Consider the following 57,671-nt stretch of genomic DNA (forward strand, 5'->3'; position numbering starts at 1 on the left):
AGACCAGGCCCGCGCAGCCGCCGCCGCCGGCAGCACACGCTAACCCCGGGCCCCGGCAGCGGTCTGCATCTGTGCAGTAACCATTTCAATGACCATTGATGACCTTGGATATCTGTTGCGTGCCTCACAATCACTTGCCTCGGCAGGTTCCGTACGGACAGCCTTGTTCATCACCAAATTTATCCGCAGCGCTTTCTGCGCGTGCCCCAAAAGGAGCACCACATTATGACCGACGTTCTTTGGTTTTCCGCACTTGGCCTGGCCGATCTTGACCGGGTCGGAGGCAAGAACGCCTCGCTCGGGGAAATGATCGGGAATCTGGCCGCGGCCGGGGTCAAGGTCCCGGACGGCTTCGCCACCACCGCCGATGCGTACCGGCGCTTCCTGCGTGAATCCGGCCTCGAATCCGGCATCGAAGCCGTCCTCGAAGGCCTGGACAGTAACGACGTGGCCGCCCTGGCCGGGGCCGGGACGCAGATCAGGGAGATGATCCGCCAGGCCCCGTTCCCCACCGATTTCGAGGCGGAGGTCCGCGCCGCGTATGCGCAGCTGGCCGGCAGCCACGGCGAGGATGTGTCCTGGGCGGTGCGTTCCAGCGCCACGGCCGAGGATCTGCCGGACGCCTCCTTCGCCGGCCAGCAGGAAACCTTCCTGAACGTCCGGGGCATCGAGAACGTGCTGCTGGCCATCAAGGAAGTGTTTGCCTCGCTCTACAACGACCGGGCCATCGCCTACCGGGTCCACCACGGGTTCACGCATTCGGAAGTTGCCCTCTCGGCCGGCATCCAGCGCATGGTCCGCTCCGACCTCGGTGCATCCGGAGTGATGTTCACGATGGACACCGAATCGGGCTTCTCCGATGCCGTGTTCATCACCTCGTCTTACGGCCTGGGTGAGGCAGTGGTCCAGGGCGCGGTGAATCCGGACGAGTTCTACGTGCACAAGCCCGCCCTGACCGCCGGCCGGCCGGCCATCCTCAAGCGCGGCCTGGGCGAAAAGGCCGTGCAGATGACCTACACCGGCTCCCGCGAGCTGGGCAAGACCGTTGAGTTCATGCCCGTGTCGGCGGAACTGCGCCGCCAGTTCAGCCTCTCCGACGCCGAGGTCGAGCAGTTGGCCCGGCACGCGCTGGCAATCGAGGCGCACTACGGCCGCCCGATGGACATCGAGTGGGGCAAGGATGGCGTGGACGGGGAGCTGTACATCCTGCAGGCCCGGCCCGAAACCGTCGAGTCCCGCAAGGCCAGCGGCACCATCTCCCGCTACACGCTGAACGAGCGCTCCGCCGTCCTGACCGAGGGCCGGGCCATCGGCCAGCGCATCGGTGCCGGCCAGGTGCGAGTGCTGTCCTCCATCGACCAGATGGCCTCGTTCCAGGCCGGCGACGTCCTGGTGGCGAACATGACCGACCCGGACTGGGAGCCGATCATGAAGAAGGCGGCCGCGATCGTAACCGACCGCGGCGGACGCACCTGCCACGCGGCCATCATTGCCCGCGAACTGGGCATCCCCGCGGTGGTCGGGACCGGCAACGCCTCGCGCGTACTCGCCGAGGGCACTCCGGTGACAGTCTCCTGCGCCGAGGGCGAGGCCGGACTGGTCTACGACGGGCTGCTGGACTACACACTGCAGGAAACCACGCTGGAGAGCATGCCCGAGGCGCCGGTGAAGGTGATGATGAACGTCGGCACTCCGGAGCAGGCCTTCAGCTTCTCCCGGCTGCCGCACCACGGCGTCGGCCTGGCCCGGCTGGAATTCATCATCAACCGGCAGATCGGCATCCACCCCAACGCCCTGCTGGCCCTGGCCGGCGAGATCGAACGCCCGGCCGCGCTCTCCGACTACTCGATGCAGCAGATCCGGGAGAAGATCGCCGCCTACGACGGGCCCCGGGACTACTACGTGAAGCGGCTGGCCGAGGGCATCGCCACCATTGCCGCGGCCTTCGCCCCGGAACCGGTGATCATCCGGCTCTCGGACTTCAAGTCCAACGAGTACGCCAACCTGCTCGGCGGCCCTGCCTTCGAACCGACCGAAGAGAATCCGATGATCGGCTACCGCGGTGCCTCGCGGTACCTTTCGCCCGCCTTCCGCCAGGCGTTCGAGCTGGAGTGCGAGGCGCTGAAGTTCGCCCGGAACGGGATGGGGCTGGCCAACATCAAGATCATGGTGCCCTTCGTGCGCACCCTCGAGGAGGCACAAGGGGTCACCGAGCTGCTGGCGGCCAACGGCCTGCGCCGCGGCGAGGACGGCCTGGAGATCGTCATGATGTGCGAGCTGCCGGCCAACGCCCTGCTGGCGGATGAGTTCCTGGATTACTTCGACGGCTTCTCGATCGGTTCCAACGACTTGACCCAGCTCACCCTGGGCCTGGACCGGGATTCGGCCCTGGTCGCCGGGGCGTTCGACGAGCGCAACCCGGCGGTCACCAAGCTCCTGGAACTGGCTATCACTGCCTGCCGCGCCCGCGGCAAGTACGTCGGCATCTGCGGCCAGGGTCCCAGCGACCACCCGGACTTCGCCGAATGGCTGCTGGAGAAGGGCATCAGCTCGATCTCGCTCAACCCCGACGCCGTGACGGACACCTGGCTGCGCTTGGCCCGGACTGTCGACCCCTCGAAGGTCTGAGTGGCAGGCACAGTGAATGAGGAAACCACGGGGGCCGGGCGCGGCCTGGCCCCCGTGGTCTTCTTCCTCTCGGACAGTACCGGCATCACCGCCGAGACTCTGGGCAACACCCTGCTGACCCAGTTCCCCGGGCCGCGGCTGGAGCGCCGCAGCTTCCCCTTCATCACCACGGAGGAGCAGGCACGCGACGTCGTCGCCGTCATCGACAGCCTCGCCGCGGCCGGTCCGCGGCCGATCGTCTTTTCGACCGCGGTCAACCGGGAGATCCGCGAAATCCTCTCGCAGAGCAGCGGGCACTTCGTGGATCTGTTCGGCTCCCATATCGGCCAACTGGAGGACGTGCTGCAAATCCCTGCCAGCGGGGAGCCGGGCAAGGCCCACGGCGTCGGCGACGCCATCCGGTACCAGTCCCGGATGACTGCCGTCGAATACGCCATCGAGCACGACGACGGTCAGTCCATCCGCGCCCTTGAACGGGCGGAACTGATCCTCATTGCGCCCTCACGCTGCGGCAAGACCCCGACGACGATGTATCTGGCCCTGCAGCACGGCATCCTGGCCGCCAACTTCCCCCTGATCGAGGAGGATTTCGCCGGCCGGGCGCTGCCGAAGCCGCTGCAGCCCTTCGTGCGCAAGTGCTTCGGCCTGACCTCGCTGCCGATCCGGCTCAGCCAGATCCGCCAGGAGCGGCGGCCAGACAGCCAGTATGCCTCGCTGGCCCAGTGCACCTACGAACTGCGCAGCGCCGAGGACATGTACCGGATCAACCAGGTACCGTACGTGAATTCCGCGTCCATGTCGGTGGAGGAAATCTCTGCCACCATCCTCCAGCGCATGCGGCTGCACCACTGACCGGCCGGGCACGGGCCTATGTCAGGGGCGGGTGGAGACCGTGACGGTGAACTTCGGGTTCCGGGCCACCTGCCTGGTGGGCCCGACGAGACGTTCCAGCTGCGGCCGGTAGCGCAGATGCGAGTTCCAGACGCACCACAGTTCCCCGCCGGGAGCCAGTACGCGGCCGGCGTCGGCGAACAGCTTCAGCGCGATGCCGGCGTGGACCGTGGCCCCGACGTGGAAGGGCGGGTTCAGCACAATCAGCTGCGCAGCAGCGTCCGGTTGGGCGGAAAGGGCATCGTCCCGGAGCACGTCGACACGGCCGGCGACACCGTTGGCAGCGGCGGTGGCGGCCGTGGACGCGACGGCGGAGGCGGACTGGTCGCAGGCCAGGATCTTCAGCTGCGGCCGGGACAGGGCCAGGTACGCGGCGATCGATCCATTGCCGCAGCCCAAGTCGACCGCCGCGTCCGCGGCACGGGCGTGCGCCAGCTGCGGCAGCAGGAACCGCGTGCCGGGGTCCAGCTTCGCGCCGCCGAATGTTGCGCCGTAGGCCCGAAGCCGAAGCGGCTGGGGGAGTCCGACGTCGTAGCTTGCCTCGACCGGGAACGCCGGGTCGGCGCCGGGCAGCGGCCCGGCCACCGTCAGCACGCGGGCTTTCTGCCGTGCCAGCCCGGCGGCCACCGAGGCGAAATGGCGGCCCAGGACCTCGTTCATGGCCAGCGTCATGTGCTTGACCATGCCCGCGGCAAACACCTGCACGGCAGGGTCCGCATGGGCGGCGATCAGCCAGGCGATCTCCTCGAGCGCCTCCAGCGAGCGGGGCAGCCGCAGCAGCACCACTGACGCGCCGGCCAGCAATTCCGCGTCCAGCGGCAGGCTGGCGTAGGCGTGTTCCAGTCCCGCAGCCCGGGCATTCCCGGCCAGCGCCAGCTCGCCGGAGAGCGGATCCTGGTGCACCCGGATGCCGGCCATACCGTGCCGTGCCGCGGCGCCCAGGACCAGCGCCCCGTAGTGGTCCCCGATGACCGCCAACTGCCCCGGTGCAGCCTCGGCGAGCGCCTCGGCCGCCGAGTCCAGCAGCAGACGGTCGGCGGCGTCGTGCGCGAAGAGGTTCTCCGCCTCGATGTCCGGATGCCGGCGCAGCAGCGCGAAGTCCAAGTCAGGCAAGGTCCACCCACTCCGTGCCCCGCGGCTCGGGCTCCGCGCCGCCTGAGGTCAGTGCGGCCAGCTGGGCACGGAAGGCCTCCAACACTTCGGACTGGTCCGCCAAAGCCACCTTGATCAGGACACGGTGTGGCTCATAATCGGCGCCTAGTACGGTGATGCCGGCGGTGCGCAGCTCGTTTTCCAGCCGGCCGGCCTCGGCGTGTCCAGCGGGCACCGCGAACAGCCGCATCCGCCGCCGCGGGACCAGCCGGGCGGTGGCCACCGCCTGCGAAACCGAATCGGAATAGGCCCGGACCAGGCCCCCGGCGCCGAGCAGGATGCCGCCGAAGTAGCGCACGACGACGGCGGCGATGTCGCTGAGGTCGGTGACCCCGGGCGCCGTCTCACGTTTGATCAGCGCTTCGAGCATCGGGATACCGGCGGTGCCCGAGGGCTCGCCGTCGTCGCTGGAGCGCTGAACCCCGCGCTCCGGGCCCAGCACGAAGGCGCTGCAGTGGTGCCGGGCGTCATGGAACTCCCGGCGCAGTTCCGCTACCAGGGCCCGGGCCTCGTCCTCGGTTTCCACCCGCCGCAGGACGGTGATGAACCGCGAACGCTTGATTTCGAGCTCATGCCGGTGCTCGCCGCCGATGGTGGTGTAGCTGGCGGGGGAGGCGGCAATCACGCCCTCCAGTCTACGGGAGGTGCGCCCTCGCGACACGCCGCTGCCCGTTGCCGAAGCGGCCGGGGCGGCGGGACAATGAGCAGACCGAGACAGACCAATTGCTGCGCTGCGCCACGCCGGTAAGGCCCTGTGGTGGGCCATGCGGGCTGTCTTCGTGGGGGGCGGAACAGCCCGGACTGTGCAAGGCGAAGCCGGCACAGGAGGGAACCATTATGTCCACGATCCCCGCCGAGGGAACCCCGGCTGAAGGTGCACCGGTCGTCGAAACCCCCATCGCCAATCCCTACGAAGACCTCGAAGCCCAACTGCGTGGCAGGGTCATCAAACCCGCCGACCCCGACTTTGACGAGGCCCGGGCCGTCTACAACGGCATGATCGACCGGCGCCCGGCGGTGATCGTGCGCTGTGCCGATTCGGCCGACGTCGTCGCCTGCGTCAAGTTCGCGCGGTTGCACGCGCTGGAAATCGCCATTCGCGGTGGCGGCCACAACGCTGGTGGCCTCGCTGTCTGGGACGGCGCCTTGGTGATCGATCTGTCCGAGATGCGCAGCACCACCGTGGACCCGGCCAGCCACACCGTCCGGGTGGACGGTGGCTGTCTGTGGCGGGACGTGGACCACGCCACGGTTCCGTTCGGCATGTCGGTACCCACCGGATTCGTCTCCTCAACCGGCGTCGCCGGGCTGACACTTGGCGGCGGTGTCAGCGGCTACCTGAGCCGGCGCTACGGCCTGACCGTGGACAGCCTGCTCAGCGCGGACGTCGTGCTGGCCGACGGCTCGCTGGTCACCGCGGACGCGGAGCACCATCCGGACCTGTACTGGGCGCTGCGCGGCGGCGGGGGCAACTTCGGCGTCGTCACCTCGTTTGTCTTCCGCTGCCACTACGTCGGCGAGGCCGGGAACGTGATTGCCGGGCCGATCTTCTACGACCTGGCAGACATCGGCGAGGTGATGCGCTGGTACCGTGACTTTATGCCGGACGCGCCGGAGGAGCTCAATGGCTGGATCGGCGTCCTCAGCATTCCGCCGGTGCCGGTCTTCCCGGAGGAACTGCACCTGCGCAAGGCCTGCGTCATTCTCTGGTGCTACAGCGGGCCGCAGGCAGAGGCGGAGCAGGCGCTGGCACCGGTGCGCGAATTCGGCTCGCCGCTGCTGGTGGGCCTGCAGGAGATGCCCTTCACCGCCCTGCAGTCCATGTTCGACCCGCTGCTCCCTGCGGGTATGCAATGGTACTGGAAGGCTGATTTCACTCCTCGGATCCCGGATGAGGCCATCGAAGTCCACCGCAAGTACGGGGAGCTGATGCCGACGCCGATGTGCACCATGCATATGTACCCGATCGGCGGCGCCGCGCAGCGTGTTGCCCCCGACGCGACGGCCTTCGCCTACCGGGACGGCGGCTGGGCCGCAGTAATCGTGGGCGTCGACCCGGATCCGGCCAACGCGCAGGCCATTTCGGACTGGGCCAAGGACTACTGGGAGGAGCTGCATCCGACCACCGCCGGCAGCGCCTACCTGAACTTCATCATGGACGAAGGCCAGGACCGGATCAGGGCGGCGTACCGGGACAACTATGACCGGCTCGCCCAGGTGAAGGCGCAGTACGATCCGGACAACGTGTTCCACATCAACCAGAACATCCCGCCGGCCGGAACCTGACAAGGTCCATCCCTCCCGTAAGCGCTTAGCCGCCTCCTACCGCTCGCACGCTCGCGGCAGGGGACCCGTCCGAGCTTGCGAGGTCGGGGAGCCGCTGAACGCTAAGCTGGCGGGATGCTGAAGGTTGGTCTCACGGGCGGCATCGCCGCCGGAAAATCGCTGGTCGCCGCCCGCCTGGCCGGACTCGGTGCGGTGCTTATCGACGCTGACGCCATCGCCCGCGAAGTGGTGGAGCCGGGCACGCCGGGGCTGCGCGCTGTTGCCGAGGCCTTCGGCCCCGACGTGCTCGACGACGCCGGTGCCCTGGACCGGGCGGCGCTCGCCGCCGTCGTCTTCGGCGACGAGGACCGGCGGCGGGCGCTCAACGCCATCGTGCACCCGCTGGTGCGGGCCCGCGCCGCACAGTTGGCGGCCGACGCCGGGGCCGGCAGCATCATCGTCCAGGACATTCCGCTGCTGGTGGAGACCGGCCAGGGCGCGAACTTCCACCTGGTGCTGGTGGTGGACGCGCCCGAGGACGAGCGGGTGCGCCGGATGGTCGCGGACCGCGGGATGGACGAGGCGGCGGCCCGGGCCCGGATCGCCGCGCAGGCATCCTCGGAGCAGCGCCGGGCGGCCGCCGACGTGCTGCTGGAGAATACCGGTTCACCGGAGCAGCTCACCGCGGCCGTAGATGAGATCTGGCATACCCGGCTGGTGCCGTTCAACCGGAACCTGGTGGACCGGCGGGTGGCTGCGCATCCGGGGCCGCCGGTGCTGGCCGGCTACCGGCCGGACTGGGCGGACCATGCCCGCCGACTCGCCGCCCGGCTGCAGCAGGCCGACGGGCGCATCCTCGCGGTGGACCATATCGGCTCCACCGCGGTTCCCGGCATGCCGGCCAAGGACGTGATCGACCTGCAGGTTACCGTCACTTCGCTGGCGGAAGCAGACGGACTGGAGTCCGCGCTCGCCGCCGCCGGCTTCCCCCGCCGGCCCGGGGCCTGGCAGGACGCACCGAAGTCGTCGGAGCCGGATCCTGCGCGGTGGGAGAAACGGCTGCACGGCAATGCGGACCCGGGCCGGCCTGCCAACATCCATGTGCGGGCTGCCGGTTCGCCCGGCTGGCGCCAGGCATTGGCCTTTCGGGACTGGCTGCGGGCCGACCCGGACACCGCTGCTGCCTACTTGGCCGAGAAGCGGCGGGTGGCGGCCTTGCATGCCGGTGACAACGCCTGCGGCAGCTATGCCCGGGACAAGGCAGGCTGGTTCAACGGTTTTGCCGATCCGCGGCTGGAGGAGTGGATCGGCGCCTCGGGGTGGATGCCGCCGCAGTACTGAGGTACTACCGTTAACGGCATGAGTCTTGCCCAGGAGATCAACCGAGTCGTCGCGCCGTTCCAGGTGGTCAGCGAGTTCAAACCTTCGGGGGACCAGCCCACCGCCATCAAGGAGCTGACCGAGCGGATCCAGGCCGGAGAGAAGGACGTGGTCCTGCTCGGTGCCACCGGCACCGGCAAGAGCGCGACGACGGCGTGGCTGGTCGAGCAGGTGCAGCGGCCCACGCTGGTGCTGGTGCAGAACAAGACGCTGGCGGCCCAGCTGGCCAACGAGTTCCGCGAACTGCTGCCGAACAACGCGGTGGAGTACTTCGTCTCCTACTACGACTACTACCAGCCCGAGGCCTACGTGCCGCAGACGGACACCTTCATCGAGAAGGACTCCTCGATCAATGAGGAGGTCGAGCGGCTGCGGCATTCGGCCACCAACGCGCTGCTGACCCGGCGCGACGTCGTGGTGGTCGCCACCGTCTCCTGCATCTACGGCCTCGGCACGCCGGAGGAATATATCGCCGGCATGGTGACGCTGCGCCGCGGCGAGGAAATGAACCGGGACGAGCTGCTGCGCCGGTTCGTGGCCATGCAGTACGCCCGCAACGACGTGGACTTCCACCGCGGTACCTTCCGGGTGCGCGGGGACACGGTGGAAATCATCCCGATGTACGAGGAGCTGGCGCTGCGGATCGAGTTTTTCGGGGACGAGGTGGAGTCCATCCACACGCTGCACCCGGTCACCGGCGAGATCATCCGGGAAGAGACCGAGATGTACGTCTTCCCGGCCTCGCACTACGTGGCCGGTCCGGAGCGGATGAGCCGGGCCATCACGGGCATCGAGGACGAGTTGCGCCAGCGGCTGGAGACGCTGGAATCCCAGAACAAGCTGGTGGAGGCCCAGCGGCTGCGGATGCGCACCACCTACGACCTGGAAATGATGCAGCAGATGGGCTTCTGCAACGGTATCGAGAACTACTCCCGGCACATCGACGGCCGCGGCCCGGGCACCGCCCCGCACTGCCTGCTGGACTACTTCCCGGACGACTTCCTGCTGGTGATCGACGAGTCCCACGTGACCGTGCCGCAGATCGGCGCCATGTACGAAGGCGACATGTCGCGCAAGCGCACGCTGGTGGACTTCGGCTTCCGGCTGCCCTCGGCGATGGACAACCGGCCGCTGAAGTGGGACGAGTTCCTGGAGCGGATCGGGCAGACCGTCTACCTGTCCGCCACCCCGGGCAAGTACGAGCTGGGCAAGGCCGACGGCGTGGTGCAGCAGATCATCCGGCCCACCGGCCTGATCGACCCGGAGATCGTGGTCAAGCCCACCAGGGGACAGATCGACGACCTGCTGGACGAAATCAACGCCCGGGTGGCCAGGGACGAGCGGGTCCTGGTCACCACGCTGACCAAGCGGATGGCCGAGGACCTGACCAACTACTTCCTCGAGCGCGGGGTCAAGGTCGAGTACCTGCACTCGGACGTGGACACCCTGCGCCGGGTGGAACTGCTGCGTGAACTGCGGCTGGGCACCTTCGACGTGCTGGTGGGCATCAACCTGCTGCGCGAGGGCCTGGACCTGCCGGAAGTCTCGCTGGTGGCGATCCTCGATGCCGACAAGCAGGGGTTCCTGCGCTCGGCGACATCGCTGATCCAGACCATCGGCCGTGCCGCCCGAAACGTCTCCGGCCAGGTGCACATGTACGCGGACAAGGTCACCGATGCGATGGCCCAGGCCATCGAGGAAACCAACCGCCGGCGCGAGATCCAGCAGGCTTACAACAAGGAGCACGGGATCGACCCGCAGCCGCTGCGCAAGCGCATCGCGGACATCACGGACCAGCTGGCCCGGGAGGATGCGGACACCAACGCCCTGCTGGGCAGCTTCGACTACGGCAAGGGCAAGCGCGGGATCACAGGGGCAGTGGCAAGTGCCAAGGCCGGCAAGGGGGCCGAGAAGGTCGGAGAGAAGATCCGCAAGGACGGGCTGGCCGCCGCGCCGGCGGAGGACCTGGCCGGACTGATCGAGCAGATGACCGCACAGATGCACGGCGCGGCCGCCGAGCTGCAGTTCGAGCTGGCGGCCCGGCTGCGCGACGAGGTGGCGGAGCTGAAGAAGGAACTGCGGCAGATGCGCTCGGCCGGGCACGCCTGAGATTGGGACGCTTCCCGGCGTGTCGGCTTCGCCGCCACGCAGGGGCCCGCGCGCCCCACTCTACGGCCGGACCGGCCCATCGCCCCGCGTTCCGGGAAATCCCTGTACCGGCGGGACCGAGGCGTGTGCCCGGAACGAGGGTGAGAGGAACTCGGGAAGACGGGCCGACCTACGCGTCCCGGCACATGCCGAGCAGGCGGCGGAAGATGGCCTCGCCGTCGTCGGAAATCCCGTCATGGTGGAACTCGGAGGTCTCCCACACACGCAGCCGGCGCACCCGCGCGGCCGTCTCGAGCGACAGCCCGCGGTCCACGTAGATGTCGTCCCGGTAGACGGCGGCCGCGGCAGGGACCGTGTTGGCGGCCAGCTGCTCGGGGTGGTAGAGCGCAGGCCAGTCGGACTTGGCGGCCAGCAGGTGCGCGGTCTCGCGCAGCGGGGCGAGCGCCGGATCCTCCTCGAAGTACCAGGGGTAGACCATCTCGCCGGTGAGCAGCGGCTGCTCCGCCTCCGGCTTGAACTGCGGATACTCCTCCAACACCCGCCAGGCCGACCAGCCGGTGGGTGCGGCCTGGCCGTAGATGGACTCGTGGACCAGTGCATACAGCGGGTTGGACGCCCGGCCGACCAACGCGCCCACCTGGCCCAGGAACGCGTCCGAGAGGCATCGGCCCTCCGGTCCCCGGGTGAACGCGTCTTCGAGCAGGAAATGCAGGGCATCGAAGCGGGTGTTGCCACCCAGGAAGGAACCGACCATCTGGAAGCGGCGGACGCTCAGCCGCTCGCCGCTGGGCAGGTGTTCGGGCACGGTCTCCAGATGCCGGGCAATCTCGGTTACCCGGGCCCGGTCCTCCGGGTAGGCGGCGAAGTACTCGCGGTTCCGCTCCTCGACACGCTGGAAGGTGGCACGGTAGACCCGGTCCGGGTGCCCGTCCAGTGGCGCGAGCCCGCCGGTGATGAGCACCTCACGCAGGCCTTCGGGAGCGAAGGAGAGGTAGGTGAGCGCACAGAAGCCGCCGTAGCTTTGGCCAAAGACACTCCACGGACCGCCGGCCAGCTCCCCGCGGATCAGTTCGGCGTCGGCCACGATGGAGTCCGCGCGGAAGTGCGCAAGGTACTCGGCCTGCGCTGCCGGGCCGCCGCGCAGCGGCAGGGTCTGGCGCGTGACGGGGGAGGAGAGTCCGGTGCCGCGCTGGTCCAGCATCAGGATGCGGAAGTGGCGCGCCGCTTCCTTCATCCACCCGCCCAGCGACGCCACGCGGTTGCCGCGGCCGCCCGGGCCGCCCTGCAGGAAGAGCAGCCAGGGCAGCGTGGCGGCTGCATCCCCGTGGTCCGTGGAGACGTACTCGCGGGCGAAGACCTCCAGGGTTTCGCCCTCCGGCCAGCTGTGGTCCAGGGGCACGGTGAAATAGTGCTCGGTGGTGTGCACGCCGCGCATTTCGTGGCTGCCGGCCACCCGGTGCCCGGTTGCTGCGGTCACTGGGCCGCTCCCGCGGGATCCGCCGCCGCGGCCGCGCCGAACGCGGCCAAGGCATCCCCGGCCAGCCGGTAGGTGGTCCACTCCTCCTGTGGCCCGGCGCCCAGGCTGCGGTAGAAGCCGATGGCCGGTTCGTTCCAGTTCAGCACCGCCCACTCGACCCGGGCGTAGCCGCGCTCAAGGGCATGGTGGGCCAGCGTGCGCAGCAGGGCCGTGCCCAGTCCCCGGCCGCGGTTGCCGGGCCGCACGTACAGGTCCTCCAGGTAGATGCCGTGGGTGCCTTCCCAGGTGGAGAAGCTCCGGAACCACAGGGCCATGCCCTCGACCTCGCCCGCCACCTCGGCGACATGGGCGAACACCGCCGGCTCTGGTCCGAACAGTGCTTCGCGCAGCTGCGGTGCGGTGGCTTTGACCGCGTCCGGTTCCTTTTCGTAGATCGCCAGTTCGTGGATCAGTTCCAGGATCGCGGGGATATCGGTATCGCGGGCACGGCGGATTTCAGGCATACCAAGAGCCTAGCGCCAGTCATCCCGCAACAACCGGCAGTTCCGGTAGGGTCGGGGCATGGAGGGGAAACTGTCGGCTTTCATCGAGGATTTTGCCGCGCTGGTCAGGCTGGCCGAAAGGGCGCAGCCGCGGGTGGCCGGCGGGAGGCAGTTGGCCGACGCGCTGGGTGCGCATCTGGGTCTGCCGCCGGACGAGCTGCCGGTCGTGGTCGAGGAAGTCCCGGGACACCGTTTCGCGGATGCCGACATCCTGCTGGCCGAGGCCGCGGAGGCGGATCCCGGCCACCGGCTGGTGGGAATCGGCGGGGGAGACCAGCGCCACCACCTGTCCCTGAGCGACATGCTCCAGCAGTCCCGCCACTTCCCGCAGTTCCCGCTCGCCCAGCCCGACTATGCCAATGTGGCGGTGGGGCCGGCACAGCAGCGCCAGGCGATATCGCTGGGGCTGCGGCTGTTCAGCCACCGCGGGCAGCCGCTGGCAGTGCTGATCCGGGCCGCCAACCCGCGCTACGGGCAGAATACGGCCGCGCTGGAGGTGCTGGGCCGGGACGCGCAGCAGGTGGCAGCGTTCCTGGCGGAGTTCCGCACCGGCATGCAAACGCGCAGCGTGCTCAAGGGGCAGGTGGTCTCGCTGACCATGGACCCGTTCGGGGATTCAGGTTCCGGAGTCACTTTCCACGAACGTCCGCGGCTGGCCGCCACGGAGGTGATCCTGCCGGAGGGGCTGCTGGAACGGATCAGCCGGCACGCGGTGGACCTGGGCGGGCACCGCGAGCAGCTGCGGGCCCTGAGCCAGCACCTCAAGCGCGGCATCCTGCTGTATGGACCCCCGGGCACCGGCAAGACCCACACGGTCCGGTACCTGCTCGGCCGCAGCGACGGGACGACAGCGATTATTCTGTCCGGCGGTTCGCTGGCGTTCATTGCCGAGGCGGCCCGGATGGCCCGGGCCCTGCAGCCGTCCATGGTCATCCTCGAAGACTGCGACCTGATTGCCGAAGACCGCAGCTTCGGCCACGGGCCGCAGCCGCTGCTGTTCGAGGTGCTGGATGCAATGGACGGGCTCGACGACGATGCCGATGTCGCCTTTGTGCTGACCACCAACCGGGTGGACATGCTCGAACGCGCTCTGGCCCAGCGCCCCGGCAGGGTGGACCTCGCCGTCGAGGTTCCGCTGCCGGAGGCAGCCGAGCGGGCCGCGCTGCTGCGACTCTATGCCCGGAAGCTTGCCTTTAGCGAGGACGCTGTTGCCCAGGCGGCGGAACGGACCCGGGGCACCACCGCCTCGTTTGCCCGGGAGCTGGTCCGCCGCGCTGTCGTCGCCTCGGCGCTCGCCGGCGTGCAGCCGGCGGACGCACATCTGCTGGCCGCTGCCGAGGAACTGATGGGCGACGGCGAGGCGCTGACCCGCAGCCTGCTCGGCGGCGCCTCCGGCATATCCGACGACGACGGCGGCGAACCGGGTCCGGCGGCGTCAGCCGGGGGATACTTCGCCTACGCCCCGCTGTCCGGCGGGACCTTCAGGGGACGCGGCAGCACGGCCAGCTACGCCAGCGGACTGCAGTTGGACTTCGACCCTACGGACACCGCTCCGGATCCGGACGAGTAGCCAGGCCGGCTGCCCGCAAAGGACGGCGGCGGGGACGGTCAGCGGGGCGGCCCAACGGAGACGACCTTGACGGCGGCGGTCCCGGTCTCGTTGCTTTCCGCCAGGTCCACCTCGGCGTTGATGCCCCAGTCATGGTTGCCGTCCGGGTCGTCGAAGATCTGCCGGACTTTCCAGACGGCAGGGCCCTCCTCGATGATCAGCAGGGCCGGCCCGCGGGCGTTGCCGCCGGTGCCGATGTCCTCGTACTCCTCGAAGTACCCGTCCATCGCGTCCGCCCAGCGGTCCGCGTCCCAGCCGGCGTCGGCGTCCAGGGCGCCCAGGGCCTCTTCGTCCTCGTCGGCGAACAGTTCCACCCGCCGGAAGAGCTCGTTGCGGACCATGACCCGGAAGGCCCGGATGTTGTCGGTGAGCTTCGGCGGTTCCTTGGTCAGCACGTTCTCCGCCGCGTGTTCGGCAGCCAGGTCCGCGGCTCCGGCGCCGGCGGCGAGCTCCTCCCACTCGTCCAGCAGGCTGGAGTCCACCTGGCGGACCAGTTCACCCAGCCAGGCGACGATGTCTTCGAGGTCCTCCCGCAGGGCTTCCGGCGGCACCGTCTGCCGCAGCGCCTTGTAGCCGTCCGTCAGGTAGCGCAGCACGATGCCTTCGCTGCGGGCCAGGCCGTAGAACTGCACGAATTCGCCGAAGTTCATCGCCCGCTCGTACATGTCCCTAATCACGGACTTGGGCGCCAGCTCGAAGTCGCCGACCCACGGCGCGGCCCGGCGGTAGGTCTCGAAGGCCTGGAACAGCAGTTCGCCCAGTGGCTGCGGGTACGTGACCTCCTCGAGCAGGGCCATCCGCTGGTCATACTCCAGCCCGTCCGCCTTCATGGCCGCCACGGCTTCCCCCCGGGCCTTCTTTTCCTGGGCGGAGAGGATCTGCCGCGGCTTTTCGAGGATCGCCTCGATCACCGAGAGCACGTCCAGTGCGTAGCTGCCACCTTCGGGGTCCAGCAGTTCCAGGGAAGCGACGGCGAACGGCGACAGCGGCTGGTTCAGCGCGAAGTTCTCCTGCAAATGCACCTGCAGCCGCACGGTCCGCCCGTCCTCGTCCGGCTCGTCCAGGCGCTCGATGATGCCCGAGGCGAGCAATTCCCGGTAGATGCCCAGGGCGCGTTTGATCAGGCGCAGCTGGGCGGCCCGGGTCTCGTGGTTGTGCGTGAGCAGCCGGTGGGCCGCGGCAAAGGGATCCCCGGGCCGCTCCAGCAGGTTCAGCAGCATGGCGTGGGTGATGGTGAAGCTTGAGGTCAGCGGCTCCGGTTCGCTCTCCACCAGCCGGTTGAACGTCGGTTCGCCCCAGCTGACGAAGCCGGCCGGCGGCTTCTTCTTCACTACCTGGCGCAGTTTCTTCTGGTCGTCGCCGAACTTGGCCACGGCCTTGGCCATCGCCTTGGTGTTCTCGACGACGTGCTCCGGTGCCTGCACGACGACGGTCCCTGCCGTGTCGTAGCCGGCGCGCCCGGCGCGCCCGGCGATCTGGTGGAACTCCCGGGCGCCCAGCAGCCGGGTACGCACGCCGTCGTACTTGCTCAGCGCGGTCAGCAGCACGGTGCGGATCGGCACGTTGATCCCCACGCCCAGGGTGTCGGTTCCGCAGATGACCTTCAGCAGCCCGGCCTGGGCCAGCTGTTCGACCAGCCGGCGGTACTTGGGCAGCATGCCGGCATGGTGCACGCCGATGCCGTGGCGGACCAGCCGGTTCAGGGTCTTGCCGAAGCCGGCCGCGAACCGGAAACCGCCGATCAGCTCGGCGATCCGATCCTTCTCCTCGCGGGTGCAGACGTTGATGCTCATCAGGTTCTGGGCGCGTTCGATCGCCTCGACCTGGCTGAAGTGCACCACGTACACCGGGACCTGCCGGGTGGACAGCAGTTCCTCGAGGGATTCCTGCACCGGGGTGGTGGCGTAGTAGTAGTGCAGCGGAATGGGCCGCTCGGCCGAACTGACGGTGTTGGTGGTCCGGCCGGTCAGCTCGGTGAGCTCCTTCTCGAAGCGGCTGACATCGCCCAGCGTGGCGGACATGAGCAGGAACTGGGCCTGCGGCAGCTCCAGCAGCGGCACCTGCCAGGCCCAGCCCCGCTGCGGGTCCGAGTAGTAGTGGAACTCGTCCATCACCACCGGGCCCAGGTCCGCGTCCTTGCCCTCGCGCAGCGCGATGTTGGCCAGGATCTCCGCGGTGCAGCAGATGATCGGCGCATCCTGGTTCACCGCCGAGTCGCCGGTGACCATACCCACGTTGTCCGGGCCGAAGATGTCGCACAGTGCGAAGAACTTCTCCGAGACCAGTGCCTTGATCGGGGCCGTGTAGTAGCTGCGCTGCCCGGTGGCCAGGGCGTGGAAGTGGGCGGCGATGGCCACCATGGACTTACCAGACCCGGTGGGGGTCGCCAGGATGACGTTGTTGCCGGTGACCAGCTCCATGGCGGCTTCGTCCTGGGCCGGGTAGAGCGACATGCCCCGGCTTTCCACCCACTCGACGAAAGAGGTATAGGTTTGGTCCGGGTCCGCCGCGGCGACAGTGCGGGAGGACGCGGCCGGGAGCTGTTCAAGAAGATTCATGTTCCTTCAAGCTTATGTGGTCCGCCACGGCCTAGACGTCCAGCTTGCCTCGGACAATGCTGACACCGGAATGGGCTGGCTTTCCATCGAGGGGTTCGTCCGATACGTCCACGATCGGGTAGTCGGCCAGGTTCAGTCCGGGCGGAATGGCGAACGTGCCGGTGGTCGATTCCAGCACACCGAGGCTGACCAGACCGGACAGATCAGGCTTGATCAGCCAGACCTCCTGGTAGCCGTGCGCTTCATCCGCGCTGAGACGGACCACGAGTTCGCGTTGATTGCCGCCGGTCGGCAGGACCTCGGCCGATCCGGTGGTGGTGAACTGCTTCAATGGCTCCAGTGTGGCGACCGCCAGCGGAGCCGGTGGAGCCGCCGCCTGGCGGGACACGATCCAGCCGATGCCCAGGACCAGCACCAGGGCGGCGGCCGCGGCCAGCAGCCACAGCGGGCGTGCCCTGCGGGGCCGCCTGCCGCCGGCCGTGCCGGGGCGCGGCGGAGGGGCGGACCGGATGTCCCGGACGTTGCCGCCCAGTGGATCCTCGGCCAAGGTTTCGGCCAACCCGAGTTCGCGGTGGATGGCGGCCCAGACCTGCGGGCCCGGTGCCTGCAGGGTTTGCGGCGGCTGGGTCCTGGCTACGCTGACGGTACGGCGCAGCTCTTCGTATTCGGTGCGGCAGGCCGTGCAGCGGCGCAGGTGCTCCCGTTCGGAGTCTGTGCCGACGCCGTCATCCAGCGCCAGCAGGCTGAGCAACTCGGGATCAAGGTGCTGCATGGTCTACCTCCAATCGGTCGCGCAGTCGGGACAGGCTTCTGCGGATGTGGCTCTTCACTGTACCCAGCGGCAGGTCCAGGCGCCGTGCAATCTGCTCATGGGTCAGGTCCTCGTAGAAGGCCAGCCGCATGATCGAGCCCTGCGGTTCGCCCAGCCGGCCGAGTTCCCCTTCCAGCAGCAGCCGGTCCGCCATCACCTCGGCGGCTTCAGGGCCGTGGCCGGGGTCCGGCAGGACGTCCGCAGCTGCGCGCACCTTCCGCTGCTCCCTGGCTGCCGCCGCCAACGCGTCGGCGATGACATTCCGGGTGATGCCGACCAACCACGCCGGAACCGGTGCCGCGGCCGGATTGTAGGTTGCCCGCGAGCGCCAGGCCCGGATGAACACCTCCTGCGTGGCGTCGTCGGCCGAAGCCTGGCTGCCCAGCGAGCGCGCGGCCAGCGTATGTACCAGCGGGGCAAACTGCCGGTAGGCCTCGGCGAGGACCTGCTCCTGGCCGGCAGCAAAGGCGGCGTCGAGTTCCGCGGACCAGGACTGGGAAGGGGCAGGCAATGGGCGCTCCCTCCATGGTGTGGAGCGGCGGTCTCCGGTACCGCGCGCTGGTTCCAGCTCCGGCACCGGCCCCCGGCTCATTCCGGGAGCGCAGTGACTACCACATTGTCGCTGTAGTCCTGCCGGTCGTCCAGCCACTTGCCGCCACACGTGATGAGCCTGAGCTGGTGCGGGCCGTCACGGCGGAAGAGTTTCCTGCCATCGAAGCGGTCCTTCGGCTGCAACGCCACGTCCGCCACGCGGTACACCACCGGCGGTGCGCCCCGGCGCTGGACCTTGATGGCTGCACCGTGGCGGAGATGCCGCAGCTGCGAAAAGGGGGCGAGGTCCGTCAGGGTGTCCACGTGCGCGGCGATGACCGCGGTGCCGTGCGCGGCCCCGGGGGCTGCGCCGAAGCGGTACCAGCCGGCCTGGCCGAAGGAGTCGGGGATCTGCATCGCGTGGTCCGCACGAACCCCCACCGAGACCACGTCGACGGCGATGGTGGTGCCTTCCACGGTCAGGAACCGGGGCGGGGCCGGAGGTTTTGGCGCCTTTGGCAGCATGGCCGCGTCATGGACCGGCACGGACGGGACTGGTGCCGCGGCTGCCGGCGGGGAGGACACGGATGTGTCAGCTGGTGCGGCACTACCCGTTGCTACTGGTGAGGCGCCGGCGGCGCAGCCGGACAGGCCGGGTAGTGCGAGCACGGTAACCAGGGTGCCGAGCAAAGCCCGACGCCGGATTCCTGCAGATCTGGTGGACTGGTCGTGTTCCATGCCTTTTCCTTCAGCGGTCCCTGAAAAGGTGGGCCCGTCCGGCCCTCGGGGGCAGGCCGGACGGGCTGGGACGGCGGTACCGCGACGGGGGGAAAACGGTACCGCCGGGTCTGTCTAGCGGTTGCGGGCGGCCACCGTCCGCCGGCGCAGGACCCAGCCTCCGGCTGCTGCCAGCAGCAGTGCGGCACCGGCCCCGCCGGCAATCGCAGCGGTGCTGTCATCGTCCGCGGCTGCGCCGGAGCGGCCGCCGGGTACTGCGTTCGGATCGGACTGCAATCCCTTGATCGTCTGTACGGCTACGGCGAGGTTGTTATCGTCCAGGCTGCCCCAGGCGTACACGATGGTGTTGCTTCCCTCGGCCACCGGCACGTCGGCAGGCCCCAGTACCGCCTTGGTGGTTCCGGCTGCCGCCACGGACGCAGGTACGGTACCCGGGTCCAAGGTCAGCGTCTTCCCGTCTGGGTTGGTGAGGTTCTGGATTACGGGGGTACCGCCCGCCAGGATGTCGACCGCCGGCGCCGCTGCGGTATGGCGCACGGTCAACTTGCCCTTACCCGCGGGGATGGCGGACATGTCGTTGGTGTACAGGGTGGCCGTGGGCTTGCCGCCGGCGTCCAAATGCGCGACCGCGGTGTAGTTCCCGTTGGCTGCCAGTTTCAAGTCAACCGGCCCGATCACGGCATCGTCCGCGCTCGCCGCGTCCGAGGCGGTGACCGCCACCGAATAGCTGCCGGCCGGCAGCTCCAGCGGTCCGGCCAGGCTGCCCGGAGTGAAGTCATCCAGCGTCCGCTGGCCATTGACCCAGACATCCACGGTCAGGTCAGGAACACCGTGCAGTACCGAAAGCTGGGCGTCGTCCTGGGCGGCCTGGGCTGGTAAAGCCAGCCCGAAAGAAGCTGCAAATGCTGCCGCCGAAATGGCGATGATGCGGTTGCGCATGTCGATCTCCTTCAAAGGCCCGTCGCCGGGCTGTTTACGCTTACACCCCCTGTTACCGGTCCAGGGCCCGTCCCGGATGCAGCCGAGGCAAAGTTTTTCCGGGCATCGGCCGTGGGGTGCATGGAACTCCGTCCTCCGGTGGCGGGCGCTAAGCTGGGGCGCATGGACTGGGACCCGCAGAAGTATGTGGAATTCTCCGACTACCGCAGTGTGCCGTTCTTCGACCTGACCAACCGGATCACCGGCCCGGAACCGCGCCTGGTGGTGGACCTCGGCTGCGGCCCGGGCAACCTCACGGCGTCGCTGGCCCGCCGCTGGCCCGGCGCCCGCGTCATCGGGGTGGATTCCAATCCGGCGATGGTCGAGCGCGCACGCGAGGTCCAGGATGAGCCGAACCTGGAGTTCGCCGAGGGGGACATGGCTGGCTGGTCCCCGCCGGGGGAGCTGGGCGTACTGGTCTCCAACGCCGCTCTGCAGTGGGTACCGGGCCACTTGGATCTGATGCGCGGCTGGCTGAAGCAGCTTCAGCCCGGAGCATGGCTCGCCGTCCAGGTGCCGGACAACTTCGAGGCGCCGTCGCATGCGCTGATGCGCGCGCTCGCAGACTCCCCGCGCTGGTCCGGCCGGCTGGCCGGCGTGCTCCGTCACGATAACGCGGTCGGCTCCGTGCGGGACTACCTGCGGCTGCTGCTCGAAGGCGGCTGCGCGGCGGAAGCCTGGACCACCATTTACGAGCATGTGCTCGCCGGCCCGGACCCGGTGCTGGAATGGGTCCGCGGTGCCGGGCTCCGGCCGGTGCTGGCGGTACTGACGGATGAGGAGGCCCGGGAGTTCGAGGCGGACTACGCCCGAAGCCTGCGCGAGGCCTACCCGGCCACCTCCTACGGCACGGTGTACTCCTTCCGGCGCATTTTCGCCGTCGGCCACAAACTGGGACCCGGATGACCGGATTGGAACCAATGCCCGAAGACTGGGACCGGGCACTGGTACTGATGGCGCACCCGGACGACCCCGAGTACGGGGCAGCCGCGGCGGTGGCCGAATGGACCTCCCGCGGCAAGCAGGTTAGCTATTTGCTGGCCACCCGGGGCGAGGCGGGCATTGCCGGACTGCCTCCGGCCGCAGCCGGGCCTGTACGGGAGGCCGAGCAGCGGGCAGCGTGTGCCGCCGTGGGCGTGGACACGCTGTCCTTCCTCGGTTACCCGGACGGCAGGCTGGAGGAAAGCCTGGCCTTGCGCCGCGATCTGGCCCGGGGAATCCGGCAGTACCGCCCGGATGGGATCATCACGCTCAACCACCGGGAGTCCTGGGGACCCGGCCGGTGGAATTCGCAGGACCATCAGGTGCTCGGCCGGGCGGTGCTGAACGCCGTCGCGGATGCTGCCAGCGAATGGATTTTTCCCGAGCTGGCCGATGACGGCTTGGCGCCGCACGCAGGAGTCCGCTGGGTAGCGGTGGTCTCCCCGCAACCCACGCACAGCGTCCAGGTCGGCGCGGACAGTTGGCAGCGGGCCCTGGCTTCGCTGATGGCGCACGAACGCTACCTGCAGTCCCTCAGTGCGCGGCCGGTGCGGGACCAGGCGCTGGAGCAGCTGCGCCTGGTCACCGGCGGGGACGACGGCGGACGGGTCGCCTTCGAGCTGTTTCGGACGTGAGCCGGCTACCGGACTGCTTCCGCTACCAGCCGCGTTCCTGCCACTCCTGCAGGTGCGGCCGTTCGGCGCCCAGCGTGGTGGCTTTGCCATGCCCCGGGTGGACCACGGTGTCATCCGGCAGGTAGTCGAAGACCCGCTCCACCACGTCCCGGTACAGCGAGGCGAACCGGACCGGGTCCTTCTGCGTGTTGCCCACGCCGCCGGGGAAGAGCGAGTCCCCGGAGAACAGATGTGCCGGACCGTGCGGGTTCCGGTACAGCAGCGCCACACTGCCGGCGGTGTGGCCACGCAGCTTGATGGCCTCCAACTCGAAGCCGTCGAACCAGCGGATATCGCCGTGCTCCAAGGCGATCTCGGTCGGTACCTCGATCGCGTCCACATCCTCGATCCCGGCAGCGGTCGGTGCCCCGGTGGCTTCGACCGCCGCGGCGAGGGCGCGGACATGGTCCCAGTGGCTGTGCGTGGTCACGATGAGCTTTAGCTGGGCGTCTCCGCCCGGTGCGTCCGCCGCACCATCGGCCAACAGTTTTTGGATTGCCGGAAAGTCGTCCGCCGCGTCGATCAGCACCTGCTCCCCGGACGACTTCGAGGTCAGCAGGTAGACGTTGTTGTCCATCTCGCTGACGGACGCACTGCGGATGGTGATATCGGTGAGGTCGATCATGCCGCCAGTGTAACGGCCGCCGCCGGACCGCGATTCCGGTTTTCCCTTGCCTGTGCCTCTCCACAGGCGTAAGTTCGCTATGCCCGCGGCTTTGCCGGGGCAGAGTTGGGGAGGGACGTTGCTTGTCCGGCTGGTACTTCACGGCCTGGCGCCCTACCGGGCGCAGGTGGCCGCCGTCATCGTGCTGCAGTTCCTGCAGACTGCCGGCACCTTGTTCCTGCCCACGCTCAACGCCGCCATCATCGACCGCGGCGTGGTCCAAGGCGACACGGCCGTCATCGTCCAGCTGGGCGGCTGGATGCTCGCGGTCACGGCCGCCCAGGCGCTGTGCGCCCTCACCGCCGCCTACCTCAGCGCCCGCGTCGCCATGGGCGCCGGGCGCGACCTCCGGGACCGCCTGTTCGTGAAAATCCAGCAGCTCTCGGCCCTGGAAGCAGGCGGCTTCGGCATCCCCTCGCTGATCACCCGCACCACCAATGATGTGCAGCAGGTCCAGATGGTAGTGCTGATGGCCTTCACCATGATGGTCTCCGCCCCGATCATGGGCTTCGGCGCGGTCCTGCTGGCCCTGCGCCAGGACGTCCCGCTGTCCGGCCTGCTGCTGCTGGTGCTGCCGGTGCTGTTCGCCGTGATCGGCCTGCTCGTGCGCCGGCTGGTGCCGCTGTTCCGTATGGCCCAGGCCCAGCTGGACCGGGTCAACGGCGTGCTGCGCGAACAGATCATGGGCATCAGTGTGGTGCGGGCCTTCGCCCGCGAGGAGCACGAGGCCGGCCGCTTCCGGGTGGCCAATGCCGACCTGACCGCAACCCAGCTGCGCGTGGGCCAACTGGTTGCGCTCATGTTCCCCGCCGTGATGCTGGTGGTCAACCTTGCTTCGGCCGGCGTGATCTGGTTCGGCGGCCTGCGCATCGACGCCGGGCAGATGCAGATCGGCGGCCTGACCGCTTTCATCGCGTACATCATGCAGATCCTGATGGCCGTGATGATCTCGATGTTCATGGTCATGATGGTGCCCCGCGCAGCCGTCTGCGCCGAGCGCATCGGACAAGTGCTCCAGTCCCGGACCAGCGTGGCGCAGCGGCCCGGCGCGCCGGCGCTGGCGTACGACGGCGGGCGGCTGGCGTTCGAGGACGTCGCTTTCTGCTACCCCGGCGCCGAGACGCCGGTGCTCTCCGGCATCAGCTTCACGGCCGAACCGGGACAGACGACGGCGGTCATCGGGCCCACCGGCAGCGGCAAGACAACCCTGCTCTCCATGGTGCCCCGGCTGCTGGACCCTTCCGCCGGCCGGATCACGGTGGACGGGCAGGCCACGGTGGAGGTGGACCTGGATTCGCTGCGCGCAGGGATCGGGCTGGTGCCCCAGCGGGCCACGCTCTTCGCGGGGACCATCGCCTCCAACCTGCGCTTCGGCAAATCCGGTGCCAGCGATGCCGAGCTCTGGTCGGCCCTGGAGACGGCGCAGGCGGCGGACTTCGTCCGCGCCCGGGACGGGGGACTGGACCACCCGGTGGAACAGGGCGGCGGAAACTTCTCCGGCGGCCAGCGGCAGCGCCTGGCCATCGCCCGCGCACTGGTGGCCAGACCGGCCATCTATCTCTTCGACGACAGCTTCTCCGCCTTGGATTTTGCCACCGACGCCCGGCTGCGGGCCGCCCTGAAGGCCCCAGGCTCACCCACCGGCGGTGCCACAGTGCTCATCGTCGCCCAGCGGGTGGGCACCATCCTGGACGCGGACCGGATCGTGGTCCTGGACCAGGGCAGGATCGCCGGACAGGGAAACCACGGGCAACTGCTGGCCGATTGCCCCACCTACTGCGAAATCGTCGACTCCCAGCTGCCCGCGGACGAACGGGAGGTCCGGACATGAGCATGATGCGCGGCGGCTTCCGCGGGATGCAGGCCGGACAACAGACCGCCCGGCCGCTGAACTTCCTGCCCAGCCTGCGCCGCATCCTGGCCCTGATGCGCCCGGACCTGCCGGCCGCCGCCGCCATGGCCGGCGCGGCCGCGCTCGCCGTCGCCCTGTCGGTGGCAGCCCCGCGCATCCTCGGGGCCGCCACCGACATCATCTTTGCCGGCCTCGCCGGCCGCGCCATCCCCGCCGGAGTCAGCCAGGCCGAGTATGTGCAGCGGCTGCGCAGCGAAGGCAAGGAGCAGCTGGCGGACATGCTCCAGGGCATGCATCTGGTTCCCGGCCAAGGCATCGACTTCGACCAGCTGCGGATGGTGCTGCTGACCGTGATCTGCCTGTACCTCGCGGCCTTCGTCTTCGGCTGGCTGCAGGGCAGGCTCAGCGCCGTCGTCGTCCAGCACGCCATGTTCCGGCTCCGGGCGGCCATCGAGGACAAGCTCGCCCGCCTGCCCATGGCCCACTTCCAGCGCGAATCCCGCGGCGACGTGCTCAGCCGTGCCACCAACGACATCGACAACCTCGCCCAGACTTTGAACCAGACGCTGACCCAGATCATGGTGTCGGTGCTGACCATCCTTGGCGTGCTGGCCATGATGGTCTCCATCTCGCCGCTGCTGGCCCTCATCGCCGTCGCCACGGTGCCGGTCTCCGCCATCGTCACGGTGCTGATCGCGCGGCGCTCGCAGGCTTTGTTCGCCACCCAGTGGCGCACTACCGGCCGGCTGAACGGGCACGTGGAGGAGATGATCACCGGACACGACGTGGTCAAGGCCTTCGGACAGCAGCCGCAGGCCATTGCCGAGTTCCGCAGCGCCAACGAGCAGCTGTACGCGGCGGCCTACCGGGCACAGTTCGTCTCCGGGATGGTCATGCCCGCGATGATGCTGGTCTCGAACCTCAACTATGTGGCCGTCGCCGTCACCGGCGGGCTGCAGGTAGCCTTCGGATTGTTGTCCATCGGCAGTGTGCAGGCCTTCATCCAGTACAGCCGGCAATTCAGCCAGCCGCTGGGGCAGCTGGGCGGGCTGGTCGGCATGCTCCAATCCGGCGTCGCTTCGGCGGAACGGGTCTTCGCCCTGCTTGACAGCGCCGAGGAGGCTCCGGACGCGGCACCGGCAGCCACAGGCCCGGCCACGGCGCCGGCCGCGGACGGGACCGGGACACACACCCGGGGCCAGGGCCGGGTGGCCTTCGAAGACGTCAGCTTCGGCTACGGCCCGGATGCCGAGGTGATCCACCGCTTGTCCTTCACCGCCGAATCCGGCCAGACCGTGGCGATCGTCGGTCCGACGGGGGCGGGCAAGACCACGCTGGTGAACCTGCTGCTGCGCTTCTACGACGTCGACGCCGGCCGGATCACGCTGGACGGCGCGGACATCACCACGCTGCCGCGGCGGCAGCTGCGGCGCAACTTCGGCATGGTCCTGCAGGACGCGTGGCTCTTCGGCGGCACCATCCGGGAGAATCTCGCCTACGGTGCGCCGGAAGCCACGGACGAGCAGATCATGGCGGCAGCCCGGGCGACCCAGGTGGACCACTTCGTCCGGGCCCTGCCCGAGGGCTACGACACCGTCCTGGAGGACGGCGGCAGCCGGCTGAGCCAGGGCCAGCGGCAGCTCATGACGATCGCACGAGCCTGGCTGGCGGACCCGGCGGTCCTGGTCCTGGACGAGGCCACCAGTTCGGTCGACACGCGCACCGAGGCACAGATCCGGCAGGCCCTGGCCAGCCTGCGCCGCGACCGGACCAGTTTCGTCATTGCGCACCGGTTATCGACGATCCGCGATGCGGATGTCATCCTAGTGATGCGGGACGGACGGATCGTCGAGCAGGGCCGGCACCAAGGGCTGCTGGCCGCGGGCGGTTTCTATGCCGACCTGTACCGGTCGCAGTTCGCCGGTCCGCTTTCGGTTCAGGCAACGGCGGAAAGGGAACAGGCGGCAGGGCATGGAAGCTGATCAATTCGACTGGCGGCTGAACCGGGACAGCGCCGTACCGCTGTTCGAGCAACTGCGGCTGCGGATTATCGAGGCCGCGGACAGCGGGGAACTGCCGGTGGGCACCAAGCTGCCGCCGGTGCGCAAGCTGGCCGAACACCTCGGGGTGGTGCCCAATACCGTGGCCCGCGCCTACCGCGAGCTGGAAACCGCCGGACGGGTGGATACCCAGGGCCGCGCAGGAACCGTCATCAGCGCGGGAGCGGCTCGTTCCGAGCAGGTGCTGGCCGCGGCCGCTGACGACTTCGCCCGCATCGTACATGCCCAAGGCATCGGTACCACTTCCGCGCTCGCAGCCGTCAAGGCGGCGGTGGAGCGGCTGGCGGCGCAATAGCCGGTGGCTGCAGCCACGGAGGCCGGACACCGCCGTCGTCCGCTGCGCCTGCCACCACCTGAGACTAAATTCGAAGGAACCTTCGATTAGACTGGATAGCGTGCTTAAAGCGAGTGAATCATCCAGTTCCGTACTAAGCCAGGCCGCCAAGCCCGATCTTTCGCGCCTCGTCGTCAAGGGCGCCCGCGAACATAACCTGCGCAATGTTGACGTCGACCTGCCCCGCGATTCCATGATTGTCTTCACCGGCCTGTCCGGTTCGGGCAAGTCCTCCCTGGCCTTTGACACCATCTTCGCCGAGGGACAGCGCCGGTACGTCGAATCGCTCTCCTCCTATGCCCGCATGTTCCTGGGCCAGGTGGACAAGCCGGACGTGGACTTCATCGAAGGGCTCTCGCCCGCCGTGTCCATCGACCAGAAGTCCACCAGCAAGAATCCGCGCTCGACGGTGGGCACCATCACCGAGATCTATGACTACATGCGCCTGCTCTGGGCCCGTGTCGGCCGCCCGCACTGCCCGGTCTGCGGCGAGCCGGTGGCCAGGCAGACTCCGCAGCAGATTGTGGACCAGCTGCTTGAGCTCGAGCCGGGGACCCGGTTCCAGATCCTCGCGCCGGTGGTACGCGGACGCAAGGGCGAATTCGTGGACTTGTTCCGCGAGCTCTCCTCGAAGGGCTACTCCCGCGCCAAGGTGGACGGCAAGCTGGTCCAGCTCTCGGACCCGCCCAAGCTCGGCAAGCAGTACAAGCACACCATCGAGGTGGTGGTGGACCGGCTGGTGGCCAAGGACGGCATCCGGCAGCGCCTGACGGACTCGGTGGAGACCGCGCTGGGGCTGGCCGACGGCCGCGTGCTGGCGGATTTCGTGGACCTGGACGAGGCAGAGCCGGGCCGTACCAAGGCCTTCTCCGAGAACCTCGCCTGCCCCAATGAGCACCCGCTGGCCATCGATGAGATCGAGCCGCGGTCCTTCTCCTTCAACAATCCCTTCGGCGCGTGCCCGGCCTGTACCGGCATCGGTTCCAAGCTTGAGGTGGACGAGGAACTGGTCATCCCCGACCCGTCGCTCAGCCTGGCCGAAGGGGCTATCGCGCCGTGGGCCCTGGGCAAGGCCACGCTCGAGTACTGGACCCGGTTGCTCGAAGGACTCGCCCACGAACTGGGCTTCGCCATGGACACCCCGTTCGCCGAGCTGCCGGCCGCGGTCCGCAAGGCTGTGCTCTACGGCAAGGACCACAAGGTCGTCGTGCAGTACCGCAACCGCTTCGGACGCGAGCGCAAGTACAGCACCGGCTTCGAGGGTGCCGTGCAGTACATCCACCGGAAGCATTTGGAAACCGAGTCGGACAACGCCCGGGACCGCTACGAAGAGTACATGCGCGAGGTTCCTTGCCCGGAGTGCCAGGGCGCACGCCTGAATCCGGCGTCGTTGTCCGTCCTGATCAACGGCAAGTCGATCGCGGAAGTCTCTGCCCTGCCGCTGCGCGAGTGCACCGCTTTCCTCGGGGGGCTGACCCTGACCGGGCGCGAAGCGCAGATTGCCCAGCAGGTGCTGATTGAGATCCAGGCCCGGCTGAAGTTCCTGCTCGACGTCGGCCTCGAGTACCTGAACCTCGAGCGCGCCGCCGCCACACTGTCCGGCGGCGAGGCCCAGCGCATCCGCCTGGCCACGCAGATCGGCTCCGGCCTGGTAGGCGTGCTGTACGTGCTGGATGAGCCGTCCATCGGCCTGCACCAGCGGGACAACCGCCGGCTGATCGAGACGCTGACCCGCCTGCGGGACCTGGGCAATACCCTGATCGTGGTCGAGCACGATGAGGACACCATCCATGAGGCGGACTGGATCGTGGATATCGGTCCGGGGGCCGGGGAGCACGGCGGCCAGGTGGTGCATTCCGGCTCGCTCAAGGAGCTGCTGGACAACGAGGATTCGCTGACCGGTGACTATCTGGCCGGGCGGCGGAAGATCGAGGTGCCGGCGCAACGCCGCAAGGTGGACAAGAAGCGCCAGCTCAAGGTGGTCGGGGCGCGGGAGAACAACCTGCGCGGTATCGACGCGAGCTTCCCGCTGGGCGTGTTCACCGCCGTCACGGGCGTGAGCGGTTCGGGCAAATCCACGCTGGTCAACGACATCCTCTACAAGGTGCTGGCGAACAAGCTCAACGGCGCCAAGCACGTGGCCGGCCGGCACACCCGGGTGGAGGGCCTGGAGCAGCTGGACAAGGTCATCCACGTGGACCAGAGTCCGATCGGCCGGACGCCCCGGTCCAATCCGGCCACCTACACCGGGGTCTTCGACAACATCCGCAAGCTCTTCGCCGAAACCAATGAGGCCAAGGTCCGCGGCTACCTGCCGGGGCGCTTTTCCTTCAACGTCAAGGGCGGACGCTGCGAGGCCTGCTCCGGCGACGGCACGTTGAAGATCGAAATGAACTTCCTGCCGGACGTCTACGTTCCCTGCGAGGTGTGCCACGGGGCGCGCTACAACCGGGAGACCCTCGAGGTCCACTACAAGGGCAAGACGATTGCCGACGTCCTGGACATGCCGATCGAGGAGGCGGCGGAATTCTTCGCTGCGTTTACTCCCATTGCCCGGCATCTGAACACCCTGGTCGACGTCGGCCTGGGCTACGTGCGCCTGGGCCAGCCCGCCACCACCCTCTCGGGTGGCGAAGCGCAGCGGGTGAAGCTTGCCAGCGAATTGCAGAAGCGCTCCAACGGACGCAGCATCTACGTACTGGACGAGCCCACCACGGGCCTGCACTTCGAGGACATCCGCAAGCTGCTGCTGGTACTGCAGTCCCTGGTGGACAAGGGAAACACGGTCATCACCATCGAGCACAACCTCGACGTGATCAAGAGTGTTGACTGGGTTGTCGACCTGGGGCCCGACGGCGGTTCCGGGGGCGGCGAGATCATCGCGACGGGCACGCCGGAGCAGGTGGCCAAGGCGGAGGTCAGCCACACCGGACGTTTCCTGGCGGAGATCTTCGGCTAGTCCTCGGCCAAAACTTCCGAGGCCAGACTCTGGCATTCGAACATATATTCGAATATGATCGGTGTATGGCAGCGCGGCCGCAGGAACCCGAGTTCCCTGAACCGGCATCCGATACGGGTGCTGCCGAGGCCATGTCCCAGCCTCCGGCGGCACCGGACCGGGTGCCGGTGGAACCCGACTGGGCCGCGCTGCTGCCGCCCGACCCGGACCCGGACTGGGCAAAGGACAGGGCCTGGGTCGAGTTCATTCCCGTCCTGATTGATCCCGAGGACCGGATGGCGGATCCTTACGGGGACCTGTTGGCCGCAGGCGCTGCTGCGGGCAGTTGGGATGACCTGCCCGAGGACGACGAAGATGAGTGGGAGCCGGAACCTGAGCCGGAGCCGGGAGCGCCACCGGACCCCCGTGGGCTGCTTCCGGTGGATGCTGCGGGTCCGGTGCCTCCCTTCGAGATGGCGTACGACGAAGCCGTTGACGGGCTGGCCGCAGTACGGCGGGCCCAGGCTTGGCTGGAGGCCCGGCAGGCACGGCTGCTGGTGCGGCTGCACACCCTGGCGCTGGAGGACTGTCCGGCCGCTGCGGCGCCTGAGGGCAGCGACGGGATGGCCGGGCCGACCGATGCGCTGGCCGTGGCAGCGGTGGCGGAGGAAGCCGCGGCTGTGCTGCGCATCCCGCGCCGGGCGGCAGCCGAGGCTGTGGAGGCGGCCCGCCGCCTGACCGGGGAGTTCAAGGCCACCTTTGCCGCATTGGAGGCCGGAGACATCACGGATGCCCAGGCGTCCGTCATCATCGACCAGGCGCGTTCGCTGCCCGCAGCCGCCCGTCCCGGATTCGAGGCCGAACTGCTGTGCATCGGCTCCTTGCTGCACAGGCAGGCCCTGTCCGACAAAGCGCGCAGGCTGCGCGAGATGAGCCATCCTGAATCCATCGCAGCACGCCGTGCGGCTTCCGAGGCCAGCCGCTGTGTGGAACTTCGTCCGATGGAGGACGGCATGGCCTGGTTCGGGTGCTATTTGCCCGCTGAGCAGGCCGTCGCGGCGTTCAACCGCATCCAGGATATCGCCCTGAGTCTGAAGTCGAAGACGGAATCGCGCACGTTGACGCAACTGCGGGCCGACGCCGCGGTCGGCCTCCTGCTCACCGGGGTTGCCCCGGCCGGGGATTCCCCGCAGGATGCCGGCCGCGCGCTGCCTGGGTTGGGCCACGGCATTGCCGCCCAGGTGGTCATTACAGTGCCGATGCTCAGCCTGCTCGGCGTGGACGCAGCGCCGGCGGACCTGCAGGGTTATGGCCCGGTCCCGGCCGTCGTCGCAGCACGCCTCGCCGCCGGGGCACCGTCCTTGGCCAGGCTCCTGACGGACCCCGTGGACGGTGCCCCGCTGGCGCTGGACCGCACCGTTTACCGTCCGACGGCGGCCCAGCGCCGCTGGCTGGCCGCAGTCCACCCGCACTGCACCTTCTTCGGCTGCCGGCGCAGCACACGGGACTGCGATTTCGACCACGTCGTCCCTTGGAGCGCCGGCCGGGGAAGCACCAACACCGGCAACCTGGGGCCTGTCTGCCGCGGACATCACCGGCTCAAGACCGCCGGGCTGTGGGCCGCAGCGAGGCCGCCCGGCGAAGGCGCCGCCACGGTGTGGACCTCGCCGGCCGGGCGGACCTACACCAGCGAACCGGAACCGTTGGCCGCAACGCCGCCCGAGGGACTTTCGACCCTGCTGGAACGCCTCGAGGTCCGGGATCTGAACGAGAAGCTCCGTGCTGCGTATCAGCGGCGCCGAAGCAATGGCCGCATGGCCGGCGGCAGGCCCGCCGGGGGAGCGGCAGCCGGCGGGCCGGCTGGACTCCATGGCGGAGCACGTCCCGCTGCCGGGACGGCGCCGGGGTACGGCCCGAATCCTTCCGTGGAGCGGACAGCCGACCCGCCGCCGGATCTCTCGACGGAACCGCCGCCGTTCTGAACCGGCAGCCGTTCTGATCCGGCAGCCGATCAGCGGCCCGGTCCTTCCAGTGCATGTCCAGTTCGGCATGTATGTCCGGGAATGCCTGCGTGATGTGGAAAAATGCCTTGGTGACTTCATTTCCGGCCTTGGTACTCTTCGATCTCGACGGCACGCTCGTAGACCCGGCCGGATCGATCACCGGAGGCATCAGCCGGGCGCTGTCCGCGGCCGGACTGCCGGTCCCGCCGCCGCCGGTCCTCGGCTCGATGGTCGGCCCACCGCTCGGACACTCGCTGCGCGCGCTGGCCGGCGTGCCGGATGAACGGGTAGCCGAAGTTATCGGCCTCTACCGTGCGGAATACCGGGAACGCGGGATGGCAGAGAGCAGGATCTATCCCGGGATCGAGGAACTCCTGCAGCGTTTGCGCGGCCGCGGCTTCCGGCTGTCGGTGGCAACCCAGAAGCCGGAGCCGATCGCCGCAGAGCTGCTCCGTGTCCAGGGCCTGGCGGGATACTTCGACGATCTGCACGGCGCCGGATTCGATGATCCGCAGGACCCGGCGGCCGCCGGCCTGGGCAAGGTCCCGATTGTCGGTGCGGCGCTGGCCGCCGGTGCTGCCGCTGCCGGCACAGCCGCCCTGCAGGTTCCGGCCGTTATGGTCGGGGACCGGCACTTCGATGTTGCGGCCGCTGTCCAGCACGGCATTCCGGCGCTGGGCGCGGCGTGGGGTTTTGCCGCTGCCGGCGAGCTGGAAGCGGCCGGCGCCGCCGCCGTCGTACATTCAGCAGAAGACTTGGAGGAACATTTGATGCAGCTGGTGGCAGGTATCCCGGCGGGCGCGGGCCGCTAGACGATGGAGTTTTTTGAATTCACCCGCGCCGCGTTCCGCACCACGATCAAAGGCCTGTGCCGTCCCACCGTCGAGGGCCTGGAGAATTTCCCCAAGCACGGGCCGGTTATCGTTGCCCCGAATCACCAGTCGTTCCTGGACAGCATCATCGTCCAAGCGCTGATGCCGCGGAAGGTCGCCTTCTTCGCCAAGGCCGAGTACTTCACGGCCAAGGGCCCCAAGGGCATGTTCTCGCGCTGGTTCTTCAGCAGCGTGGGCTCGATCCCGGTGGAACGCGGCGAACAGGCGGCCAGCGTGGCGGCGCTGCAGACGGCGCTGGAGGTGCTCGAGCGCAACGAGGCGTTCGGCATCTACCCGGAGGGAACGCGGTCGCGGGACGGGCTGCTCTACCGGGGCCGTACCGGCGTCGGCTGGCTGGCGCTGACTACCGGCGCCCCGGTGCTGCCCGTGGGACTGATCGGCACCGACAAGCTGCAGCCGGCGGACAGCATGGCCATCAAGCCGCAGCACTTCACCATGAAGGTCGGCGCGCCGCTGTACTTCGATAAAGTGGGAGCAGACCACTCCCTGCCGGCCCGCCGAGCGGCCACGGACAAGATCATGGATGCGATCGCCGAACTCAGCGGCCAGGAGCGGGCCAGCACCTACAACCAGACGAAGTCCACGGAATAATTCCACCGACCAACCTACCAACAGCAGCGAACACCAGGAACAGAAGATCAGCAATGGCGGACCCTACCAGCTACCGCCCGCGGACCGGCGAGATCCCCACCAATCCCGGCGTCTACCGGTTCCGGGACGAGCACAAGCGCGTGATCTACGTGGGCAAGGCCAAGAACCTGCGCTCCCGGCTGACCAGCTACTTCGCCTCGCCGGCCACGCTGCAGCCGAAAACCCGGACCATGGTGCACACCGCGGCCTCGGTGGAATGGACCGTGGTGGGCAGCGAACTGGAGGCCATCCAGCTCGAATACACCTGGATCAAGGAATTCTCGCCACGGTTCAACATCATGTTCCGGGACGACAAGTCCTACCCGTACCTGGCCGTGACGATGTCCGAGAAGTTCCCGCGGGTGCAGGTGATGCGGGGTGAGCGGCGCAAGGGGACCAAATACTTTGGTCCGTTCTATCCGGCCAAGGCCATCCGCGAAACGGTGGACACGCTGCTGCGCGTTTTCCCGGTGCGGACCTGCAGCAACGGTGTCTTCAACCGGGCGGTCGCTACCGGACGGCCTTGCCTGCTCGGCTACATCGACAAGTGCTCGGCACCGTGCGTCGGCAGGATTTCCCCCGAGGACCATAAGGCGCTGGCCGCGGAATTCTGCGCCTTCATGGGCGGAGAGGCCGGCCGCTTCATCAGCGCGCTGGAAAAGAAGATGGCCGCCGCAGTGGCCGAACTGGACTATGAGGCCGCCGCCCGCTACCGGGACGACATCGCCGCGCTGAAGCGGGTCTTCGAGCGCAACGCCGTGGTGTTGTCCGAAGACACAGATGCCGATGTGTTCGCCATGTCCGAGGATGAACTCGAGGCAGCGGTCCAGGTCTTCCATGTACGCGGCGGACGGATCCGCGGCCAGCGCGGCTGGGTGGTGGAAAAGGTCGAGGACCAAACCCGGGCCGACTTCATCGAGCACCTCCTCCAGCAGGTCTACGGCGACGGCGAGGGGCCGGACCGGATTCCGCGCCAGGTGCTGCTGCCGGCCGAGCCGGAGAACGCTGCAGAACTCGAGGAGTGGCTGCGCGGGTTGCGGGGGAGCCGGATGGAAATCCGCGTGCCCAAACGCGGAGACAAGGCAGCGCTGTTGGCTACGGTGCAGGAGAACGCGGACCAGGCGCTGGCCCTGCACAAAAGCCGCCGGGCCGGGGACATCACCACCCGCTCGGCCGGGCTCCAGCAGCTGCAGGACGCGCTGGGGCTGCCCGTGGCGCTGCTGCGGATCGAGTGCTATGACATTTCCCACGTCCAGGGCACCAATGTGGTGGCCTCGATGGTGGTGGTGGAGGACGGGCTGCCGAAGAAGTCGGACTACCGGCGCTTCTCGATCACCGGGGACGCGGCCCGGGACGACACGGCGTCCATGTACGACGTGATCAGCCGCCGGTTCCGCAATTATCTGGCTGACCAGGCGGCCGCGAAGCAGCCCGCGCCGGCGGACTCCGCCGGCGCGGCTTCGGAAGTCCTGGCCGACACCACCACGCCGGCGCCGCGGACCAAGTTCGCCTACCCGCCGAACCTCGTCGTTGTCGACGGCGGGCCGCCGCAGGTGGCGGCGGCCTCCCGGGCACTGGCCGACCTGGGCATCAGCGACATCTACGTGGTGGGTCTGGCCAAGCGGCTGGAGGAGGTGTGGCTACCGGACGACGAGTTTCCGGTGATCCTGCCGCGTTCCTCGGAGGGGCTGTACCTGCTGCAGCGTGTCCGTGACGAGGCGCACCGCTTCGCCATCAGCTACCACCGGCAGAAGCGCGGCAAGTCCATGACCGTGTCCCTGCTGGACGAAATCCAGGGCCTGGGCCCGGCCAAGAGCAAGGCCCTGCTGAAGCATTTCGGGTCCGCCAAGCGGCTCAAGGCCGCCGGCGTGGAGGACCTGCAGCAGGTGCCGGGCATCGGTCCTGCCCTGGCGGTCTCGATCCGAAGCCAGTTGGACGCCGCGTCCGCGGGCGATGGGGCTGGCGGACAGGCTCCTGCGGTGAACATGACCACCGGCGAAATCCTGGAATCTTAGTTAAGCTGGAGGCTGGCCGGCGCACGGGAACGCGTCCCGCTGCCCAAGGACCTGGACAGGAAGGCTACATGTCGACGGAAGAGGATTTCATGCCGCTCAAGCCGGCGGAATCCGAACTGCTGGTGGTTACCGGGATGTCCGGCGCTGGACGGACCACCGCCGCCCACGCGCTGGAGGACCACGGCTGGTACGTGGTGGACAACCTGCCGCCCCAGATGCTGGGTACCCTGGCCGAGCTGATGGCACGGATGCCGGACGCGCTGCCGCGGCTGGCCGTGGTGATCGACGTGCGCAGCCAGGCGCTGTTCCGCGACATCCAGGACGCCATGCACGGCCTGGCAGCCAGCGCGGTCAACCACCGCGTGCTGTTCCTGGACGCCTCCGACGAGGTGCTGGTGCGCCGCTTCGAGCAGGGCCGCCGGCCGCATCCGCTCCAGGGCGGGGGCCGGATTTCGGATGGCATCCGCGCCGAGCGCCGGCTGCTGGCGGCGCTCAAGGATTCCGCGGACCTGGTGCTGGACACCTCGGACATGAACGTGCATTCCCTGGCCACCAACGTCACCGAGCTGTTTTCCGACGACGGGCCGATCATCCTGCGCCTGAACGTGATGAGTTTCGGTTTCAAGTACGGATTGCCGGTGGACGCGAACTATGTGGCGGACGTCCGCTTCATCCCGAATCCGCACTGGGTGCCGGCGCTGCGGCCGCACACGGGCTTGGAAAAGCAGGTCAGCGATTTCGTGCTGGTCGAATCCGGCGCCGCAGAGTTCGTCAAGCGCTATGTCTATGCTCTGGAGCCGGTCCTCGAAGGCTACCGGCAGGAGAATAAGCACTACGCCACCCTCGCTATCGGCTGTACCGGTGGCAAGCACCGCTCGGTGGCGGTGGCGGAGGAACTGGCCAAGCGCCTGGCCCAGTTGCCGAGGGTCAAGGTCACGGTGACCCACCGTGACCTGGGACGCGAGTAGTGGCGTTGCTGACCGGCTCGCTGCCGCGGATTCCGTTGCCCCAGCCCTCGGGTGCGGGCGGCAGGTTCAAGGAGCCGCCGTCGGTGGTGGCCCTGGGTGGCGGACACGGGCTGTCCGCCTCGCTGGCCGCGCTGCGGCTGCTGACGTCGGAGCTGACCGCCGTGGTGACCGTGGCCGACGACGGCGGATCCTCCGGCCGTCTGCGGCGCGAGCTGGGCGTGCTGCCGCCGGGGGACCTGCGGATGGCGCTGGCTGCCCTGTGCGACGACACCGAGTGGGGTCGGACCTGGCGCGATGTCATGCAGCACCGGTTCAAGTCGGCCGAACCGACCGAAGCCAGCCTGGACAACCATGCCCTGGGAAACCTGCTGATCGTCACGCTCTGGGAGCTGCTGGGCAATCCGGTGGCCGGCCTGCAGTGGGCCGGTGCCTTGCTCGGTGCCCGCGGCCAGGTGCTGCCGATGGCGACGGTCCCGCTGACTATCGAGGGGGACGTTTTTACCGAGACCGCCGATGGCCGGCTGCGCACCGAGACCATCACCGGCCAGTCCAAGCTGGCCGCGGCCGGCAAGAACTGCCGCGTCCACGATATCCGGCTGATCCCGGCCGATGCCCCGGCCTGCGGCGAGGCACTGGAGGCCATCGAATTGTCCGACTGGGTGATCCTGGGCCCGGGCTCCTGGTACACGTCGGTGCTGCCGCATTTGATGCTGCCGCAGCTGCGGGAGGCCCTGTGCCGAACGACGGCCCGGCGGGTACTGACCATGAACCTGGCCACCGACACCAAGGAAACCTCCGGGATGACCGCGGCGGACCATCTGGACGTGGTCCGGCGCTACGCCCCGGAGATGCGCTTCGACTTCGTCCTGGCCGATCCCGGGGCGGTGGAGGACCGGGACCGCTTCCGGCAGGCAGCGGCCGCGCTCGGCGCGCGGGTGGTGTTCGGTAGAGTAGGTACCTTGGGCGGGGCTCCCGTCCATGACCCGCTGCGGCTCGCAGCGGCCTACCACGACATCTTCGGGGGCAACGAAGAACATGCGGACGCATGAGCCACCGAAGCAGGCATTGAGCAAGTAAGGACTGGTTGATGGCGCTGACGGCAGCAGTCAAGGATGAGCTTTCCCGCCTGGAGATCAGGAAGTCGTCGGTACGTAAGGCCGAAGTATCCGCGATGCTCCGCTTTGCCGGCGGACTGCACATTATCTCGGGACGCATCGTCATCGAGGCCGAAGTCGACCTGACCGCTACCGCACGGCGCCTGCGCACCGCCATCGCCGAAGTCTACGGCCACAACAGCGAGATCATCGTGGTCTCCGGCGGGGGCCTGCGCCGCGGCAACCGCTACGTGGTCCGCGTGGTGCGCGACGGCGAGTCGCTGGCCCGGCAGACGGGCCTGCTGGACGCCCGGGGCCGGCCGGTGCGCGGGCTTCCCTCCGTGGTGGTCAACGGGTCCGCCGCCGACGCCGAGGCGGTCTGGCGCGGCGCCTTCCTGGCCCACGGCTCGCTCACCGAACCGGGGCGTTCCTCGTCATTGGAGGTAACCTGCCCCGGTCCCGAGGCGGCACTGGCCCTGGTGGGGGCCGCCCGGCGGCTCGGGATCACCGCGAAAGCCCGGGAGGTGCGCGGGGTGGACCGGGTGGTGATCCGCGACGGGGACACCATCGCGGCCCTGCTGACCCGGATGGGCGCCCATGATGCGCTGATGGTCTGGGAAGAGCGCCGGATGCGCAAGGAGGTCCGTGCCACGGCCAACCGGCTGGCCAATTTCGACGATGCGAACCTGCGCCGTTCCGCCCAGGCCGCCGTCGCCGCCGGGGCACGTGTGGAACGGGCACTGGAGATCCTGGGCGAGGACGTGCCCGAGCACCTGCGCTACGCGGGCGAGCTGCGGGTGGGCCACAAGCAGGCCAGCCTGGATGAACTGGGTCGGCTGGCGGACCCGCCCATGACGAAGGACGCCATCGCCGGACGGATCCGGCGCCTGCTGGCGATGGCGGACAAGCGGGCGGCGGAGCTGGGGATCGCCGGCACGGAGGCCAGCGTGACGCCCGACATGCTGGACGGCTGACGGACGCCTGGACGGCCGCGGTCCCGTCTGCGTTTGGCTGCTTCGCGCCGTTCAGCCGTACGCGACGGGCCCGTGGCGCCGACTTGGCGCGGGGCCCTCGGCCGTTAGCGTCTACCGGCCTCCCGCGGCTCGCTTCGCTCGCGGCGGGGCCCTCGGCCGTTAGACTGAGGACTACCTGGGTCCGGCCCGGGATGGGCCGTTGACGGCCAGTGGCAAGCTTCCGGGCGGAACCGCCGCCCGGATGATCAATCCGAAGGCCGCCTTGGCGGCTGGAATCTACGGAGGGTTTCGTGACGAAGTACGAACTGCCTGATCTGCCTTACGATTACGCGGCTCTGGAGCCGCACATCTCCGCCCGCATTATGGAGCTGCACCACGACAAGCACCACGCTGCCTACGTGACCGGGGCCAACGCCGCCCTGGAGAAGATGGCCGAAGCCCGGTCCAACGGCGACGCCGCCTCGGCGGCCAAGCTGTCCAAGGACCTGCAGTTCAACCTGGGCGGCCACATCAACCACTCCATCTTCTGGAACAACCTCTCTCCGGACGGCGGCGACAAGCCCACCGGCGAGCTGGCGGCGGCCCTGGACGAGTTCTTCGGCTCCTTCGACAACTTCCGCGGCCACTTCACCGGTGCGGCCACCACCATCCAGGGCTCCGGCTGGGCGATCCTGGCCTACGAACCGATCGGTGGGAACCTGGTCATCGAGCAGATGTATGACCAGCAGAACGGCGTGCCGGTGGCCACCACCCCGCTGCTGCAGCTGGACATGTGGGAGCACGCCTTCTACCTCGACTACCAGAATGTCAAGGCCGACTACGTCAAGGCCTTCTGGAACATCGTGAACTGGGCCGACGTTCAGGCCCGCTTCGACGCCGCCCGCGCCGGTGCCGCTGCACTGATCACCCCGGGCCGGTAGCCACCGCCCCACGGGCCTTCTTTGGGCCTAAGATGTTGGCTGGAAGGCGTGCCGCGATGCCTGAACGGCATACGGCTGCCTTCCAGCCGGCAAAGTCCGACGCAAGCTATCCGCCTACCCAAGGAGATAGATTCAAGTGGCTATTCGTGTTGGAATCAACGGGTTCGGGCGCATCGGACGAAATTTCTTCCGCGCCGCTCTGGCCCAGCAAGCGGATCTGGACATTGTCGCCGTTAACGACCTGACGGATGCGGCGACCCTGGCCCACCTGCTTAAGTACGACAGCATCATGGGACGCCTGTCCGAGCACGTCGAAACCAAGGACGGAAACATCGTCGTCGGCGGCGCCGTGGTCCAGGTGCTCGCGGAACGGGATCCGGCCAATCTGCCGTGGAAGAAGCTCGGCGTGGACATCGTGATCGAATCCACCGGCTTCTTCACCAAGGCTGCCGATGCCAGGAAGCACCTGGACGCCGGCGCGAAGAAGGTACTGATCTCCGCCCCGGCCAAGGACGAGGACATCACCATCGTGATGGGCGTCAATGACGCCGACTATGATCCTGCGGCCCACCACATCATTTCCAACGCCTCCTGCACCACCAACTGCCTGGCCCCGCTGGCCAAGGTGCTCAACGACAGCTTCGGCATCGAGCACGGCCTGATGACCACTGTGCACGCCTACACGGCGGACCAGAACCTGCAGGACGGTCCGCACCGGGACCTGCGCCGGGCCCGCGCCGCGGCGCTGAGCATCATCCCGACCACCACCGGGGCGGCCAAGGCCATCGGCCTGGTGCTGCCGGAACTGAAGGGCAAGCTCGACGGCTTCGCCCTGCGCGTGCCGGTGCCCACCGGGTCCATTACGGACCTCAGCGTCACAGTGGGACGCCAGGTTACCGTGGACGAGGTCAACGAGGCATACCGCACGGCCGCTGCGCAGGAGCGCTGGGCGGGCATCCTGGCCTACGCCGAGGCCCCGATCGTCTCCGCCGACATCGTCACCGATCCGGCGTCGTGCACCTTCGACTCGGGCCTGACGAAAGTCATCGGCAACGAAGTCAAGGTGCTTGCGTGGTATGACAATGAGTGGGGCTATTCCAACCGGCTGGTCGATCTGGCCGAATTGGTAGCAACGAAACTTTAACCACGCTTAATCCAGGTCCACCCGCGGCTAAAGGAAGATATGACTGCACACGCTCTCGATGAACTGCTGGCCGACGGCGTCCAGGGACGCTACGTCTTGGTCCGCTCGGATCTGAATGTCCCGCTGGACGGGGAAGTCCCGTCCCTGAAGGTGGCCGACGACGGCCGGATCCAGGCGTCGCTGCCGGTGATCCGCCGGCTCGCCGAAGCCGGTGCGCGGGTCCTCGTGATGGCCCATCTGGGCCGGCCCAAGGGCGCCCCGGAGGAACGGTACTCGCTCCGTCCCGCCTACCAGCGGCTCAAGGAACTGGCAACGTTCACCGTGAAGGCCGCCGACGACACCGTCGGCGAGAGCGCCCGGAGCCTGGCGGCCGGACTGGCCGACGGCGAGGTGCTGGTGCTGGAGAACGTGCGCTTCGATCCCCGCGAGACCAGCAAGGACGACGCCGAACGCGAGGCATTCGCCGCCGAACTCGCCGCCCTGACCGGGGACAACGGCGCCTTCGTGGACGATGCGTTCGGCGCCGTGCACCGCAAGCATGCGAGCGTGTTCGACATTGCAGCCAAGCTGCCCGCCTACCAGGGGGACCTGGTCCGCACCGAGGTCGAGGTGCTGAACCGGCTGACCGACGTGCCGCAGCGGCCGTACGTCGTGGTCCTGGGCGGTTCGAAGGTCTCGGACAAGCTGGCCGTGATCGAGAACCTGATGGGCAAGGCTGACTTCATCCTGGTCGGCGGCGGCATGGTCTTCACTTTCCTCGCCGCGCAGGGCTACAAGGTGGGCTCGAGCCTGCTGGAGGAGGACCAGCTGGACACGGTCCGCGGCTACCTGGCCCGGGCCAAGGAAGCCGGCTGCACCTTCGTGCTGCCCACCGACATCGTGGTGGCGGAGAAGTTCGCCGCCGACGCGGCGCACGAGGTCGTGCCGGCGAATGACATGGAGTCCTCCAGCTTCGGGGCGTCGGGCATCGGCCTCGACATCGGTCCCGCCTCGCAGGAGGTTTTCGCCCAGCAGATCCACTCGGCCAACACCGTCTTCTGGAACGGTCCGATGGGCGTCTTCGAATTCGACGCATTCGCCGAGGGCACCCGGGCTGTGGCCAAGGCGCTTACCGGCAGCGAAGGGTTCACCGTCGTCGGCGGCGGCGACTCGGCCGCGGCCGTGCGCGCCCTCGGGTTCGACGACGACGCCTTTGGGCACATTTCCACCGGGGGCGGTGCCAGCCTCGAATACCTCGAGGGCAAGGCCCTGCCCGGCCTGACTGCGCTGGATCGGGGTTGAGCCGCATGACGACCTCGACCAACGGCAAGTTCGACCGCACCCCGCTGATCGCCGGTAACTGGAAGATGAACATGGACCATGTCCAGGCCATCACCCTGCTGCAGAAGCTTGAGTGGACCCTCAGCGATGCCCGCCACGATTTCAGCCGGGTGGAGGTGGCGGTGTTCCCGCCCTTCACCGACCTGCGCGGCGTGCAGACCCTCGTGCAGGGGGACGACCTGAAGGTGGCCTACGGGGGCCAGGACCTTTCCCAGCACGACTCCGGTGCCTATACCGGGGACATCTCCGGCCAGTTCCTCGCCCGGCTCGGCTGCCGCTACGTGCTGGTCGGCCACTCCGAGCGCCGGACCATCCACGGCGAGACGGACGAAGTCCTGAACGCCAAGGTGCAGGCTGCCTACCGCCACGGCCTGGTACCGGTGCTCTGCGTTGGTGAGGGGCTTGAGGTCCGCCAGGCTGGCAACCACGTGCAGCACACGCTGGCCCAGGTCCGCGCCGACCTCGAGGGCCTGCCAGCCGATCAGGTTGACCGGCTGGTCATCGCGTACGAGCCGGTCTGGGCCATCGGCACCGGCGAGGTGGCCGGTCCAGCCGACGCGCAGGAGATGTGCGCGGCGATCCGCGCCGAGATCGCCGCACTGTACGGCGACGGCGTAGCGGCGGGGGTGCGCCTGCTGTACGGCGGATCGGTCAAAGCTGCCAACGCCGCGGCCATCCTCAACGAACGTGATGTGGACGGCGTCCTGGTCGGCGGCGCCAGCCTGGATGTGGCCGAATTTGCTAACATTGTCAGGTTTGAACACCACCTGCTGACCAACTGATTCCGCCCCCGGAGACAAGCGTCTGCCGGGGGACACACTTGTATGAAAGGCCAATGTGGACGCTCTGAAGATCGCCCTGCAAATTGTGCTGGGCATCACCAGCCTGCTGCTGACCCTGCTGATCCTGCTGCACAAGGGCCGCGGCGGCGGTATGTCAGACATGTTCGGCGGCGGCATGAGCTCCAGCCTTGGGTCCTCCGGCGTGGCGGAGCGGAACCTCAACCGCTTCACCGTAATCCTCGGCCTGACCTGGGGTGCGGTGATCGTGGCACTGGGAGTGATCATGCGCTTTAGTGGTGAATCCTAGAAGATCTGAGCGCTTCGGCGCGTGAAAAGGCCGGCCGTGTTTCTGCGAAACACGGCCGGCCTTTTGCCGTGGTGGCCCGGTGCCCGGGCGGCTAAGCTGGTGTGCGGCAGGACGTACGTTTATCAATGGAGATGAACATGGCTAATGCATCCAATCCCTTCCGCGGCATCCGCATCGGATCCACGTCCGGCGCAGGCATGGCCGGCTGGCAGGCCGAGACGGGCCGCCTGCCGGTGGGGGTCCACAAGGTTGCGGTCACCTACCGCTGCCCGCAGGGCCATGAGACCACACCGGTCTTTGCGGATTTGGCCGAGGAGGAGATCCCGGAATGCTGGGACTGCCCGCGCTGCGGACGGACCGGAAGCCGGCATCTCGATGCTGCCTACGCCGGCACCCGGGCTGAACCGTACAAGAGCCATCTGGACTATGCCAAGGAACGGCGCACTCCCGCCGAGGCGGAGGAAGTGCTGGCCCGGGCCTTGGGGGAGCTGCGGCGCAGCAGAGGCGAAACCAGCTAGCGCCGAGGGCCCCGCCGCGAGCGAAGCGAGCGGTGGGAAGGCGCGACGCGCTAGCCGTTCGCAGCCTCCCCGCACGCTTCGCGCACGGGGACCCCTTCCTGCTCTCTTGGACACCGCCGCGAGCGGTTGGACGTGGGACGCCCGCTGCGGGCTTGCTAGTGCTCCTCGTCCCGGTCGTTACTGCCGCCATCGAGCAGGGAACCGGGCACCTCGGCCGCGGCGGCCTCATCGAGTAGCCAGAGCGTCTTGCGCTGAGCTCGTGCCCCGGCAGCGGGAACTTGGACCGGGGATGCACCGGCCAGGGCCAGGCCGACGGCACCGGCCTTGTCGTTGCCGCCCACTACCAGCCAGATTTCGGCCGCTGAATTGATGGCGTCCAGGGTCAGCGAGACGCGTTCCGGCGGCGGCTTGGGGGAGTCGCGCACGGCCACAACGCTGCGGCCGGTCTCGCGGATGCCTGCCATCTCGGGAAAGAGCGAGGCGATGTGGGCGTCCGGGCCCATGCCCAGCAGGAGCACATCGAAGCGAGGCACCTGCCCCGGCAGGTACGGCGAAACGGGCGTGTTCTCCGCCTGCGCAGCCTGCCGCAGTTCTTCGGCGTAGGCTTGGGCAGCCGCGTCCACATCGGCGAACTCGTCCGCAGCGCCGGCCGGATGCACCCGCACCGGGTCCACGTCCAGTTGCTCCAGCAGGGCCTGGCGTGCCTGCTGCTCGTTCCGGTCCGGGCTGTCCTTGGGAACGAAGCGTTCGTCGCCCCACCAGAAGTTCACCCGCCGCCAGTCGACGCTGTCCTGCTTCCCGGAGGCCGCCACCGCGGCCAAGGTCGCGATGCCCAAGGTTCCGCCGGTGAGCACGACCGTCGCCTCACCGCGTGCGGCCTGGACGGTGGTCAGCTTGGTGAGCAGCCGGATGGCGGCTGCCTCGGCCAGCGCGGCCGGGTCTGCATGAATGCTGATCATCGGCTCATCGTTCACTGCGCCGAACGCTCCTTAGGTTGGTCTGGGGCAGTCCCTCGGTGATGACCTCGCCGAATACCTCGTCCGGGTCGAGCCGGCGCAGTTCCTCCGCCAGACATTCGGCCAGGCTGCGGCGCGGCAGCGTGATCCGCTGCAGCGGCTGCCCAGGCAGGATGAGTTCGGCGACCGTTTGGCCGGGACGCAGGATGCGCACGTCGCCGGCCGGGCGTACCAGGCGTACCCCCCGGATCCCGGTGCCCGCAGCTTCTTCGATGATGGTCACCGGGGCGTTCAGGGCCAAGGTAAGCCAGGCCGCCAGCAGGACCGTGCTCGGTGAGTCCGCCGCGCCCTCGACCGCGACCGAGACCACGGGGGAATAGTCCACTTGGTCCAGTGCGGCGGCCAACTGGATCCGCCAGTTGGTGAGCCTGGTCCAGGCTAGGTCCGTGTCTCCGGCGGCATAGACTGAGGAGAGCTTCTCCAGCGCCAGTTTGGGCTCCGGCTCGTTGTTGGAGTCCGTGATGCGCCGGGTGGCGATCCGGCCGACGGAGGTCCGTGAGGCCGAGTCCGGCATGCCGTGCGGCCACCAGGCAACGATCGGGGCGTCCGGCAGCAGCAGCGCGGCAACCAACGACTCGCTCTCCCGGGCCAACTGCCCGCAGCCGTACAACACGATGATCTCGGCCGCGCCGGCTTCCCCGCCGAGCCGGATTTGGGCGTCCAGCCGCGTCGGCTGGTCCGCGCCGCAGTCCACCAGCACGATGATGCGGCAGGGGTGCTCCCGGCTGGCGGTGTTCGCGGCCCGGACCGCATCCTCTTCGAAGCCTGACTGGGTAACGATCACCAAGGTCAGCACGCGGCCGAGGGTGAAGACGCCGTTGCGTTCACGGACGGTCACGAGTTCCTTGGAGACCTTGGAGGTGGTGGTGTCCTTCAGGTCTACAATCACGGCCTTCTCCAGCTGCGTCCGTCACGGGCAAGTAGTTCGTCGGCGGACGCCGGCCCCCAACTGCCGGGCGCATAGGGCTCCGGCCGGGTGCCGCTGCGGCTCCAGTAATCTTCGAACGGATCCAGGATCTTCCAGGACAGTTCCACCTCCTGGTGCCGCGGGAACAGCGGGGGTTCGCCCAGCAGCACGTCCAGGATCAGCCGTTCATAGGCTTCCGGACTGGATTCGGTAAAGGCATGGCCATAGCCGAAGTCCATGGTCACGTCCCGGACCTCCATTTGGGTGCCCGGTACCTTGGAGCCGAACCGGATGGTTGCCCCTTCGTCCGGCTGGACCCGGATCACGACGGCATTCTGTCCGGTTTCATCGTCACCATGGTCGCGGAAGAGCAGATTGGGTGCGCGCTTGAGCACGACGGCGATTTCCGTCACCCTGCGTCCGAGCCGCTTGCCCGCCCGCAGGTAGAACGGCACGCCCGCCCAGCGCCGGGTATGGATGTCCAGGCGCAAGGCGGCAAAGGTCTCGGTAATCGAGTCCGGGTTGAAGCCCTCTTCCTCCAGGAAGCCCTTGACCTTTTCCCCGCCCTGCCAGCCGCCGGTGTACTGCCCGCGCGCCGAATGGGTGGACAAATCCTCGGGCAACCTGACTGCGGCCAGCACCTTCTCCTTCTCGGCCCGCAGGTCCTCGGCGTTGAAGGAGATCGGCTCCTCCATCGCGGTCAGGGCCAGCAGTTGCAGGAGGTGGTTCTGGATCACGTCCCGGGCCGCGCCGACGCCGTCGTAGTACCCGGCGCGCCCACCGATGCCGATGTCCTCGGCCATGGTGATCTGGACATGGTCGACGAAGTTCGAATTCCAGAGCGGTTCGAACAGCTGGTTGGCAAAGCGCAGCGCCAGGATGTTCTGCACCGTCTCCTTGCCCAGGTAGTGGTCGATGCGGAACACCGAGTCCGGCGGGAAGACGGACTCCACGATGGCGTTCAGCTCCCGGGCCGAAGCCAGGTCGTGCCCGAACGGCTTCTCGATCACCACCCGACGCCAGCGGCGCCGCGTCCCTTCCGTGCCCGGTTCGGCCTGTGCCAGCCCGTGCTTGGAGAGCTGCTGGCAGACCTGTTCGAAGTCCTTCGGCGGGATGGACAGGTAGAAGGCATGGTTGCCCTGCGTGCCGCGCTTGGCATCCAGTTCATCCACGGTGTCCTTCAACCGGGCGAACGCCTGGTCGTCGCCGAATTCGCCCTGGACAAAGCGGATGCCCTCGGAGAGCTGTTCCCACACCTCTTCGCGGAACGGGGTGCGGGCATACTGCATCACCGAGGCCTTCACCTCGGCGGCGAAGTCCTGGTCCTCCCACTCCCGGCGGGCGAAGCCGACCAAGGCAAAGCTCGGCGGCAGCAGTCCCCGGTTGGCCAGGTCGTACACCGCCGGCATGAGCTTCTTGCGCGACAGGTCCCCGGTGACGCCGAACAGTACCAGCGAACAGGGGCCGGCAATCCGGTTCAGCCGGCGGTCGCGTGGATCACGCAGCGGGTTGGGGCGCCGCGCGTTGAAAGTATCTGGCATCGCTGTGCTACTTATCCTTTACCGCCGAGCCGGGCCACGGTCTCGCCTAACTGCCTGGTGCCGGCGCGGCGGTCAGTCAGATGGAGCCTGACGACCGGGCGTCCGTGGTCCGCCAGGACCTGTGCATCACCGGCAGCCTGTGCCGTGATCAGCTGGCCGAGGCTGAACGGGCGGTCGGGCACCTGCAGGTCGGTGGCGGAATCCGCGGTGATCTGCAGGTAGGAGCCGACCGCTGGTCCGCCCTTATGGAACTGCCCGGTCGAATGCAGGAACCGAGGGCCCCAGCCGAAGGTGACCGGGCGGTGCGCCAGCTTCGCCAGCTGCGGGCGCAGGCCGGCAAGTTCGGCCTGGCCGAAACGATCCAGATAGGCCTGCACGCTGAGGTAGCCGTTCGGCGCGAGGGTGCGGAGCAGGGTTCGCAGCGCCTCCTCCAAGGTTTCCGCGCCGTCGAGCAGCTGCGCGTCCGCGATCACCTGTACCGCGCCGTCGGTAAAAGCCGGGGCCTGCGTTTCGGGGCGGGCCTCCAGCAGTCCTCGGGCGGCGACCTTGGCCGCTTCGACATCGGGCTGGTCGAAGGGGTTGATGCCCAACAGGCGCCCGGCCACCACGGTGGCATATTCCCACAGCAGCAACTGGCTGCCCAAGCTGCCGGAAACAACGACCTGGTTAGCGCCGGATTCCACCGACTGGAGCTCGGCAGTGGGGGAGCACAGCCGCACCAGCAGGACATCCGGTTCGTTCCAGCTGGTTTCCGGATCCCCCGCATTCGCCACCACGGGCAGCAGGCCGGTGCCGGACTTGCCGGTGGACTCGGCGACCAGCTGCTCGGCCCAGTCGGCGAAGCCAACGATGCCCGAACCCTCGTCGATGATCACCACCTTGTCCCGAAGCGGCGACGTGCCTCCCAGCACGGCGCCCAAGGCCAGTCCGATGTTCTCCGGGGCATCATCGGCAAGGATCTCCGCGGCTTCCTCGGCGTCGTCGAGCAGGGCCTCGATGTCGACGCCGGCCAGGCCGGTGGGTACCAGGCCGAAGGCGGTCAGCGCCGAATACCGGCCGCCGACGTTCGGATCCGCGTTGAACACCGCCCGGTACCCGGCCTCGCGGGAGGCTTGGTCCATCGGTGAGCCCGGATCCGTGACCACGATGATCCGCGAAGCGGCGTCGAGGCCGGCGGCCGTGAAGGCCTGTTCGAAAATGCGCCGCTGCGAGTCGGTCTCCACCGTCGAGCCGGACTTGGACGAGACCACCAGGGCGGTCTCGTCCAGCCGTTCGACCAGCGCGGCGGCAACCTGCTCCGGATCCGTGCTGTCCAGCACGGTCAGCTCCACGCCGGCTGTGTTGGCAATCACCTCGGGCGCCAGCGAGGACCCGCCCATGCCTGCGAGTACGATCCGGCTGACGCCGTCGGCCCGCAGTTCATCGCGCAGCTGCAGGATCTGTCCGACCAGCGGGCGCGATACCTCGGCGGCCTCGACCCAGCCGAGGCGGATGGCCGCCTCGGACTCGGCCGCCGGCCCCCAAAGGGTTCGGTCCTTGGCGGCGATGCGGGACGCTACCTTGTCCGCAACCAGTGTGCCGATATGTACCTCAACCGCGGTGCGCGCGGCACCTGATGCCTCGAAGGACAGCGAACCCATACGTTGTCAGGCCTTTCCTGCGTTGTCCAATGCGCTCTGGACAGTGCCGAGCAGCTGGTTCCAGCTGACGACGAACTTGTCCAGGCCTTCTTCCTCCAGCTTTTCGACGACGTCGGAGTACGCGATGCCCTGCGCAGCCACGGCGTCGAGAAGCTTGTTGGCTTCATCATAGGTGCCCGAGATGGTGTCGCCGGTGATTTCGCCGTGATCCGCCACGGCCTCCAAGGTCTTCTGCGGCATGGTGTTGACCACGCCGGGGGCCACGAGGCTGGTGACGTAGAGGGTGTCCGGGTAGGAAGGGTCCTTCACACCGGTGGAGGCCCAGAGCGGCCGCTGCGGCCTGGCCCCGGCGGCGGCCAGCACCTGCCAGCGCTCGGTGTCGAACTGCTCTTCGTAGATCTGGTAGGCCAGCCGGGCATTGGCGATGCCGGCCTGGCCCTTGAGCGCCAGCGCCTCGTCGGTGCCGATGGCGTCCAGGCGCTGGTCGATCTCGGTGTCCACGCGGGAGACGAAGAAGGAGGCGACCGAGTGGATTTCGGACAGGTTGTGCCCGTTTTCCTTGGCCTGTTCCAGGCCGGTCATAAAAGCGTTGATGACGGCGCGGTAGCGCTCCAGCGAGAAGATCAGGGTCACGTTGACGCTGATACCGGCGGCCAGGGTGGCCGTGATGGCTTCCAGACCCTCGACGGTGGCCGGGATCTTGATGAAGACGTTCGGCCGGTTGATGACCTCGGACAGATGCTTGGCTTCGTACAATGTGCCGGCTGCATCCCGGGCCAGCCGCGGGTCCACCTCGATCGAGACCCTGCCGTCGACGCCGTCGGTGCCCAAGGCGATTTCGGCGAACAGGTCGCATGCCTCGGACACGTCCTCGGTGGTGATCGCGAAGACGGCGTCCTGGACGTCCGCGTCCCGGGCCACCAGGTGCTTGACCTGGGTGACGTAGGCGTCGCACTCCTTGAGCGCGGCGGCAAAGATCGTCGGGTTGGTGGTGACGCCGACGACGTTGTTTTCCTTCATCAGCGTCTGCAGCGACCCAGAGGTGATGCGGTCGCGGGAGAGGTCATCGAGCCAGATCGAGACGCCGGCGTCGGACAGGGCCTGGGTGTTCTTGTTGGACATGAAACGCTCCTTGCTAAACCTGGGTAGTGTGGGCGATCGATTCGCGGGCGGCTTCGATGACGGCTTCGGTGGTGAGGCCGAATTCGCGGAACAGGGTCTTGTAGTCCGCCGAGGCGCCGTAGTGCTCCAGGGACACGGCGCGGCCGGCGTCGCCGAGCAGGCGGTGCCAGGACTGGGCTGTGCCGGCCTCGACGCTGACGCGGGCCCTGACGGCCGCGGGCAGCACGGATTCGCGGTAGGCGGCATCCTGGCGGTCGAACCATTCCAGGCAGGGCACCGAGACCACGCGGGTGGGGATGCCGTCGGCCTGCAGGGCCTGGCGGGCCTCCACGGCCAGCTGCACCTCGGAACCGGTGGCCAGCAGGATCACCTGAGGTGCGGTCGCGGTGCCGCCGTCCTGCGCCTCGGCGAGCACGTAGGCGCCCTTGGCAACGTTCGAGGCATCGGCGAAACCGTCCTGGCCGCGTTCGAACACCGGCAGGTTCTGCCGGGTCAGCACGATGCCGGCCGGGTGTTCATGGTTCTCCAGGATGGTCTTCCAGGCGTAGGCAGTCTCGTTGGCATCCGCGGGGCGGACGACGTCCAGGCCCGGGATGGCGCGCAGGGCCGAGAGCTGTTCCACCGGCTGGTGGGTCGGTCCGTCCTCGCCCAGGCCGATCGAGTCATGCGTCCAGACGTAGATCGAGGGCACGCCCATCAGCGCCGAGAGCCGGATGGCCGGTCGCTGGTAGTCGGAGAAGATCAGGAAGGTGCCCGAGAACGCGCGGGTCTTCGAGGAGAGCACGATGCCGTTGACGATCGAGGCCGCTGCGTGTTCGCGGATGCCGAAGTGCAGCACCCGGCCGTAGGGGTTGCCCGACCAGGCCTTGGTCTGGCGCGAGGCGGGGATGAACGAGGGTGCACCCTCGATGGTGGTGTTGTTGGACTCGGCCAGGTCCGCCGAGCCGCCCCAGAGCTCGGGCAGCACCGGGCCGATCGCATTGAGGACCTTGCCCGAGGCGGCCCGGGTCGACAGATCCTTTTCGGTGCCGAACACGGGCAGCGACTGCTCCCAGCCGGCGGGCAGTTCGAACTTCTGCACCCGGTCCAGCAGCGCGGCGTTCTCCGGGTTGGCCTCCCGCCAGGCGTTGTAGGACTTGTCCCACTCGGCACGCGCGGCGGCCCCGCGGTCCGCCACCAGCCGGGCGTGCTCGAGGACCTCGTCGGCGATCTCGAAGCTTTGGTGCGGGTCGAAGCCGAGGCGTTCCTTCAGCGCGGCGACCTCGTCCTTGCCCAGGGCCGAGCCGTGGATCTTGCCGGTGTTCTGCTTGTTCGGCGCCGGCCAGCCGATGATGGTGCGCAGCGAGATGATCGAGGGCCGGCCGGTCTCGGCCTTCGCCGCGGCCAGGGCCTCATACAGTTCCTGGACGTCTTCGACGTACTCGCCGGTCCTGGTCCAGTCCACCCGCTGGGTGTGCCAGCCGTACGCCTCGTACCGCTTGAGCACGTCCTCGGTAAAGGAGATGTCGGTGTCGTCCTCGATCGAGATGTGGTTCTCGTCGTAGAGCACCACCAGGTTGCCCAGTTCCTGGTGTCCGGCCAGCGAGGACGCCTCCGAGGTGACGCCCTCCTGCAGATCCCCGTCCGAGGCGATGACCCAGACGGTGTGGTCGAACGGGCTGGTGCCCGCCGCGGCGTCGGGATCGTACAGGCCGCGGGTGCGCCGCTGCGCGTAGGCGAAGCCGACGGCGGAGGCCAGGCCCTGGCCCAGCGGACCGGTGGTGATCTCCACCCCCGGGGTATGCCCGTACTCCGGGTGGCCCGGGGTCAGCGAACCCCAGGTCCGCAGCGCCTTCAGGTCCTTCAACTGCAGCCCGTAGCCGGAAAGGAACAGCTGCAGGTACAGGGTCAGCGACGTGTGCCCGGGGGAGAGAATGAACCGGTCCCGGCCGATCCACTCCGGATCCACCGGATCATGGCGCATCAGCTTCTGGAACAACAGGTACGCCGCCGGCGCCAGGCTCATCGCCGTGCCCGGATGTCCGTTACCCACCTTCTCCACCGCATCGGCCGCCAGCACGCGGATGGTGTCCACCGCCCGCGCATCCAGCTCCGACCAGGACAGTTGCGCTTCTTCCTCTTGTGGCACTTCCAGGGCCCCTCTCAGATCATTCGGCCAGCAGGACTGCAGTGAATCCGGGTCAGCGCCCAGGCGGCTGCTGCTGTATTCGAATTTCGCCATGTTCTATGCGGCCGCCACGGTTTGCGCGGCGCTCAAGTCCACCATAGCGCGTGGGCGCGCCCGAGGCTGCTGTCAGGCAGCCAATTCCGATGCCGTGCCGGCAGCGCGGTGGCCCAGTCCGCCCGCGTGGCTCTCCGCACAGCCGGTGGAGGCGGGATTTCTACGGCGCATAGAGCGTATGATGGTGGTGCGCGCCCCTTCCCCAGGCCGCGCCGCCTTAAGGCCCAGCATCGCTGCTGGCCATGACCTCGTCACCCGCAGAACTGAGTGGTATTCCATTGAACATCCAGAGCGCCCCGGCACAGTTGGCCGAAGCCCCGGGTAGTCCCGGTTTCTCACGCAAGCTCAAAGCCTATGTGGCGCTCACCAAACCGCGGGTCATCGAACTGCTGCTGGTCACCACGCTGCCCACGATGATTTTCGCTCAGCGCGGCTTCCCGGACCTCGGACTGATCGTGGCCACGATGATCGGCGGCGCCTTCGCCGCCGGTTCCGCCGGTGCCTTCAACTGCTATATCGACCGGGACATGGACAAGCTGATGCACCGGACGGAGAACCGTCCGCTGGTCACCGGCGAGGTCACCCCGCGGCAGGCACTGGTCTTCGCCTGGCTGCTCGGCATTCTCTCCATTGCCATCCTCTGGTTTGGGGCCAACCCGCTGGCGGGCGTGCTGGGGGTCGGGGCCATCTTCTTCTATGTGGTCATCTACACCCTGATCCTCAAGCGCCGCACCGCCCAGAACATCATCTGGGGCGGGGCTGCCGGCTGCTTCCCGGTGCTGATTGCCTGGGCCGCGGTCGCGAACACGGTCGAGTGGCCGGCCATCATCCTGTTCATGGTGATTTTCCTCTGGACGCCGCCGCACTACTGGCCGCTGTCCATGAAGTACAGCGACGACTACAACGCGGCCAACGTACCGATGCTCGGGGCCATCGCCGGTGCCCGGGTAGTGGCCACCCAGGTGGTGCTGTACGGCTGGGCCACCGTCGCGTGTTCGCTGCTGCTGGTGCCGGTGGGCGGCGCGGGGTGGACCTACACCATTGCCGCCGTGCTCAGCGGCGGTTGGTTCCTGTACGAGTCCCACCTGCTGTACAACCGCGCCAAGGCCGGCGAGGTGGCCAACAAGGTGGCCATGCGCGTGTTCCATGGCTCAATCAGCTACCTGACGGTCCTCTTCTTGGCCCTGGCCGTGGATCCCTTCATCGGCGGGCCTCTCTTCAGCTAGGTCTGCCTGGTTAGGCCAGAGATGCCAGGCCCGCCGCCCTCCGGGCAGCGGGCCTTTCTGGTACCAAGGACGCGCGGGGCACAAAGTTCCGCATCCAGTGCGCGCGGAATCCATCAACCTCTGGCTGAGTGTGCGTGAAGCCTGCGTTCCGGCCCCGAAACGTGGGCTTCACGCACACTCAACGTTTATTAGGTGACTGGGGGGGGCGGGCCGTTCCGGACGTGGCTCGGGACACGAACGCCGTCGTCGGTTGCCCGACGACGGCGCTCTACTTTGCCCTACGGCGGCCGGCCCTGTTCCGGCCGGTTATCGCCTTAGTGCCGCTCAGCCGCGAGCGGCTGGTGGGTGGTTCCCACGTAGATGACGTGGGTAGCCGCGGCGGCCAGCAGCGAGGCCCCGAGCATGTGCATGCCCACCAGCAGGATGGGCAGCCCGGTGAAGTGCTGGATGTAGCCGATGAGTCCCTGCACCGCAATGGCCGCAGCAAAAAGCACCATCGGGCGGCGTAGCTGGGTGAGCTCCCGGTTGCGCAGGACCATGACCAGCAGCACGACGGTGCAGGCCACCAGCAGGTACACGGGCAGGGCATGTGCGCGGGTGGTCAGGTCCGGATCCAGTCCGTTGCGGGGCGCGTTGGCGTCCCCGGCATGTGGGCCGGAGCCGGTGACGACCACGCCAAGCACGATCGCGACAGCGCTGAGCACACCGCTGGTCCAGAGCAGTTGCCGCACGCCGGATGTGCCGCGTGCCGGCACCCTGGCCGCGGCGGCGTCGTTGGTCAGCCACGCCCGGTGGACGAGCACGGTGGCGGTGGCGATCATGGCCATGGAGACGACGAAATGGGAGCCCACTACCCACGGGTTCAGGTGCGTCCAGACCGTAATGCCGCCGATGACCGCCTGCGCGGGAATGCCCAGCAGCAGCGCAAGCGCGAGGCCGAAGAGGTCCTTGCGCTCCCGGCGCATGTTCCAGACGGAGACCAGCATGGCGACCGCGATGACGCCCAGGACGAAGGTCAGCGTCCGGTTGCCGAACTCGATGATGCCGTGGATGCCCATTTCATGCGTGGCGACCAGGGATTCGGGCGTGCACTTGGGCCAGGTGGGGCAGCCCAGACCGGAGGCCGTCAGCCTCACGGCGCCGCCGGTGACGACGATGAGGATCTCGGAAACCAGCGAGGCCACGGCCAGGGCCCGGACGGCCTTCGTGGGTTCGGCCGGGAGCCGTCGGACGGAGTCGCGCAGGCGCGCTGTGGGTGTTGCAGACATGGTGTTCAGCTCCATTTGAACCAGCGGATGGCGGCCATGCTGGCCAGCACGGTCCAGACCAGCAGGATGACGGATGCGAGGGGATTGAACTGTGCGTCGATCAGCGCGCTGCGCAGGGCGTCGCCCAAGGCGGTCGAAGGCAGCAGGTGGGCCACCGGTTCGTACACGTCCGGCCAGCTGGTAGTCGGAAAGAGGATGCCGCCGGCAGCGGCGAGCAGGACCCACAGCAGGTTCGTGATAGCCAACGTAGCTTCCGGCCTGACCGTGCCGGCGATCAGCAGCCCCAGCGAGGTGAAGGCCGCAGCCCCCAGCACGAGCTGGACCAGGGCCGGCAGCAGCCCGCCGGGAGCAGGCTGCCAGCCCAGCAGCAGGGCGGTGCCGCCGACGACGACGACCTGGATGGCCATCACCGTCAGGACCGCGATGATCTTGCCCAGGATCAGCCCGCTCTGGCCAAGCGGCGTGGTGGACAGGAAGCGCAGGACGCCGTAGCGGCGGTCGAAGCCGGTGGCGATGCCCTGGCCGGTCAGGGCCGTGGACACGGTACACAGCGCCAGCACGCCCGGCGCGGCCAGATCGATCCTGCTGTCGGTGAAGGTATCCAGCAGGGGAGTGACGACCAGGCCCACCAGCGCCATCAGCGGCAGGATGATGGCGATCAGCAACTGTTCGCCATTGCGCAGCATGGCCAGGGTCTCGTAGCGGCCCTGCAGCAGGACCCGGCGGGCGAGCGTAGCCGGTGCGCTCATCTCAATTCCTTTCCAGAGATGTCCAGGAAGACATCCTCCAGCGACCGCGGCGCCATGTGGATGGCCGAGGGCATCACGGACTTCTCCGCCCAGGCGGCCGCCAGGGCCTGCAGATGGACGGGGCCCAGGGGCCCGGACAGGCTGTAGCGGCCCGGGACGGATTCGCTGACCTCGAGCCCGGCCACCGGCGGAAAGTCCAGCCCGGGGGCGGCGTCGAAGGTCAGCAGTCGGTCCACGCCGGCGCTGGTGTCCGTCGCGGCGGTCAGTTCGGGCACGGTGCCGTGCAGCACCGTCCGTCCGGCGTCGATGATGAAGACATAGTCGGCCAGCCGCTGTGCATCGTCCATCAGGTGCGTGGTCAGGATGATGCCCAGCCCCTCCCGGCGCAGCTCCTGGATCAGTTCGAACACCACGGAGCGGGACTGTGGATCGAGGCCGGCGCTTGGTTCGTCGAGGAAGAGGACCTCGGGATTGCCCACCAGCGCGGCGGCCATGGCCACGCGCTGCTTCTGGCCGCCGGACAGCCGGCGGATGGGGGTGTTCGCGAAGGTATTGATGCCCAGCCGCTCCACGAGGTCGTCTACGTTCCGCGGGTGCGAGTACATGCCGGCCACGTGGCGCAGCAGCGGCACCGGCCGGACGGCCTGGGGCAGGCCGCCTTCCTGGAGCATGACGCCGACCCGGCTGCGCAGCTGCGCCCCGGCCTGGAACGGTTCCTGACCCAGCAGGCGCACGGTGCCGCCGGTGGGCTTGAGCAGGCCTTGGGCGCAGGCCAGGGTGGTGGTCTTGCCTGCGCCGTTGGGCCCCAGCAGGGCGGTGACTTCGCCGGGGTAGGCGCGCAGATGGACGCCGGCCAGCACGCGGACCATCTTGTTGTCCAAGGCCTCAACCGGGCCCAGGTCTTTCACAAGCCCCTGGATGTCGAGGCAGGGTTCCGATTTAGGCACCGGACCATTCTACGTCACTTGCTTCTACGCCACGTAGAAGCAGCGCCCCTCCCGCTAAGGACTGCCTTACTGGAGGGGCGGAACAGAATAGGACATGATTGTGTTGTGTATTCCGTGATTAAGCCCATGCCTTCGCGCGCCCATGATGCTGCGCGGCTGGACGCGGAGGAGCGCACCCGGGACCGGGTGCTGAGTGCAGTGCTCGAGCACGGCCCGGTGAGCGCCGCCGAACTGGGCGAGCAGCTGGGTTTCACTCCCGCCGCCGTGCGCCGCCACCTTGACGCCCTGTCCCGCAAGAGCCTGATCGAGGTCAAGCTCGTGTCGAATTCGGCCAACGGGGCCGGTCGTCCCGCCCGCAAGTACGTGCTGAGCCGGCAGGGCCAGTTCCGGCTCGGGGACGATTACCTGGACATCGCGCGGACCGCCCTGGCGGCGCTGGCCGAAGCTGCCGGGGCGGAGGCCGTGACTGAATTCGCCCGCACCCGGTACCGTGAGATGGAGCAGCGTTACCGCCCTGCCGTCGAGGCGGCCGGCCCGGATATCGAAGCCCGCGCCGAGGCCTTGGCCCGGCTGCTGACCGAAGATGGTTTCGTTGGCTCCACCCGGCTGGTCGGTGCCGGCACGAAGCCCGAGGGGCAGCGTGGTGGCAAGGCGGTCATGCTGAGCATGCAGCTGTGCCAGGGGCACTGCCCGGTGCAGCAGCTCGCGGCTGACTTCCCGGTCTTCTGCGATAGCGAAACCGAATTATTCGCCCGGCTGCTGGGAGTGGACGTACGCCGTCTGTCCACGCTGGCCAGCGGCGGTCATGTCTGTACGACCCACATCCCTGTGGGCCGAACAAGGTCTGCGGCTGGGCAGGACGAGCCAGCGACAGCAACCAGAAGAGTATCCATCAAGCTGCAAGAGAGGCCGTGATGACGGACCAAGTGGATCACCGCATCCAGGACGCAGTCGGCTCGACCGACGTCCCGGACACCACCATTTCCGAGATTCTTGAGAAGAACCCCGAACTGCACGGCATCGGTACCTATGAGTACGGTTGGGCGGACAAGACCGATGCCGGCGCCAACGCGCGGCGTGGCCTGAACGAGGACGTCGTGCGCGACATCTCGGCCAAGAAGAACGAGCCCGAGTGGATGCTCGACCTGCGCCTGAAGGGCCTGAAGTACTTCGACCGTAAGCCCATGCCCACCTGGGGCGCGGACCTGTCCGGGATCGACTTCGACAACATCAAGTACTTCGTGCGTTCCACGGAAAAGCAGGCGGCCACCTGGGAAGACCTCCCCGAGGACATCCGGAACACGTACGAGAAGCTGGGCATCCCGGAAGCCGAGCGCAGCCGCCTGGTCTCCGGCGTGGCGGCCCAGTACGAGTCCGAGGTGGTCTACCACCAGATCCGCGAGGACCTCGAAGCCCAGGGCGTCATCTTCCTGGACACCGACACCGCACTGCGCGAGCACCCGGAGATCTTCCAGGAGTACTTCGGCTCCGTCATCCCGGTGGGCGACAACAAGTTCGCCTCGCTGAACACCGCCGTCTGGTCCGGCGGCTCCTTCGTGTACGTGCCCAAGGGCGTGCACGTGGAAATCCCGCTGCAGGCCTACTTCCGGATCAACACCGAGAACATGGGCCAGTTCGAGCGGACCCTGATCATCGCCGATGAGGATTCCTACGTCCACTACATCGAAGGCTGCACCGCGCCGATCTACACCTCGGACTCGCTGCACTCCGCCGTCGTCGAAATCATCGTGAAGAAGAACGCCCGGGTGCGGTACACGACCATCCAGAACTGGTCCAACAACGTCTACAACCTGGTCACCAAGCGCGCCATCGCCCACGAGGGCGCCACCATGGAATGGGTCGACGGCAACATCGGCTCGAAGGTGACCATGAAGTACCCGGCGGTGTACCTGGTCGGCGAGCACGCCAAGGGCGAGACGCTCTCGATCGCCTTCGCCGGCGCCGGCCAGCACCAGGACACCGGCTCGAAGATGGTGCACATCGCGCCGAACACCAAGAGCTCGATCATCTCCAAGTCCGTGGCCCGCGGCGGCGGCCGGGCCGCCTACCGCGGCCTGGTCCAGGTCCGCGAGGGCGCCGAGCACTCGGCCAACACGGTGCGCTGTGACGCGCTGCTGGTAGACACCATTTCGCGCTCGGATACCTACCCGTACGTGGACATCCGCGAGGACGACGTCACCATGGGCCACGAGGCCACGGTCTCGCGCGTCAGCGAGGAGCAGCTGTTCTACCTGATGTCCCGCGGCCTGCCCGAGGACGAGGCCATGGCCATG

47 protein-coding genes (1 of these 47 running past the window's edge) are annotated in these 57,671 nt (G+C 68.3%); 28 read left to right on the plus strand and 19 right to left on the minus strand.

Going from position 1 to position 57,671, the window contains the following annotated elements; all coding sequences use genetic code 11:
- Positions 1 to 225 precede the first annotated feature (225 nt).
- Complete coding sequence (gene ppsA, locus LVY72_RS08855; protein WP_237819911.1) at positions 226 to 2,628, plus strand: phosphoenolpyruvate synthase; 2,403 nt, start codon at positions 226 to 228, stop codon at positions 2,626 to 2,628.
- On the plus strand, positions 2,629 to 3,480 hold the full coding sequence (locus LVY72_RS08860) for a pyruvate, water dikinase regulatory protein (RefSeq protein WP_237819913.1): 852 nt from the start codon (positions 2,629 to 2,631) through the stop codon (positions 3,478 to 3,480).
- Between the two features lie 21 nt (positions 3,481 to 3,501).
- Here LVY72_RS08860 and LVY72_RS08865 read toward each other — a convergent pair whose 3' ends face one another.
- Together LVY72_RS08865 and LVY72_RS08870 are read right to left on the minus strand one after the other, a co-directional pair.
- A complete protein-coding gene (locus tag LVY72_RS08865; RefSeq protein WP_237819916.1) occupies positions 3,502 to 4,632 on the minus strand; it encodes a class I SAM-dependent methyltransferase in 1,131 nt (376 codons plus the stop codon).
- Positions 4,625 to 5,305 (minus strand): YigZ family protein, encoded by a 681-nt coding sequence (locus LVY72_RS08870; protein ID WP_372463692.1) that lies wholly within the window; start codon positions 5,303 to 5,305, stop codon positions 4,625 to 4,627. Before LVY72_RS08870 ends, LVY72_RS08865 begins: the two co-directional genes overlap by 8 nt.
- Before the next feature lie 203 nt (positions 5,306 to 5,508).
- Here LVY72_RS08870 and LVY72_RS08875 point away from each other — a divergent pair, with 203 nt between their 5' ends.
- From LVY72_RS08875 to uvrB, 3 genes are all read left to right on the plus strand, one after another.
- Positions 5,509 to 6,957, plus strand: a complete 1,449-nt coding sequence (locus tag LVY72_RS08875) for an FAD-binding oxidoreductase (RefSeq protein ID WP_237819921.1) — start codon at positions 5,509 to 5,511, stop codon at positions 6,955 to 6,957.
- Positions 6,958 to 7,071: 114 nt separating this feature from the next.
- Positions 7,072 to 8,277, plus strand: a complete 1,206-nt coding sequence (coaE, locus tag LVY72_RS08880; RefSeq protein ID WP_237819923.1) for a dephospho-CoA kinase — start codon at positions 7,072 to 7,074, stop codon at positions 8,275 to 8,277.
- An 18-nt stretch (positions 8,278 to 8,295) separates the two neighbouring features.
- Positions 8,296 to 10,425 carry an excinuclease ABC subunit UvrB gene (gene uvrB / locus LVY72_RS08885; RefSeq protein ID WP_237819926.1) on the plus strand — a complete coding sequence of 710 codons (2,130 nt, stop codon included), beginning with the start codon at positions 8,296 to 8,298 and terminating at the stop codon, positions 10,423 to 10,425.
- 169 nt (positions 10,426 to 10,594) lie between these two features.
- On the opposite strand, the gene LVY72_RS08890 is transcribed toward uvrB, so the two are convergent.
- Positions 10,595 to 11,860 carry an alpha/beta fold hydrolase gene (locus tag LVY72_RS08890; protein WP_237820357.1) on the minus strand — a complete coding sequence of 422 codons (1,266 nt, stop codon included), beginning with the start codon at positions 11,858 to 11,860 and terminating at the stop codon, positions 10,595 to 10,597.
- A gap of 38 nt (positions 11,861 to 11,898) precedes the next feature.
- Complete coding sequence (locus LVY72_RS08895) at positions 11,899 to 12,405, minus strand: GNAT family N-acetyltransferase (RefSeq protein ID WP_237819930.1); 507 nt, start codon at positions 12,403 to 12,405, stop codon at positions 11,899 to 11,901.
- Between the two features lie 58 nt (positions 12,406 to 12,463).
- Here LVY72_RS08895 and LVY72_RS08900 point away from each other — a divergent pair, with 58 nt between their 5' ends.
- Positions 12,464 to 14,014 (plus strand): AAA family ATPase, encoded by a 1,551-nt coding sequence (locus tag LVY72_RS08900; protein ID WP_237819933.1) that lies wholly within the window; start codon positions 12,464 to 12,466, stop codon positions 14,012 to 14,014.
- Between the two features lie 38 nt (positions 14,015 to 14,052).
- Here LVY72_RS08900 and LVY72_RS08905 read toward each other — a convergent pair whose 3' ends face one another.
- The 5 genes from LVY72_RS08905 to LVY72_RS08925 all read right to left on the minus strand — a co-directional run bounded on the left by LVY72_RS08905 (position 14,053) and on the right by LVY72_RS08925 (position 19,630).
- A complete protein-coding gene (locus LVY72_RS08905; RefSeq protein ID WP_237819936.1) occupies positions 14,053 to 16,611 on the minus strand; it encodes a DEAD/DEAH box helicase in 2,559 nt (852 codons plus the stop codon).
- A gap of 31 nt (positions 16,612 to 16,642) precedes the next feature.
- Positions 16,643 to 17,383 carry an anti-sigma factor gene (locus LVY72_RS08910; protein ID WP_237819939.1) on the minus strand — a complete coding sequence of 247 codons (741 nt, stop codon included), beginning with the start codon at positions 17,381 to 17,383 and terminating at the stop codon, positions 16,643 to 16,645.
- Complete coding sequence (locus LVY72_RS08915) at positions 17,370 to 17,933, minus strand: RNA polymerase sigma factor (RefSeq protein WP_237819942.1); 564 nt, start codon at positions 17,931 to 17,933, stop codon at positions 17,370 to 17,372. The genes LVY72_RS08910 and LVY72_RS08915 overlap by 14 nt, the downstream gene beginning before the upstream one ends.
- 77 nt (positions 17,934 to 18,010) lie before the next feature.
- Positions 18,011 to 18,430, minus strand: a complete 420-nt coding sequence (locus LVY72_RS08920; RefSeq protein ID WP_237819945.1) for a class F sortase — start codon at positions 18,428 to 18,430, stop codon at positions 18,011 to 18,013.
- A 375-nt stretch (positions 18,431 to 18,805) separates the two neighbouring features.
- Positions 18,806 to 19,630, minus strand: coding sequence for a DUF4397 domain-containing protein (locus tag LVY72_RS08925; RefSeq protein ID WP_237819948.1), 825 nt, complete (start codon positions 19,628 to 19,630; stop codon positions 18,806 to 18,808).
- 162 nt (positions 19,631 to 19,792) lie between these two features.
- Here LVY72_RS08925 and LVY72_RS08930 point away from each other — a divergent pair, with 162 nt between their 5' ends.
- A complete protein-coding gene (locus LVY72_RS08930) occupies positions 19,793 to 20,575 on the plus strand; it encodes a trans-aconitate 2-methyltransferase (RefSeq protein ID WP_237819951.1) in 783 nt (260 codons plus the stop codon).
- Positions 20,572 to 21,285 carry a PIG-L deacetylase family protein gene (locus tag LVY72_RS08935; protein ID WP_237819953.1) on the plus strand — a complete coding sequence of 238 codons (714 nt, stop codon included), beginning with the start codon at positions 20,572 to 20,574 and terminating at the stop codon, positions 21,283 to 21,285. Before LVY72_RS08930 ends, LVY72_RS08935 begins: the two co-directional genes overlap by 4 nt.
- 22 nt (positions 21,286 to 21,307) lie before the next feature.
- On the opposite strand, the gene LVY72_RS08940 is transcribed toward LVY72_RS08935, so the two are convergent.
- Entirely contained in the window at positions 21,308 to 21,949 is a 642-nt protein-coding gene (locus LVY72_RS08940; protein ID WP_237819955.1) for an MBL fold metallo-hydrolase, read from the minus strand.
- A 118-nt stretch (positions 21,950 to 22,067) separates the two neighbouring features.
- Here LVY72_RS08940 and LVY72_RS08945 point away from each other — a divergent pair, with 118 nt between their 5' ends.
- The 17 genes from LVY72_RS08945 (at position 22,068) to LVY72_RS09025 (ending at position 42,740) form a co-directional block, all read left to right on the plus strand.
- Positions 22,068 to 23,819 (plus strand): ABC transporter ATP-binding protein, encoded by a 1,752-nt coding sequence (locus LVY72_RS08945; RefSeq protein WP_237819958.1) that lies wholly within the window; start codon positions 22,068 to 22,070, stop codon positions 23,817 to 23,819.
- The gene (locus LVY72_RS08950; protein ID WP_237819961.1) at positions 23,816 to 25,822 is read left to right on the plus strand and encodes an ABC transporter ATP-binding protein; all 2,007 of its coding nucleotides are present in this window, start codon (positions 23,816 to 23,818) and stop codon (positions 25,820 to 25,822) included. Before LVY72_RS08945 ends, LVY72_RS08950 begins: the two co-directional genes overlap by 4 nt.
- Positions 25,812 to 26,195 (plus strand): GntR family transcriptional regulator, encoded by a 384-nt coding sequence (locus LVY72_RS08955; protein ID WP_237819964.1) that lies wholly within the window; start codon positions 25,812 to 25,814, stop codon positions 26,193 to 26,195. Before LVY72_RS08950 ends, LVY72_RS08955 begins: the two co-directional genes overlap by 11 nt.
- A 100-nt stretch (positions 26,196 to 26,295) precedes the next feature.
- Positions 26,296 to 29,193, plus strand: coding sequence for an excinuclease ABC subunit UvrA (uvrA, locus tag LVY72_RS08960; protein ID WP_237819967.1), 2,898 nt, complete (start codon positions 26,296 to 26,298; stop codon positions 29,191 to 29,193).
- A 65-nt stretch (positions 29,194 to 29,258) separates the two neighbouring features.
- Positions 29,259 to 31,154, plus strand: a complete 1,896-nt coding sequence (locus tag LVY72_RS08965) for an HNH endonuclease signature motif containing protein (protein WP_237819970.1) — start codon at positions 29,259 to 29,261, stop codon at positions 31,152 to 31,154.
- 110 nt (positions 31,155 to 31,264) lie between these two features.
- On the plus strand, positions 31,265 to 31,987 hold the full coding sequence (locus tag LVY72_RS08970) for an HAD hydrolase-like protein (RefSeq protein ID WP_237819973.1): 723 nt from the start codon (positions 31,265 to 31,267) through the stop codon (positions 31,985 to 31,987).
- Positions 31,988 to 31,990: 3 nt separating this feature from the next.
- Complete coding sequence (locus LVY72_RS08975; RefSeq protein WP_237819975.1) at positions 31,991 to 32,659, plus strand: lysophospholipid acyltransferase family protein; 669 nt, start codon at positions 31,991 to 31,993, stop codon at positions 32,657 to 32,659.
- Between the two features lie 53 nt (positions 32,660 to 32,712).
- Positions 32,713 to 34,713, plus strand: coding sequence for an excinuclease ABC subunit UvrC (uvrC, locus tag LVY72_RS08980; RefSeq protein WP_237819977.1), 2,001 nt, complete (start codon positions 32,713 to 32,715; stop codon positions 34,711 to 34,713).
- A 68-nt stretch (positions 34,714 to 34,781) separates the two neighbouring features.
- Complete coding sequence (gene rapZ, locus LVY72_RS08985) at positions 34,782 to 35,681, plus strand: RNase adapter RapZ (RefSeq protein WP_237819979.1); 900 nt, start codon at positions 34,782 to 34,784, stop codon at positions 35,679 to 35,681.
- Positions 35,681 to 36,730 (plus strand): gluconeogenesis factor YvcK family protein, encoded by a 1,050-nt coding sequence (locus LVY72_RS08990; RefSeq protein ID WP_237819981.1) that lies wholly within the window; start codon positions 35,681 to 35,683, stop codon positions 36,728 to 36,730. The genes rapZ and LVY72_RS08990 overlap by 1 nt, the downstream gene beginning before the upstream one ends.
- Positions 36,731 to 36,768: 38 nt before the next feature.
- Positions 36,769 to 37,749: a DNA-binding protein WhiA gene (whiA, locus tag LVY72_RS08995; protein ID WP_237819984.1), complete on the plus strand. Its 981-nt coding sequence runs from the start codon at positions 36,769 to 36,771 to the stop codon at positions 37,747 to 37,749.
- Positions 37,750 to 38,039: 290 nt separating this feature from the next.
- Complete coding sequence (locus LVY72_RS09000) at positions 38,040 to 38,669, plus strand: superoxide dismutase (protein WP_237819986.1); 630 nt, start codon at positions 38,040 to 38,042, stop codon at positions 38,667 to 38,669.
- A gap of 136 nt (positions 38,670 to 38,805) precedes the next feature.
- Complete coding sequence (gene gap / locus LVY72_RS09005) at positions 38,806 to 39,813, plus strand: type I glyceraldehyde-3-phosphate dehydrogenase (protein ID WP_237819988.1); 1,008 nt, start codon at positions 38,806 to 38,808, stop codon at positions 39,811 to 39,813.
- Between the two features lie 39 nt (positions 39,814 to 39,852).
- Entirely contained in the window at positions 39,853 to 41,094 is a 1,242-nt protein-coding gene (locus LVY72_RS09010; RefSeq protein WP_237819990.1) for a phosphoglycerate kinase, read from the plus strand.
- A gap of 5 nt (positions 41,095 to 41,099) precedes the next feature.
- Positions 41,100 to 41,915: a triose-phosphate isomerase gene (gene tpiA, locus LVY72_RS09015; protein WP_237819993.1), complete on the plus strand. Its 816-nt coding sequence runs from the start codon at positions 41,100 to 41,102 to the stop codon at positions 41,913 to 41,915.
- Between the two features lie 55 nt (positions 41,916 to 41,970).
- Positions 41,971 to 42,222 carry a preprotein translocase subunit SecG gene (secG, locus tag LVY72_RS09020; RefSeq protein WP_237819995.1) on the plus strand — a complete coding sequence of 84 codons (252 nt, stop codon included), beginning with the start codon at positions 41,971 to 41,973 and terminating at the stop codon, positions 42,220 to 42,222.
- A 137-nt stretch (positions 42,223 to 42,359) separates the two neighbouring features.
- Positions 42,360 to 42,740 carry an RNA polymerase-binding protein RbpA gene (locus LVY72_RS09025; protein WP_237819997.1) on the plus strand — a complete coding sequence of 127 codons (381 nt, stop codon included), beginning with the start codon at positions 42,360 to 42,362 and terminating at the stop codon, positions 42,738 to 42,740.
- Between the two features lie 155 nt (positions 42,741 to 42,895).
- On the opposite strand, the gene pgl is transcribed toward LVY72_RS09025, so the two are convergent.
- From pgl to tkt, 6 genes are read right to left on the minus strand one after another with little or no spacing between them, the layout of a single operon-like run.
- Positions 42,896 to 43,699 (minus strand): 6-phosphogluconolactonase, encoded by an 804-nt coding sequence (gene pgl / locus LVY72_RS09030; RefSeq protein ID WP_237819999.1) that lies wholly within the window; start codon positions 43,697 to 43,699, stop codon positions 42,896 to 42,898.
- A gap of 4 nt (positions 43,700 to 43,703) precedes the next feature.
- On the minus strand, positions 43,704 to 44,645 hold the full coding sequence (locus LVY72_RS09035; protein ID WP_237820001.1) for a glucose-6-phosphate dehydrogenase assembly protein OpcA: 942 nt from the start codon (positions 44,643 to 44,645) through the stop codon (positions 43,704 to 43,706).
- Positions 44,642 to 46,204, minus strand: a complete 1,563-nt coding sequence (gene zwf, locus LVY72_RS09040) for a glucose-6-phosphate dehydrogenase (RefSeq protein WP_237820002.1) — start codon at positions 46,202 to 46,204, stop codon at positions 44,642 to 44,644. The genes LVY72_RS09035 and zwf overlap by 4 nt, the downstream gene beginning before the upstream one ends.
- An 11-nt stretch (positions 46,205 to 46,215) precedes the next feature.
- On the minus strand, positions 46,216 to 47,844 hold the full coding sequence (locus LVY72_RS09045; RefSeq protein WP_237820004.1) for a phosphoglucose isomerase-related protein: 1,629 nt from the start codon (positions 47,842 to 47,844) through the stop codon (positions 46,216 to 46,218).
- A 6-nt stretch (positions 47,845 to 47,850) separates the two neighbouring features.
- Positions 47,851 to 48,966, minus strand: a complete 1,116-nt coding sequence (gene tal / locus LVY72_RS09050) for a transaldolase (protein WP_237820006.1) — start codon at positions 48,964 to 48,966, stop codon at positions 47,851 to 47,853.
- A 13-nt stretch (positions 48,967 to 48,979) separates the two neighbouring features.
- The gene (gene tkt, locus LVY72_RS09055; protein ID WP_237820008.1) at positions 48,980 to 51,094 is read right to left on the minus strand and encodes a transketolase; all 2,115 of its coding nucleotides are present in this window, start codon (positions 51,092 to 51,094) and stop codon (positions 48,980 to 48,982) included.
- Between the two features lie 371 nt (positions 51,095 to 51,465).
- Between tkt and LVY72_RS09060 the strand changes: the two genes are divergently transcribed.
- Complete coding sequence (locus tag LVY72_RS09060) at positions 51,466 to 52,413, plus strand: heme o synthase (protein ID WP_372463687.1); 948 nt, start codon at positions 51,466 to 51,468, stop codon at positions 52,411 to 52,413.
- A gap of 314 nt (positions 52,414 to 52,727) precedes the next feature.
- Here LVY72_RS09060 and LVY72_RS09065 read toward each other — a convergent pair whose 3' ends face one another.
- Genes LVY72_RS09065 through LVY72_RS09075 form a run of 3 tightly spaced genes read right to left on the minus strand, consistent with a single transcriptional unit; the run spans position 52,728 to position 55,377 of the window.
- Positions 52,728 to 53,681, minus strand: a complete 954-nt coding sequence (locus LVY72_RS09065) for a COX15/CtaA family protein (protein WP_237820012.1) — start codon at positions 53,679 to 53,681, stop codon at positions 52,728 to 52,730.
- 5 nt (positions 53,682 to 53,686) lie between these two features.
- The gene (locus LVY72_RS09070) at positions 53,687 to 54,430 is read right to left on the minus strand and encodes an ABC transporter permease (RefSeq protein WP_237820014.1); all 744 of its coding nucleotides are present in this window, start codon (positions 54,428 to 54,430) and stop codon (positions 53,687 to 53,689) included.
- Positions 54,427 to 55,377: an ABC transporter ATP-binding protein gene (locus LVY72_RS09075; protein ID WP_237820016.1), complete on the minus strand. Its 951-nt coding sequence runs from the start codon at positions 55,375 to 55,377 to the stop codon at positions 54,427 to 54,429. Before LVY72_RS09075 ends, LVY72_RS09070 begins: the two co-directional genes overlap by 4 nt.
- A 126-nt stretch (positions 55,378 to 55,503) precedes the next feature.
- Here LVY72_RS09075 and LVY72_RS09080 point away from each other — a divergent pair, with 126 nt between their 5' ends.
- On the plus strand, positions 55,504 to 56,292 hold the full coding sequence (locus LVY72_RS09080; RefSeq protein ID WP_237820017.1) for a helix-turn-helix transcriptional regulator: 789 nt from the start codon (positions 55,504 to 55,506) through the stop codon (positions 56,290 to 56,292).
- Positions 56,292 to 57,671, plus strand: partial view of a Fe-S cluster assembly protein SufB gene (gene sufB / locus LVY72_RS09085; RefSeq protein WP_237820019.1) — the 5' portion only. 105 nt of this gene lie beyond the right edge of the window; 1,380 of the gene's 1,485 nt are visible here — the first part of the coding sequence; the start codon lies at positions 56,292 to 56,294; its stop codon lies beyond the right edge, outside the window. Before LVY72_RS09080 ends, sufB begins: the two co-directional genes overlap by 1 nt.

The sequence above is a fragment of the Arthrobacter hankyongi genome (assembly GCF_022012395.1).
Classification (GTDB): domain Bacteria; phylum Actinomycetota; class Actinomycetes; order Actinomycetales; family Micrococcaceae; genus Crystallibacter; species Crystallibacter hankyongi.

Excerpts from the sequence above, each read along its gene's own strand:
- LVY72_RS08900 (WP_237819933.1), top strand. The coding sequence starts at position 12,464 with ATGGAGGGGAAACTGTCGGCTTTCATCGAGGATTTTGCCGCGCTGGTC.
- LVY72_RS08975 (WP_237819975.1), top strand. The coding sequence starts at position 31,991 with ATGGAGTTTTTTGAATTCACCCGCGCCGCGTTCCGCACCACGATCAAA.
- LVY72_RS08930 (WP_237819951.1), top strand. The coding sequence starts at position 19,793 with ATGGACTGGGACCCGCAGAAGTATGTGGAATTCTCCGACTACCGCAGT.
- uvrB (WP_237819926.1), top strand. The coding sequence starts at position 8,296 with ATGAGTCTTGCCCAGGAGATCAACCGAGTCGTCGCGCCGTTCCAGGTG.
- LVY72_RS08950 (WP_237819961.1), top strand. The coding sequence starts at position 23,816 with ATGAGCATGATGCGCGGCGGCTTCCGCGGGATGCAGGCCGGACAACAG.
- LVY72_RS09045 (WP_237820004.1), bottom strand. The coding sequence starts at position 47,844 with ATGGGTTCGCTGTCCTTCGAGGCATCAGGTGCCGCGCGCACCGCGGTT.
- LVY72_RS08875 (WP_237819921.1), top strand. The coding sequence starts at position 5,509 with ATGTCCACGATCCCCGCCGAGGGAACCCCGGCTGAAGGTGCACCGGTC.
- LVY72_RS08935 (WP_237819953.1), top strand. The coding sequence starts at position 20,572 with ATGACCGGATTGGAACCAATGCCCGAAGACTGGGACCGGGCACTGGTA.
- LVY72_RS08955 (WP_237819964.1), top strand. The coding sequence starts at position 25,812 with ATGGAAGCTGATCAATTCGACTGGCGGCTGAACCGGGACAGCGCCGTA.
- ppsA (WP_237819911.1), top strand. The coding sequence starts at position 226 with ATGACCGACGTTCTTTGGTTTTCCGCACTTGGCCTGGCCGATCTTGAC.
- LVY72_RS08890 (WP_237820357.1), bottom strand. The coding sequence starts at position 11,860 with ATGCGCGGCGTGCACACCACCGAGCACTATTTCACCGTGCCCCTGGAC.
- LVY72_RS08910 (WP_237819939.1), bottom strand. The coding sequence starts at position 17,383 with ATGCAGCACCTTGATCCCGAGTTGCTCAGCCTGCTGGCGCTGGATGAC.
- uvrC (WP_237819977.1), top strand. The coding sequence starts at position 32,713 with ATGGCGGACCCTACCAGCTACCGCCCGCGGACCGGCGAGATCCCCACC.
- LVY72_RS09070 (WP_237820014.1), bottom strand. The coding sequence starts at position 54,430 with ATGAGCGCACCGGCTACGCTCGCCCGCCGGGTCCTGCTGCAGGGCCGC.
- whiA (WP_237819984.1), top strand. The coding sequence starts at position 36,769 with ATGGCGCTGACGGCAGCAGTCAAGGATGAGCTTTCCCGCCTGGAGATC.
- LVY72_RS09080 (WP_237820017.1), top strand. The coding sequence starts at position 55,504 with ATGCCTTCGCGCGCCCATGATGCTGCGCGGCTGGACGCGGAGGAGCGC.
- coaE (WP_237819923.1), top strand. The coding sequence starts at position 7,072 with ATGCTGAAGGTTGGTCTCACGGGCGGCATCGCCGCCGGAAAATCGCTG.
- LVY72_RS09010 (WP_237819990.1), top strand. The coding sequence starts at position 39,853 with ATGACTGCACACGCTCTCGATGAACTGCTGGCCGACGGCGTCCAGGGA.
- LVY72_RS09065 (WP_237820012.1), bottom strand. The coding sequence starts at position 53,681 with ATGTCTGCAACACCCACAGCGCGCCTGCGCGACTCCGTCCGACGGCTC.
- LVY72_RS08905 (WP_237819936.1), bottom strand. The coding sequence starts at position 16,611 with ATGAATCTTCTTGAACAGCTCCCGGCCGCGTCCTCCCGCACTGTCGCC.
- tpiA (WP_237819993.1), top strand. The coding sequence starts at position 41,100 with ATGACGACCTCGACCAACGGCAAGTTCGACCGCACCCCGCTGATCGCC.
- LVY72_RS09025 (WP_237819997.1), top strand. The coding sequence starts at position 42,360 with ATGGCTAATGCATCCAATCCCTTCCGCGGCATCCGCATCGGATCCACG.
- zwf (WP_237820002.1), bottom strand. The coding sequence starts at position 46,204 with ATGCCAGATACTTTCAACGCGCGGCGCCCCAACCCGCTGCGTGATCCA.
- tal (WP_237820006.1), bottom strand. The coding sequence starts at position 48,966 with ATGTCCAACAAGAACACCCAGGCCCTGTCCGACGCCGGCGTCTCGATC.
- LVY72_RS08895 (WP_237819930.1), bottom strand. The coding sequence starts at position 12,405 with ATGCCTGAAATCCGCCGTGCCCGCGATACCGATATCCCCGCGATCCTG.
- LVY72_RS08940 (WP_237819955.1), bottom strand. The coding sequence starts at position 21,949 with ATGATCGACCTCACCGATATCACCATCCGCAGTGCGTCCGTCAGCGAG.
- rapZ (WP_237819979.1), top strand. The coding sequence starts at position 34,782 with ATGTCGACGGAAGAGGATTTCATGCCGCTCAAGCCGGCGGAATCCGAA.
- LVY72_RS08925 (WP_237819948.1), bottom strand. The coding sequence starts at position 19,630 with ATGCGCAACCGCATCATCGCCATTTCGGCGGCAGCATTTGCAGCTTCT.
- pgl (WP_237819999.1), bottom strand. The coding sequence starts at position 43,699 with ATGATCAGCATTCATGCAGACCCGGCCGCGCTGGCCGAGGCAGCCGCC.
- LVY72_RS08965 (WP_237819970.1), top strand. The coding sequence starts at position 29,259 with ATGGCAGCGCGGCCGCAGGAACCCGAGTTCCCTGAACCGGCATCCGAT.